This window comes from Dysgonomonas sp. (assembly GCF_035323175.1).
In the GTDB taxonomy this organism is placed as follows: Bacteria; Bacteroidota; Bacteroidia; order Bacteroidales; family Dysgonomonadaceae; genus Dysgonomonas.
Window position 1 is genome coordinate 1 of the sequence record NZ_DAOKYH010000005.1, and the last position, 57,671, is coordinate 57,671.

52 protein-coding genes, 1 tRNA gene and 3 pseudogenes (1 of these 56 running past the window's edge) are annotated in these 57,671 nt (G+C 39.9%); 15 read left to right on the forward strand and 41 right to left on the reverse strand.

Annotated features, from left to right (window positions below; genetic code table 11):
- A pseudogene (locus PKC55_RS08005) lies at nt 1-435 on the reverse strand (conjugative transposon protein TraM); the annotation flags it as partial.
- Here PKC55_RS08005 and PKC55_RS08010 point away from each other — a divergent pair.
- Nucleotides 425-661: a hypothetical protein gene (locus PKC55_RS08010; RefSeq protein WP_324372576.1), complete on the forward strand. Its 237-nt coding sequence runs from the start codon at nt 425-427 to the stop codon at nt 659-661. The pseudogene PKC55_RS08005 and the gene PKC55_RS08010 overlap by 11 nt on opposite strands.
- Here PKC55_RS08010 and PKC55_RS08015 read toward each other — a convergent pair.
- The 12 genes from PKC55_RS08015 to PKC55_RS08070 form a co-directional block, all read right to left on the reverse strand.
- On the reverse strand, nt 636-905 hold the full coding sequence (locus tag PKC55_RS08015) for a TraL conjugative transposon family protein (protein ID WP_324354799.1): 270 nt from the start codon (nt 903-905) through the stop codon (nt 636-638). The genes PKC55_RS08010 and PKC55_RS08015 overlap by 26 nt on opposite strands.
- A gap of 8 nt (nt 906-913) precedes the next feature.
- Nucleotides 914-1,537, reverse strand: a complete 624-nt coding sequence (traK, locus tag PKC55_RS08020) for a conjugative transposon protein TraK (RefSeq protein WP_050702860.1) — start codon at nt 1,535-1,537, stop codon at nt 914-916.
- A 45-nt stretch (nt 1,538-1,582) separates the two neighbouring features.
- Nucleotides 1,583-2,584, reverse strand: coding sequence for a conjugative transposon protein TraJ (gene traJ / locus PKC55_RS08025; RefSeq protein ID WP_324372577.1), 1,002 nt, complete (start codon nt 2,582-2,584; stop codon nt 1,583-1,585).
- Nucleotides 2,585-2,586: 2 nt separating this feature from the next.
- The gene (locus PKC55_RS08030) at nt 2,587-3,207 is read right to left on the reverse strand and encodes a DUF4141 domain-containing protein (RefSeq protein WP_324372579.1); all 621 of its coding nucleotides are present in this window, start codon (nt 3,205-3,207) and stop codon (nt 2,587-2,589) included.
- Nucleotides 3,208-3,271: 64 nt separating this feature from the next.
- Nucleotides 3,272-3,586, reverse strand: a complete 315-nt coding sequence (locus PKC55_RS08035; protein WP_291129591.1) for a DUF3876 domain-containing protein — start codon at nt 3,584-3,586, stop codon at nt 3,272-3,274.
- Between the two features lie 13 nt (nt 3,587-3,599).
- A complete protein-coding gene (locus PKC55_RS08040; protein WP_291129588.1) occupies nt 3,600-6,092 on the reverse strand; it encodes a TraG family conjugative transposon ATPase in 2,493 nt (830 codons plus the stop codon).
- Nucleotides 6,085-6,420, reverse strand: a complete 336-nt coding sequence (locus tag PKC55_RS08045) for a DUF4133 domain-containing protein (RefSeq protein ID WP_324372582.1) — start codon at nt 6,418-6,420, stop codon at nt 6,085-6,087. The genes PKC55_RS08040 and PKC55_RS08045 overlap by 8 nt, the downstream gene beginning before the upstream one ends.
- 44 nt (nt 6,421-6,464) lie before the next feature.
- Nucleotides 6,465-6,767, reverse strand: coding sequence for a DUF4134 domain-containing protein (locus PKC55_RS08050; protein WP_006844193.1), 303 nt, complete (start codon nt 6,765-6,767; stop codon nt 6,465-6,467).
- Between the two features lie 167 nt (nt 6,768-6,934).
- Nucleotides 6,935-7,678, reverse strand: a complete 744-nt coding sequence (locus PKC55_RS08055; RefSeq protein WP_291129583.1) for a hypothetical protein — start codon at nt 7,676-7,678, stop codon at nt 6,935-6,937.
- Between the two features lie 2 nt (nt 7,679-7,680).
- The gene (locus PKC55_RS08060) at nt 7,681-7,986 is read right to left on the reverse strand and encodes a DUF3408 domain-containing protein (protein ID WP_291129579.1); all 306 of its coding nucleotides are present in this window, start codon (nt 7,984-7,986) and stop codon (nt 7,681-7,683) included.
- 16 nt (nt 7,987-8,002) lie between these two features.
- Nucleotides 8,003-8,437, reverse strand: coding sequence for a DUF3408 domain-containing protein (locus tag PKC55_RS08065; protein WP_291129575.1), 435 nt, complete (start codon nt 8,435-8,437; stop codon nt 8,003-8,005).
- A gap of 6 nt (nt 8,438-8,443) precedes the next feature.
- The gene (locus PKC55_RS08070) at nt 8,444-9,214 is read right to left on the reverse strand and encodes a ParA family protein (protein WP_291129572.1); all 771 of its coding nucleotides are present in this window, start codon (nt 9,212-9,214) and stop codon (nt 8,444-8,446) included.
- A gap of 428 nt (nt 9,215-9,642) precedes the next feature.
- Here PKC55_RS08070 and PKC55_RS08075 point away from each other — a divergent pair, with 428 nt between their 5' ends.
- The 3 genes from PKC55_RS08075 to mobB all read left to right on the forward strand — a co-directional run bounded on the left by PKC55_RS08075 (nt 9,643) and on the right by mobB (nt 11,636).
- Complete coding sequence (locus tag PKC55_RS08075) at nt 9,643-9,819, forward strand: hypothetical protein (RefSeq protein ID WP_324372586.1); 177 nt, start codon at nt 9,643-9,645, stop codon at nt 9,817-9,819.
- A gap of 117 nt (nt 9,820-9,936) precedes the next feature.
- The gene (gene mobA / locus PKC55_RS08080) at nt 9,937-10,368 is read left to right on the forward strand and encodes a conjugal transfer protein MobA (protein WP_324354814.1); all 432 of its coding nucleotides are present in this window, start codon (nt 9,937-9,939) and stop codon (nt 10,366-10,368) included.
- Between the two features lie 2 nt (nt 10,369-10,370).
- Entirely contained in the window at nt 10,371-11,636 is a 1,266-nt protein-coding gene (gene mobB / locus PKC55_RS08085) for a conjugal transfer protein MobB (protein ID WP_291129566.1), read from the forward strand.
- Nucleotides 11,637-11,719: 83 nt separating this feature from the next.
- Here the strand turns inward: mobB and PKC55_RS08090 are convergent, their stop codons facing one another.
- Both PKC55_RS08090 and PKC55_RS08095 read right to left on the reverse strand, forming a co-directional pair.
- The gene (locus tag PKC55_RS08090; RefSeq protein ID WP_291129563.1) at nt 11,720-12,391 is read right to left on the reverse strand and encodes a DUF6904 family protein; all 672 of its coding nucleotides are present in this window, start codon (nt 12,389-12,391) and stop codon (nt 11,720-11,722) included.
- 15 nt (nt 12,392-12,406) lie between these two features.
- Nucleotides 12,407-14,425, reverse strand: a complete 2,019-nt coding sequence (locus PKC55_RS08095) for an ATP-binding protein (RefSeq protein WP_291129558.1) — start codon at nt 14,423-14,425, stop codon at nt 12,407-12,409.
- A 325-nt stretch (nt 14,426-14,750) separates the two neighbouring features.
- Between PKC55_RS08095 and mobC the strand changes: the two genes are divergently transcribed.
- Nucleotides 14,751-16,763 carry a conjugal transfer protein MobC gene (gene mobC, locus PKC55_RS08100; RefSeq protein WP_291129555.1) on the forward strand — a complete coding sequence of 671 codons (2,013 nt, stop codon included), beginning with the start codon at nt 14,751-14,753 and terminating at the stop codon, nt 16,761-16,763.
- 52 nt (nt 16,764-16,815) lie between these two features.
- On the opposite strand, the gene PKC55_RS08105 is transcribed toward mobC, so the two are convergent.
- Complete coding sequence (locus PKC55_RS08105) at nt 16,816-17,364, reverse strand: hypothetical protein (RefSeq protein ID WP_291129552.1); 549 nt, start codon at nt 17,362-17,364, stop codon at nt 16,816-16,818.
- A 4-nt stretch (nt 17,365-17,368) separates the two neighbouring features.
- The gene (locus tag PKC55_RS08110; protein ID WP_291129549.1) at nt 17,369-17,983 is read right to left on the reverse strand and encodes a hypothetical protein; all 615 of its coding nucleotides are present in this window, start codon (nt 17,981-17,983) and stop codon (nt 17,369-17,371) included.
- A 210-nt stretch (nt 17,984-18,193) separates the two neighbouring features.
- On the opposite strand from PKC55_RS08110, the gene PKC55_RS08115 reads away from it, so the two are divergent.
- The 4 genes from PKC55_RS08115 (at nt 18,194) to PKC55_RS08130 (ending at nt 28,185) form a co-directional block, all read left to right on the forward strand.
- Nucleotides 18,194-19,753, forward strand: a complete 1,560-nt coding sequence (locus PKC55_RS08115; RefSeq protein WP_324372591.1) for a DUF3945 domain-containing protein — start codon at nt 18,194-18,196, stop codon at nt 19,751-19,753.
- Between the two features lie 54 nt (nt 19,754-19,807).
- Nucleotides 19,808-21,919 carry a type IA DNA topoisomerase gene (locus tag PKC55_RS08120; RefSeq protein WP_324372593.1) on the forward strand — a complete coding sequence of 704 codons (2,112 nt, stop codon included), beginning with the start codon at nt 19,808-19,810 and terminating at the stop codon, nt 21,917-21,919.
- A gap of 145 nt (nt 21,920-22,064) precedes the next feature.
- Nucleotides 22,065-22,508 (forward strand): DUF1896 family protein, encoded by a 444-nt coding sequence (locus PKC55_RS08125; protein ID WP_291129538.1) that lies wholly within the window; start codon nt 22,065-22,067, stop codon nt 22,506-22,508.
- Nucleotides 22,498-28,185, forward strand: coding sequence for a helicase-like domain-containing protein (locus PKC55_RS08130; protein WP_291129535.1), 5,688 nt, complete (start codon nt 22,498-22,500; stop codon nt 28,183-28,185). Before PKC55_RS08125 ends, PKC55_RS08130 begins: the two co-directional genes overlap by 11 nt.
- A gap of 39 nt (nt 28,186-28,224) precedes the next feature.
- On the opposite strand, the gene PKC55_RS08135 is transcribed toward PKC55_RS08130, so the two are convergent.
- The 10 genes from PKC55_RS08135 to PKC55_RS08180 all read right to left on the reverse strand — a co-directional run bounded on the left by PKC55_RS08135 (nt 28,225) and on the right by PKC55_RS08180 (nt 39,615).
- Nucleotides 28,225-28,545: a helix-turn-helix domain-containing protein gene (locus PKC55_RS08135; RefSeq protein ID WP_291129530.1), complete on the reverse strand. Its 321-nt coding sequence runs from the start codon at nt 28,543-28,545 to the stop codon at nt 28,225-28,227.
- Complete coding sequence (locus PKC55_RS08140; protein WP_291129526.1) at nt 28,542-28,856, reverse strand: helix-turn-helix domain-containing protein; 315 nt, start codon at nt 28,854-28,856, stop codon at nt 28,542-28,544. Before PKC55_RS08140 ends, PKC55_RS08135 begins: the two co-directional genes overlap by 4 nt.
- 254 nt (nt 28,857-29,110) lie before the next feature.
- Nucleotides 29,111-29,938: an RteC domain-containing protein gene (locus tag PKC55_RS08145; RefSeq protein ID WP_291129524.1), complete on the reverse strand. Its 828-nt coding sequence runs from the start codon at nt 29,936-29,938 to the stop codon at nt 29,111-29,113.
- A gap of 502 nt (nt 29,939-30,440) precedes the next feature.
- Nucleotides 30,441-30,803 (reverse strand): heavy-metal-associated domain-containing protein, encoded by a 363-nt coding sequence (locus tag PKC55_RS08150; protein WP_324372598.1) that lies wholly within the window; start codon nt 30,801-30,803, stop codon nt 30,441-30,443.
- 75 nt (nt 30,804-30,878) lie between these two features.
- Nucleotides 30,879-31,538: a heavy-metal-associated domain-containing protein gene (locus tag PKC55_RS08155; RefSeq protein ID WP_324372600.1), complete on the reverse strand. Its 660-nt coding sequence runs from the start codon at nt 31,536-31,538 to the stop codon at nt 30,879-30,881.
- Nucleotides 31,539-31,574: 36 nt separating this feature from the next.
- Nucleotides 31,575-33,251, reverse strand: coding sequence for an efflux RND transporter periplasmic adaptor subunit (locus PKC55_RS08160; RefSeq protein WP_291129514.1), 1,677 nt, complete (start codon nt 33,249-33,251; stop codon nt 31,575-31,577).
- 10 nt (nt 33,252-33,261) lie between these two features.
- Nucleotides 33,262-34,731: a TolC family protein gene (locus PKC55_RS08165; RefSeq protein ID WP_291129510.1), complete on the reverse strand. Its 1,470-nt coding sequence runs from the start codon at nt 34,729-34,731 to the stop codon at nt 33,262-33,264.
- A gap of 20 nt (nt 34,732-34,751) precedes the next feature.
- Complete coding sequence (locus PKC55_RS08170) at nt 34,752-38,582, reverse strand: efflux RND transporter permease subunit (RefSeq protein WP_291129507.1); 3,831 nt, start codon at nt 38,580-38,582, stop codon at nt 34,752-34,754.
- A gap of 4 nt (nt 38,583-38,586) precedes the next feature.
- Nucleotides 38,587-39,006, reverse strand: a complete 420-nt coding sequence (locus tag PKC55_RS08175; protein ID WP_291129504.1) for a rhodanese-like domain-containing protein — start codon at nt 39,004-39,006, stop codon at nt 38,587-38,589.
- Between the two features lie 129 nt (nt 39,007-39,135).
- Nucleotides 39,136-39,615 carry an HYC_CC_PP family protein gene (locus PKC55_RS08180; protein WP_291129502.1) on the reverse strand — a complete coding sequence of 160 codons (480 nt, stop codon included), beginning with the start codon at nt 39,613-39,615 and terminating at the stop codon, nt 39,136-39,138.
- 350 nt (nt 39,616-39,965) lie between these two features.
- On the opposite strand from PKC55_RS08180, the gene PKC55_RS08185 reads away from it, so the two are divergent.
- Both PKC55_RS08185 and PKC55_RS08190 read left to right on the forward strand, forming a co-directional pair.
- Nucleotides 39,966-40,376: an HYC_CC_PP family protein gene (locus tag PKC55_RS08185; protein ID WP_291129501.1), complete on the forward strand. Its 411-nt coding sequence runs from the start codon at nt 39,966-39,968 to the stop codon at nt 40,374-40,376.
- 217 nt (nt 40,377-40,593) lie between these two features.
- A complete protein-coding gene (locus PKC55_RS08190) occupies nt 40,594-40,818 on the forward strand; it encodes a winged helix-turn-helix domain-containing protein (protein ID WP_291129500.1) in 225 nt (74 codons plus the stop codon).
- Between the two features lie 1,000 nt (nt 40,819-41,818).
- Here PKC55_RS08190 and PKC55_RS08195 read toward each other — a convergent pair.
- From PKC55_RS08195 to PKC55_RS08225, 8 genes and pseudogenes are all read right to left on the reverse strand, one after another.
- Entirely contained in the window at nt 41,819-42,358 is a 540-nt protein-coding gene (locus tag PKC55_RS08195) for a dihydrofolate reductase family protein (protein WP_291129498.1), read from the reverse strand.
- A 421-nt stretch (nt 42,359-42,779) separates the two neighbouring features.
- Nucleotides 42,780-43,829: a phage integrase SAM-like domain-containing protein gene (locus tag PKC55_RS08200; RefSeq protein ID WP_524536941.1), complete on the reverse strand. Its 1,050-nt coding sequence runs from the start codon at nt 43,827-43,829 to the stop codon at nt 42,780-42,782.
- 2 nt (nt 43,830-43,831) lie between these two features.
- Entirely contained in the window at nt 43,832-44,758 is a 927-nt protein-coding gene (locus PKC55_RS08205) for a helix-turn-helix domain-containing protein (protein WP_291129495.1), read from the reverse strand.
- A gap of 245 nt (nt 44,759-45,003) precedes the next feature.
- The gene (gene mnmE / locus PKC55_RS08210) at nt 45,004-46,395 is read right to left on the reverse strand and encodes a tRNA uridine-5-carboxymethylaminomethyl(34) synthesis GTPase MnmE (protein ID WP_291129492.1); all 1,392 of its coding nucleotides are present in this window, start codon (nt 46,393-46,395) and stop codon (nt 45,004-45,006) included.
- 258 nt (nt 46,396-46,653) lie between these two features.
- Nucleotides 46,654-47,430, reverse strand: a complete 777-nt coding sequence (locus PKC55_RS08215) for a carboxypeptidase-like regulatory domain-containing protein (protein ID WP_291129489.1) — start codon at nt 47,428-47,430, stop codon at nt 46,654-46,656.
- 121 nt (nt 47,431-47,551) lie between these two features.
- A pseudogene (locus PKC55_RS18185) lies at nt 47,552-48,766 on the reverse strand (amidophosphoribosyltransferase); the annotation flags it as partial.
- 98 nt (nt 48,767-48,864) lie between these two features.
- Nucleotides 48,865-49,447: pseudogene (locus tag PKC55_RS18190) on the reverse strand (amidophosphoribosyltransferase); the annotation flags it as partial.
- Between the two features lie 171 nt (nt 49,448-49,618).
- Nucleotides 49,619-51,382 carry a DNA polymerase III subunit gamma/tau gene (locus tag PKC55_RS08225; RefSeq protein WP_324372608.1) on the reverse strand — a complete coding sequence of 588 codons (1,764 nt, stop codon included), beginning with the start codon at nt 51,380-51,382 and terminating at the stop codon, nt 49,619-49,621.
- Nucleotides 51,383-51,486: 104 nt separating this feature from the next.
- Here PKC55_RS08225 and PKC55_RS08230 point away from each other — a divergent pair, with 104 nt between their 5' ends.
- Together PKC55_RS08230 and PKC55_RS08235 are read left to right on the forward strand one after the other, a co-directional pair.
- Nucleotides 51,487-51,714 carry a CDGSH iron-sulfur domain-containing protein gene (locus PKC55_RS08230; RefSeq protein ID WP_291030553.1) on the forward strand — a complete coding sequence of 76 codons (228 nt, stop codon included), beginning with the start codon at nt 51,487-51,489 and terminating at the stop codon, nt 51,712-51,714.
- 133 nt (nt 51,715-51,847) lie between these two features.
- Nucleotides 51,848-51,929 (forward strand) — tRNA-Leu (locus tag PKC55_RS08235).
- 364 nt (nt 51,930-52,293) lie between these two features.
- Here the strand turns inward: PKC55_RS08235 and PKC55_RS08240 are convergent.
- The 6 genes from PKC55_RS08240 to PKC55_RS08265 all read right to left on the reverse strand — a co-directional run bounded on the left by PKC55_RS08240 (nt 52,294) and on the right by PKC55_RS08265 (nt 56,603).
- Nucleotides 52,294-52,548 (reverse strand): hypothetical protein, encoded by a 255-nt coding sequence (locus tag PKC55_RS08240; RefSeq protein ID WP_291129480.1) that lies wholly within the window; start codon nt 52,546-52,548, stop codon nt 52,294-52,296.
- A complete protein-coding gene (locus PKC55_RS08245) occupies nt 52,545-53,258 on the reverse strand; it encodes an RNA ligase family protein (protein WP_291129477.1) in 714 nt (237 codons plus the stop codon). The genes PKC55_RS08240 and PKC55_RS08245 overlap by 4 nt, the downstream gene beginning before the upstream one ends.
- A gap of 135 nt (nt 53,259-53,393) precedes the next feature.
- A complete protein-coding gene (locus PKC55_RS08250) occupies nt 53,394-53,936 on the reverse strand; it encodes an RNA 2'-phosphotransferase (RefSeq protein WP_283685601.1) in 543 nt (180 codons plus the stop codon).
- Nucleotides 53,937-53,951: 15 nt separating this feature from the next.
- Entirely contained in the window at nt 53,952-54,545 is a 594-nt protein-coding gene (locus PKC55_RS08255; protein WP_283685600.1) for a hypothetical protein, read from the reverse strand.
- Between the two features lie 3 nt (nt 54,546-54,548).
- Nucleotides 54,549-55,175 (reverse strand): peptide chain release factor H, encoded by a 627-nt coding sequence (gene prfH / locus PKC55_RS08260; RefSeq protein WP_291026817.1) that lies wholly within the window; start codon nt 55,173-55,175, stop codon nt 54,549-54,551.
- A 30-nt stretch (nt 55,176-55,205) separates the two neighbouring features.
- Nucleotides 55,206-56,603, reverse strand: coding sequence for an RtcB family protein (locus PKC55_RS08265; protein ID WP_291127667.1), 1,398 nt, complete (start codon nt 56,601-56,603; stop codon nt 55,206-55,208).
- Nucleotides 56,604-56,995: 392 nt separating this feature from the next.
- Between PKC55_RS08265 and PKC55_RS08270 the strand changes: the two genes are divergently transcribed.
- Nucleotides 56,996-57,625, forward strand: coding sequence for a hypothetical protein (locus PKC55_RS08270; protein WP_291127670.1), 630 nt, complete (start codon nt 56,996-56,998; stop codon nt 57,623-57,625).
- A gap of 4 nt (nt 57,626-57,629) precedes the next feature.
- Nucleotides 57,630-57,671, forward strand: partial view of a helix-turn-helix transcriptional regulator gene (locus PKC55_RS08275; RefSeq protein WP_324372616.1) — the start only. It continues 966 nt past the right edge of the window; 42 of the gene's 1,008 nt are visible here — the first part of the coding sequence; its start codon is at nt 57,630-57,632; the stop codon falls past the right edge of the window.

The window sequence follows — 57,671 nt, forward strand, 5'->3', positions numbered from 1 at the left end:
TTTCGCTTCGGCTTCCTGTTGCTTTCGTTCCAATTCCTGTATTCGCTGTTCCATCGCAGACTGTGATTGTCTATCTGTTTCGATAGGCTTTTCGTACCAGTCACCCAATTGCTTGTTGATGTCCTGATAAGCAGTCGCCGAGGACTGTATGGTTCGGGGAGTTGAACTTCGGGGCTGTTCTGCTTGTAGCGAAGTATTGTAGGCATTGTCCTTTTGTTCATAATCGCTTTGCTGTGTATCGTTGAACATGGAGGAAAAGTCTTGTAAAGACTTCATTTTCTCTTGCTCCTTTTGCCGCATCGCTTCCCGCTCGTAGGCATCCCGTTTGCCTTCCACAATGCCCTCGTCCTTTGGTACGGGTAGTTCGGCATTGAAGCCTGTCAGTCCTACCGCCTGTTCTTTTCCATCATCGGACGGAGCGAAGATGAGCCACATTGCACCACCGAAGATTAAGAAGAACAGCGGCATAATCAACATCTTCTTTCGTTTCTGTCTCTCCGCCATCGAAAGTTCTTGCTTGGGTGGCTTCGGAGGTTCTTTTTTCGCTTCCGATTTACTATCCGGTACAGATGCTTGTACTTCAGCAATAGCCTCCGTTTGTGGTGGTATTCCTTTATTCAAATCTTCCTGTTCCATTATTCTACTGATTTTAGATTGTTAATACTATCTCGCTGTTGCTCCAATTGTAGTCTCAGCGATTCGATCTGCTCTATCTGCATCTTTTCTGCTTTATTCTTACCAAAATTGTAAATAGAAGAAAAGGTCATGTAGATGGAAAGACCACCGAAAACAAGGAACATGGTTATCACAAGGATAATCCGTCTGTCGGGGGTAAGTCTGCCGAGCAAGCCTCGCAGACCATCCTCCAACCATTCATTGATGCGATTCATTATTTTTTGTATCATAGCTTCACTTACCTTTCCGATATCCGAATATCCCGATTCTCGACAATCTCGAACTTCTCCATTGTGAAACCGTGAGGGTTATTGTCCGAGCGTACTGAGTTAATCAGGTTGCAACGTGTAACCAGACTACGTTCTGTGACATTACTCTCTCGAATAATCATCTGCTTGGCATAAGTTACCGCCTTGTAGGGGTAGCTATCAAAATCACAGGCAATACTATCGACCTGTACAATTTGATTGATATTTCCCGACACGATACGATTGTAATACCCTTTTTCTGCCATGTCCTGATAATATTTGAAAGCCGATTTATCGACAAGGAACAATGCCCTGTTTACGTTGCTTTCGATGGCTTTCTTATCGGGTGAGAGGGTAAAAAACAGTTCATGGAAACGCTTGACGTGTTCGCGTGCTTCCACAGGTCTGTTTTGTGTCATATCTTGGGACAAGGCAAGCATTAAGGACTTGCCACCGTCCAATACATAGATACGCTGGCGTTGTGCTTCGGCAAAATTATACGATGACCATACGGAATAGCCCGTAATGGCGGCACACATACAGACAAAGACAATACCGAACAAGCGTATCTGTTTGAAGGATGTTTCTATATTTTTTAAACTTTTGAACTCCATTTGTTCGTTTTATTTTGAATTAATAAATCAATACAGTATATCTGATTATTTCTTACCCATCAGGCGTCCGGCGACATTACCTGCCGCAGCTCCGGCAACGCCTCCTGCCATTGCAGCCCCTTTACTCGCCATTGTGTTTACTCCACGGGTAGCACTACCGCCACCTGCCTGAATAACCCAACCTGCCACGCTCGGTATAGAAAAATATCCTATAATGCCGATGATGAAGAAAATAATATATACACCGTTACTGGCATCCGGCACATAGGACGGATCTCTTAGCAGGTCTATATCCATTTGCAGCATGAGTGCCTGAATCTTGGAAAGCACTGCCGAAAACAGATCGGCAATGGGTAACCACAGATAGACCGAGATGTAGCGGGAAATCCAATTAGTCAGCGTGGATTGAAAACCATCATAAATCGAAAGGGCAAATGCCAACGGTCCTAAGATTGACAACACCACCAGGAAAAACGTTCGCAGGGTATCGATGGTAAGGGCAGCGGCATTAAACAGCAGTTCGAAGAAATCCCGGATCAGTTGACGAAACCATACTTTCATATCATACCAGGTTCGTTCTCCCCACATAGAGATCATTTCGGCAGCATCCGTAATTCCGAGATCTTTCATCTTTTGGTCGTACACCTCGTCATCGACCAGCCATGCCTTTCCTTCACGCAGCCGTGCATCGTATTCCAATCGCTCTTTCTCGGCTTGCAGAGAATGCACATCTGTCATTTGTGTTTCTAATATGGTATGTGTCCCTTTTACCACAGGCGACATAACAGCGTTGATCGTACCGAGTACAAAAGTTGGAAAGAACATAATGCAGAGTCCGATGACAAAAGGTCTGAGCAAGGGATATACGTCTATCGGTTCTGCCCGTGCCAAGGCTTGCCATACACGGGAAGCTACATAAAAGAGTGCACCGAGTCCGGCTATTCCTTTAGCAACACCAACCATATCGCCACAAAGAGGCATCATATCCTGATGCAGATTCCTCAGAAGCTGATGCAGGTTATCAAAATCTATTGCTAGCAGTGTCATGATTACCAATATCTATCGGATGGATTGCCATACAAACTTTTAACTCGCTCCATATCGCCTTTTTCCTGACTGCGAATGAAGGATACGGAAATGCTTTTCTTGGAAAAGTAGCGGACAAGGTTGCGATGCTCTAGCATCTTGGCGTGTATGTCATCTATGATGGACATACGCTCGGCATCGGTCATCGAGAGCCCGTTGGAGAGGGAAACGACATTCTTTATATCCGAAAGCAAGTTACCGCTTTCATTCAATAGCTTGGCATATCCGTTCGATATCGCTTCCAACTCATTAACGCTAAAATTCCTATCGGATAGCATCTTGTTGAAGTTGGTAGAATAGATCTGCGATATTTCGCTGACCAGCTCTACCGTTTCTTTCACTTTGCGGGCATCTTTTATCAAACTATGTACTGATTCTAATTTGTCGTAATACTGTTTTCCCTGATCGTAGATTTTTTGCATCTCCTTGAAAGAGTTAATCACATTACTGGCTGTTGTAGCTGTTTTGGAGACAGTCAATATATTTTGTGCCAGATTGGAGGGATCAATCACCGTCCATTGCGCTTTTACCTGATAGGTGCACAGCGTCATGAATGCCATAAGGCAGAAAAGTATTTTCTTCATATTCGTTCTTTTTTAATTGTTATTACTCGTTTACCGTCCGAAGCCGGAGGTAGCCCCAAATGAGCTAATCCTCCTCCCGGACATACTCTCCGAAAGCGGAAAGGTGCAAGACCTCTTGCTCCCGATTGTAAGTAATCCTGATGTGCCCGTACAGGTTGATGTAATATTTACCAAACCATCTTTTTAATGCACGATCACAAACTACCAGCGGGTTGTTGTAAGTAAGCCTAAGCCGAGTACCTCCCCATTTTTGAATAATATTTGGATAGATATATACTTTGGTATGACCATCTCTACTTACCCAACGCCCCGTAATCTCCCGCATGGAAAAGTCTGTAGAAGTGGAACAAGAATCGGTTATATTACATGGACTGAACATAGCTTTTCGTTTTTTACTTGCGTTTACTTTCAGCTATTTGTTTTATAGCCAACTCAATATTACCATCCAACTCTTCGGTTTTCCGAGCAACCTCCAGTTTCTCCGTTTCTTCTGTTGTGAACGTAAAATACTCTTCCAGACTCACTTCTGTGGCATATACAGCCGATTGAACACCGCCCAACCCGAACCAGACTTCTTTGTATTTTCGGTTCGGATTGTTGGACATATTAATGGATAGCACCTGACTTTTTTCTTTTTCGGTTAGCCCCAAAAGAGCTTGGATGCTATCAAATTTGTTCATGTATTTACGCTGGTCTAAGAGAATCTTACAGTCGGAGTTGTTGATGATGGACTCCTTTACAATGGGTGATGCGATAATATCGTCCACCTCCTGAGTGACAACGATTGCCTCGCCAAAGAACTTTCTAACGGTCTTAAATAAATACTTAATGTACTCTGCCATACCCTCTTTAGCAATCGCTTTCCACGCTTCTTCAATTAATATCATTTTTCTAATCCCTTGTAAACGACGCATTTTGTTGATAAAAACTTCCATAACAATGATCGTTACAATCGGGAACAAAATTTTATGATCCTTAATCGCGTCTATTTCAAAGACAATGAATCGTTTAGATAATAAATCGAGCTGTTTTTCAGAGTTCAGCAGGAAGTCGTATTCGCCACCCTTATAGTAGGGTTCGAGCACATTGAGGAAGTTGGCAAGGTCGAAATCTTTCTCCCGTACCCGCTTGGCATCGAGGATAGCCGCATAGTCCAGTTTGACAAATTCGTAGAACGAGTTGAACGAAGGCAAAACCGATTCATCTATTTTGATACGTTCTATATACAAGCTCACCGCATTCGAAAGAGCCACCTCTTCCGAACGTGTGGGAGGTTCGTTATCCCGCTTCCACAAAGTCATTATCAGGGTTTTGATACTTTCTCTTTTCTCGATATCAAAGACTCCATCGTCGGTATAAAATGGATTAAATGAGATGGGATTTTTTTCAGTATAGGTGAAGTACACCCCATCCTCACCATTGGTGCGACGGTTGATGAAATTACAAAGCCCCTGATACGAGTTCCCCGTATCCACAAGCACGATATGAGTACCTTGTTCCCAATATTGGCGACACATATGATTGGTGAAAAAGGACTTACCACTACCCGAAGGCCCCAAGATAAACTTGTTGCGGTTCGTGATAATTCCTTGCTTCATGGGCAGGTCGGAAATATCCACATGGATGGGTTTTCCCGAAACCCGATCACACATCTTGATACCAAAAGGTGAAGGTGAAGATTTGTAGTTGGTTTCCTCTGTGAAGAAACACAAGGCTGGCTCAATGAATGTATAGAAACTTTCTTCACTCGGAAAATCACCCGCATTACCCGGCATCCCTGCCCAATAGAGTGTAGCAGCATCCACTGTGTTGTGACGGGGCTTGCATTCCATAAGTGCCAATTGTGAGCCGACATCGTTACGGATATTTTTGAGTTCTTCTGCATCATCAGACCATGCCATCACATTGAAGTGTGCCCTCACAGAAGTCAATCCGAAACTATGGGCTTCGTTGAGGTACTTATCGATCCACTCTTTATTGATTTGGTTTCCACGACTGTACTTCGATAGCGATTGCATATTACGGGCTGACTTTTCAAACTTGCGAAGGTTTTCAGCTGAATCGTCCAAGAAAATATATTGATTATATACATGATTACAAGAGAGCAACAAGCCCACAGGTGCAGCAAATGAAAGACGGCAATCACTTCGGTCGGTCGATAGCTTTTCGTATCGCATATCTGTTCCGACTGTTCCCGGCAAGTCTTCCACATCGGAAATAGTGTGCAGGCAGACCTTTTTTGCTCCAATGCGTAAGCCGTCCGCTCCGAGTTCCATATCCTCCAGACAAGTTGTGTCATCTAAGGATAGAGCAAAATACTTCTCTACCAATCCCGGTTCACTTTTCGTTCCCGTGATTTCGTCTGAAGTAAGTCGCGTCAGAGTTATAAATCCCGAATCATTTACGATACGTTCAAATTGCCCGACCGCTTCCATAAACCGCAAGGCTGTTTCCTTATTGACTTCTTTAGGAATAATGTTTCCCCTACAAAGCGATGAGAAGTTGCTTTGCATCTGCATCCGCTCTTTAGTTGTTTTGGTCAGAAATAAGAAACAAATGTGATTCAGGAATGGGCGTTCGTTGAAGTGTCGTTCAAAAGAACGGGACAAGAAACTCATGTCTTCCTTATTGGTAGCAGGTTTGTAGTTCTCTTTGACAAACCAGTCCTGTTTGTGGATGACAGAGTAGTCGGGTAACACCTTAATAGCTTTCGTCCAAGCTGAGTGTATGGTTTCGTATTCGCTATCCGTAACAGTGAACAGTTCCGGCAGATCGACACGGTAGGCTACCGTTACATCCGCATCCTTGCTGATGATGCAGTCGTGCTCAACCGAAAGTAAGGGAAACTTACTTTCGATGGTAGCTGCTTTGAGTGTATTACGCATTGCTCACCTCCTTCTTTTTGGGGTATTGGAACAAGCGACAGGAATTTTTGCGGTTAATCAGAAAACGGGGATGTTGCCGTTTAGCGAGCAACTTCATGAGTCCGTGTTCTCCGTATTTCGCATTCAGGTTGAAAGTCAGCCATACCAGTGCAGAAGCAGCGATAACACCGAAACCGATACATATCCACTGATCTACTCCGGCCATATACATCACAACAAATACGATGAATACAGCCAGTAGACCACCTGCGAAGATGAAAAGGTATTGTGCTTTCAAACCCTTAAATTCCACGCTCTTGCCAATGCCCTTGTTAATATTATACTCCATTTTTCTTATTCGTATTTAATGAATAATAAAGGGGTCTGAGACCCTTACAGGAAGAAAGAGCGTAGAATGGTAGCAGCCACAATCAGGAAGATACACGCACCGAACCACGAAGCGGCTGTTTTAGAGGTGTCTGGATCACCTGAGCTAAATTTGTTGTAGACTTTGATACCTCCGATGAGTCCTACAACTGCACCGATGGCGTAGATGAGTTTTGTTCCCGGGTCGAAATACGAGGTCACCATATTGGTAGCTTCGGTAATACCTCCGATACCGTTGCCTTGTGCGAATACTGATGATACAGCAACCATGATAAAGGCTGCTGACAGAAGAAATTTTTTCTTTGTCATACGATTTTTTGATTAATAGTACAGGGGGTGGAATAGTCCCCTGTACCAAATGAATAATGTTGTTTAACTTTGATTTTTTAGTGGGGGTCGCAGACCCTTTTGTTTGGCTGACGCGCGCTAACCGTAATCTCTTTGCTTCATGCTCTTTGTTTTAATTGTTATCTACTTTACGCAAATTTGCGTACATCAAATTCTTTAGGTGCTCTGACTATTGGTTCTTCCAATACTCCGGCTTCTTGTTGTTTGCGATGGAAGGCTGCGAAATAATCATCCATCAATGAGGATACGACCACTTTCTTTTTAGGTTCTCCCGAAACGACCTGTTCAAACATATCGGTCTTACGTATCTCGACCAATACCCGTCCGGCTTCTTCTTTTTCTTCGGATGTTGCATTGTCCGGAGTCTCTACCGTTCGTACCATACTCGCCAAATTATTGAAGTCAAGTCCCAACGCCATTGAAACCCCGGCTCTCCCTTCGGTATCTTCTTCTTCACTTTCTGTTTCGTCTATTTCTTCAGAATCATAGTCAGGCTCCAATTCGGGGGGAGTGTTCTCAATCTCTAAATTGATTTCATCCGAATTATCTTCCGTTCTATTGTCTGTCGAAAAAACTTCATCGAGTTTATCCAAAGGGATTGCCACAGAGGTTTTTTTTTCTTCTTTCTCGACAAATATAGAAGCATTTTCGGTCTCTTTTTTATTATTAATCAGAGTGGTAGCTTCTGTCCGGGATTGTCTGATGTCAAATTTACTTTTGCCGATAATATCCTCTTTTTGTGCTGCACGAAACGGATTAAATACCGTTTTTTTAGCAGCATTCTTTTTGCGTTTTTGCATCCGATCCCGCAGTAGGTAAAGAACGACAAACAATGTATACAGCACGATGGCTGAAATAATATATTGTTTCATGGCTAAAATATATCTGTGTTCTTTTTGCGATACAGTTCGGTTATCTCGTTTTGATAGGTCTCGAAATGGTGCTCCAGCACATTGTTTAGATAGTCGAACAAGGTGTAATCGTTCTCACCGATAACTTGTACAATCTTCATAATACGTTCGTGGAACTCCTTTCGGATGTAAACAGTCTTCCCACTACGGCTTTTAATTTCCACTTTTTGGAAGAAACAAGCTTCATATTGTTCAACAGCTGTTGGAACTGCTACATTTGATGTCTCGCTAGGAGTTGTTCTTTTATTAATTTTCTTTCTCTTTTTCATGTTTTTTCTTTTTGATTTATATCAGATCGCCACGTTCTTGGCGATACAATTGGTTGATTTCTTCTTTATTCTGATTGAGATGCTCCTCCAGCACAGTGTCTATGTAGCCACCAAGTGTTACTTCATTTCCCGATTCAACTAATGTTCGCACCAATCTTACAATAAGTGAATGCACACGATGACTGATATAAACACACTGTCGAGTTTTGATTTCGTTGCGTTTCATAAATGTTTCTTTGAAGCCTGCCGATTGTTGCCCCCGCTTACGACGAGAGGGTGATTCTCTTACCTCTTGAGGTGGATGGTTAGCGATATCTTCTTGTTCGGGCAGAATCTTTTCTTCCAATATTGGCTCTGATTCCGATGGAAGCAGAATATCCCGGTTATCAGGCTTGATCTGACCGATAATAAAATCGGGATCAAACGTCGATGTATCTACTTTCTTAGCCATGGCACATTATTTTAGCAACTCCAGCATTTCATCACTAAGAGCGTCTATATTGCTGCCCTTGACCAGTGATTTATCCGCAGGAAATAAGGTTGAACGGAACAGTGCTTTATGACTGATAGATTGCTCTTTGCGGAAACGCTTACTATCAGGGATAAAGGTCTGTAGCACAGAGAATCCTAATTCTTTGATTACTCCCTCATAAACCTCATATAATTCGGACTTTTCTCTGCCATCGACCATATTCCAGAGCAAACGCATGGCTTTGATATTCGACTTGCCGGAGTTGAGAATATTATCTCTCACTGCTATCATATAGTTAAGGGTACTTTCCATCACCACACGGTCGGCAGCAATGGGACCGATAATATAATCCATACTGGCAAGAGCTAAGACTAAATCACGATTGTTCATCGTTCCGGGCAAATCGAAGAACACAAAATCATATTCAGCGTTCTCACAAAGTGCATCGGCATCATTTAATGCCTTTTCTGTACTGCTCTCAATTACGGGATATGCTTTCTTTTGATCCAAACGGATAAACTGTTCATACAGCATCCCTTTGTAATACTCATCGTTTTCGCACATTTTAAAATCCCGTTCCCGCATTTGAGAAATTGAGTGTTGCGGATAGTCGCAGTCTATCACTGCTACATTGTATCCCTTTACATAATGGAGATAAGAAGCTATCAAAACTGTAAGAGTCGTTTTTCCTGCTCCTCCTTTTTGTGTACTGAATGCTACATACTTCACTTCATTTTTACTTTCATCCTTTTTCATAACATCAATTGTTTTAGTTTTCAAATATTTATTTGTTCGTATCCCTACTGAGATACTTCTCTATCCCATTATTTTTTTATTGCTCCAGATAACTATTGTTTCGTTGTAATACTTTTTTCAATTATTGCTTTTGTTTCTATCTCAATATTTTCTTTTTTGACTTTCTTCTTTTTTAAAAAAGTGATACGCTACTTCTGTACGACATTACTGTTTTAAGACTGTACATAATCGACTTCTAGACTTCTCATTTTTCTTAGAATTTACATAAGAAAAGATTTACAAAAACAGATATTCAAAGATTTTCTGACAGCAAATAAAATCTATCTTTTTCATACTTACACTATGTTTTTAAGGGGTGGCAGCTTGTGTCTAGGGTTGTCTATACTTGTTGATTTTCAGTTGATTATTTTAGGTTATAACTTTGCTGCATGAAACGTCAAAGAGGATTCATATCGGTTTTTAAGTTTGTTCCGACATTCAAAAAATGCCTAACAGAGATCAGGCTTCTATCCCGAACTTTTCGTGATGGAGAGATTGCCCTTTATGGGCAAAAAGTATTTGCATTTGGGCAAATAGCAAGGTATGTTGAGTGCATCGCAAAATGAATTTTGCAGCACACAACCCTTGCTCTTCCAGAGGGGTATTTTCCTCTCCGAAGTCGGGAAAAATGAAGACGGATATGAACCGTCCGTAGCGTTCATAAACCACTAAAAAATCATGTTATGAACGAAGAAAAAAGAAATCCCCACAATTGGGGAAAAGGGGGCAGACCCCCGAAGAACGATCCGGCAAAGCATCGACTGACTGTGAACCTGACAGATCAGCAACACGTCGATTTTTTAGCCTTGTATGAACAGTCGGGCGTACAATCCTTATCCGGATTTATCGCTGCCCGCATCTTTGGTGATGAATTTCGTATAGTAAAAACCGATGCTTCAGCAGTCGAATTTATTGCAAAGCTCACTGCTCTACACGGACAAATACGAAGTATCGGAGTCAATTACAATCAAGTTGTAAAGGAATTACATTCCAATTTTGGAGAGAAGAAAGCATTGGCACTGCTCTATAAATTGGAAAATGCAACCATTGAACTGGCAGGAATCGGACGGGAAGTGATGCAGTTGTGCGAACAATTTAAGGCTAAACATCTCTAAAAATGGTTGCTAAATTTAGCCACGGAAGCAATCTGTACGGTGCACTTTCCTACAATCAGGAGAAAGTAAATGAAGGTTTAGGGAAAGTTTTGGCTACCAATCTAGTCATTGAACCTGATGATGGAGTGTTCAATGTTGCCCCCTGTATGGAAGACTTCGAGCGATTTATGCCTTCGCATATTCGCACATCGAAGCCCATTATCCATATTTCACTTAATCCACATCCGGACGATAAGCTAACCGATGAGCAACTTGCCGACATCGGGCGTGAATACATGGAACGGTTCGGATATGGTGGACAACCCTATATGATTTTCAAACATGAGGACATTGGCAGAGAGCATATACACATTGTTTCGACCCGTGTACGCACTGATGGTTCGATAATCAGCGACAGCAAAAACTACGAACGTAGCAGAAAGATTACCGACCTTTTAGAGCAAAAGTACGATCTGCACTCGAAAGAGAAAAATCAAAGCGAGGCATGGCAGCTTGCTCCAATAGACGTTAGACAAGGGAACTTAAAGAAACAGGTGGCAAACGTCATAAAACCGCTCTCTGAAATGTATTCTTTTCAGACTTTGGGAGAATATCGTGCTTTGCTCTCCTTGTACAATATAGGTGTAGAGGAAATTAAAGGAGAAAACAAAGGCAACGTGTATCGGGGATTAGTTTATTCAGCATTGAACGGCGATGGAAACCGCGCCGGAACACCTTTGAAATCCTCTCTGTTTGGTAAGGAACACAGTTTGGATAGATTGGAAAAGCGATTTGAGAAGTCAAAAGAAACAATCAAGGCAAACGGCATAGCCAAACAAACCCGTGCTACTGTTGCTGCGTCCTTTGCAAGCACCCACACAGAAAGCGAGTTCCGAGCGGCTTTGCGGGAGAAAGGTATCGACTTGGTGTTACGTCGCAACGATGAAGGACGCATCTATGGGGCTACATTTATCGACCATAATCAGCGGGTAGTTCTTAACGGTTCTCGTTTGGGTAAAGAATTTTCGGCGAATGTACTTGACGAACGCTTTACGGATAATTCACCTCGCGAGAATTTGCAAGCACCTAAGCCATCCATTGCTCCGAACCAAAGTGCCGACCCGACTATCAACAAGCACCCACAATCGCAATCCAATTATTCAGAAGCGGATAATCTCGTGGGGAGTTTATTTTCTGTCTTTACTCCCGAAGTAGAAGGAACAGACAACAAGCAATCGAGCTTGAAACGTAAGAAAAAGAAAAAACGGAGGTATGGGAGGCAGCAATAATTAGAAAATGCCCTAAAATCCAGATATGGAGTCTTGGGCACTTTAATTATTTCACTGAAATGAGATAGATATCTATTTGTTCATTACCATTCTATTTCATAATTGATATCGTCATCATTAATCTCCATTTCATTAATCTCACAATTCAATCTTTCAGCTTCTTTTTTCAGAAAGGCTTCGTATTCTTTATACTCATTTGTAAAATAAATACCTCGTTTCAACAAGTCTGATATTTTTCTAAAAGCGCGTTTTCCTCCACCAAGCATGAAAACATCTTGATTTATGCTTCTCATGAAGTGGTAGATATAACTATTAGCTCCATATAGACCGTCATCTATAAAGCCAATCAAGTTTTTAGCTCCTATTTCATCATAACTATTCATCGCTTTTTCTAACCAAAACTCTATTTGTAAGATCATTGAAATATCAAACTTGTTGGCTTCATAAAAACGCATATTGTATTTTATAGCTGTCAGAGAGAATAGAAAATGTACCCAAGAGATTTGTGTTCCAAAATATTTTTGTTTTTCAAGTGAAAAATGACTGGAGTTTCTTTTTAAGCGACTACCTTCTTTTGCTTTTCTTATTTCATAGGAAAAACCACTTATCAATTTATCACGATTCTCAGCTCCCTTAACAAGTCTGTTTTCGTCATTCCAAAATTTACCTAAAACTTCATAAAAGTTGCCGAGATCATCATAAGTTCCCCATATTTCAACTCCAAATCCTTTTTTTGTCGGAACGATATAAATCATTGTATTTATTCTTAGTTAGATAGCGACTTTTTTTAGTGTTGACGAAGTTCTGCCGAAGTCAATTTCTTCAAAATCTCTACTTGCTTTCTCTTGAACATCAACATCTTTAACCTCTAAAATAGCCGACATATATTTTAGTTTTCGTTTCATGTTTTCTATTATATCAGCCCATTTCATTACCCATATTTCAATATTCTTATTCTTACTTCTAAAGTAAAAATAAGGATTATCCTCTTCTCCTTTTATTTGAAAGGCAGCATCATCGTTAATAGCAGAACTCACAAGCAGAACCTTAAACCTAACATTCGTGGGTGTTTGTGAGCTTTTTTCAATTTCAGTCGCATACTTCATCACTTGAGCTAATTCCTTGGGACTTATTTTTACTTTAGGAGCTTTAAGTTCCACAATAAGTACTTCTCGATGTTTGAGGTCTATAATCTTTTCACTATACATGAATAAGTCCGTGATTGACTTAATTGATTTGTCCACATTGGAAATATTATCCTCTTTCTTAGAGGCTTTGTATTCTAAACAATCATCACGAAGTTGCTTTAAATTACCTTCTAATCCTTTATCTGAAAGCAATTTTGTAGATTCATTATATTCTTCACCGAATACCCAAAGCATCTTTTCTAGAAATTTGTGCAATTCTTTCCGCTCTTTCACGTTTTTTGAAATTTCAGAATAAACTATTTTTTCAAGAAACTCTAGCTCTTCCACTTTCTTTGAGACCTTATCTGAAAACTCAATGATATCATCTAATTCAGTTTTTTCCAGTAGATTGGAAAATTGAGAAACCATTTTGTTATTCAATTTTAGAATACTTCTTAAAATTTGGTCAAACTCTCCATTTGATATTGTCCTATCAATCAAAGGGTAAACGATCTCTCTAAGTCGATTCTTTTCGTTCAGTAGATTATACTTATCTTCAACAAGAAAAGCAAGTTTATCAAAGACCATAACTTTGGATTTTGAACTTGATGTTTCTTTATAGGGGTAATATTCGTCTTTCTTTAGTTTATCTATAAAATTATCAAACTCTTTATTTTTCTCTTTGAAAAATTCATTCAGCTGATTTTTTATAAATGCTTTGTAATGTTTGACTTCTTCATCCATACCGTCTAAGTCGATATTACGGTACATGTCTGAAGGTAGTGTATCTCCAGAGATATAAACAAACCATCCACCGATTTTAGGACTTAACCACTCTGCATCATACTCAAATCCGGTAGCGATGGTTTGAATCCCAGCATTCAACATGGTCAGGAAAACCTTTCTCTTATCAATAGTTTTGATATGCATGAAGTTGAATTTTATTTCATGCTCTTTCCCCTTTTTATCTTCATAAAAAAGGATCTTTCTGATGGGTTCTCCTATTACAAAATCAGAAGGAAGTATCTGCTTACTGTTGATATGAATGTTTACCTCGCCATTGAATATTTTTAGAGGGTATCTTTCAAAAATGGCATCTTCAATATATTCTTTCAGAAATTTATCAATGATTTTTTTCTTAGGCTCATTGTCTGTGACTGTTGAGTCGTATAGGCTTGATATGGTAACCTTATAATACGTATTTTGTTTTTTTAATAAAATTTGCTCCTTAGTTTCTATATTAACATCTGTAACATTGATATTTCTCCCAAAACTATCAAAACTCAAAGGAATAATTGCCCTTGAATATGTTTTGTCCTGATTTGAATAACCAATTGTTTCGATTTCTATTTGTTTTCCTATTTGAAACGCAGCAAAGCGACCAATTCCTTTTCCTCCTTCTTTGTTCGCTGTACCTATATCTAAAATTTTTTGCTCCAACTCATCAATATGAACTCCATGACCATCATCTTTTATGACCATCTTCTTTATAACCAATGGATGTAACTCACTTGGTTTAGTATAATCAATATCAATCCAAATATTTTTTGCTGTTGCCTGTAATGAGTTGTTTATTAACTCACAAAAAGCTGCAAATGTGCTGATATAATTTGCAAACAACTCATTAACCAATCTGGAGTTTGTCGTGAGTTTTCTTTTCATGTTATTAAATACGATGAATTTTTACTATTTGCTTCCATACGATTGCAAAAATACGAATATATTTTAGGCGGAGAAAGAAAGTATATGTTTTGTAATCTTGTATATCACATTTCTCTATCACTTATTTTCAAAATGTATATCTCTGTAAATATGTTCGCTTCATTGCCAAAGGTATAAAATTATTGTTTAAAACATTTGGTTTCGAATATAGAATAGACAACCCTAGACACAAGCTACCATCTGTATAAAATATTATTCAATACTCTAATCATCTGCATACATTCGCATTTTCAATAAATTATAAACAATCTAAAATTCAACGATTATGCAAAATGAGGATGATTTGAGAGGACTTGCCAAAGTCATGGAGTTTATGCGAGCCATAAGTATTTTATTCGTTCTGATGAATATTTATTGGTTCTGTTATCAGGCAATACACGAGTGGGGAATCAACATCGGGGTAGTAGATAAAATTCTGATGAATTTTAACCGTACCGCAGGATTATTCAACTCTATCCTGTGGACAAAAATCTTTTCTATTGTCTTTCTTGCTTTGTCTTGTTTGGGAACAAAGGGAGTCAAAGAGGAAAAGATTACGTGGAATCATATCTATGTATGCCTTGTATTGGGTTTTGTATTTTTCTTTTTGAACTGGTGGCTTCTCTATCTGCCTCTTCCCAAAATAGCCAATGCAGGCTTTTATATCTTTGCCATTGCAGTAGGATATATATTGCTCTTGATGGCGGGTACATGGATGAGCCGTTTACTCAAAACCAACCTGATGGACGATCCGTTTAATAACGAAAACGAATCGTTTATGCAGGAAACCAAGTTGATGGTAAACGATTATTCAATAAATCTGCCAACAAAGTTCTGGTACAAAAAGAAGCAGTGGAAAGGATGGATAAATGTCGTAAATCCTTTTCGTGCGGCTATTGTATTGGGTACTCCGGGGTCTGGTAAGTCCTATGCTGTTGTAAACCAATTTATCAAACAGCAAATAGAGAAAGGTTATGCAGGCTATATTTACGATTTCAAGTTTCCAGACCTCTCTACTATTGCCTATAACCATCTGTTAAACAATAGAGAAGGTTATGAGAAAGTGCCGACTTTTTATGTAATAAACTTTGACGATCCAAGTCGTAGTCATAGGTGCAATCCGATTAATCCTTCTTTCATGGACGATATTTCAGATGCTTATGAGAGTGCATACACGATTATGTTAAATCTGAATCGAACGTGGGTACAGAAGCAGGGAGACTTCTTTGTAGAATCTCCGATTATTCTGTTTGCCGCTATTATCTGGTATTTGCGTATTTACAAGGATGGTAAATATTGTACTTTTCCTCATGCCATAGAATTTTTGAACAAAAGCTATGAAGATATTTTTCCTATTCTGACCTCTTATCCCGACCTCGAAAATTACCTGTCTCCCTTTATGGACGCATGGAAATCTGGAGCGGCTGATCAGTTGCAGGGGCAGATAGCATCAGCTAAGATACCTCTGTCTCGTATGATTAGTCCGCAATTATATTGGGTAATGTCGGGTGATGAATTTACCCTCGACATTAATAATCCTGATGATCCTAAGATATTGGCAGTAGGTAACAATCCCGACCGTCAGAATATCTATGGGGCAGCATTGGGATTATATAATTCCCGTATTGTGAAGCTCATAAACAAAAAGGGGCAGCTCAAATCATCGGTTATCATTGACGAGTTGCCGACTATTTATTTCAAAGGATTGGATAACTTAATTGCTACCGCCCGAAGCAACAAGGTTGCCGTGTTGTTGGGCTTTCAAGATTTTTCGCAGCTAAAGCGTGACTATGGTGACAAAGAGGCTGCTGTTGTGATGAACACAGTAGGTAATATTTTTTCCGGTCAAGTGGTTGGCGATACAGCGAAAACCCTGTCCGACCGCTTCGGGAAAGTATTACAGAAACGCCAGTCCATGACCATTAACCGCAACGATAAATCAACCTCCATTTCTACCCAAATGGACAGTTTGATACCTCCATCCAAAATATCCAATCTGACACAGGGTATGTTTGTCGGGGCGATAGCGGATAATTTCGACGAACGTATTGAGCAGAAAATTTTTCACTGTGAGATAGTGGTAGACAACGAACGTGTAGCTTCTGAAACTAAAGCGTACAAGAAGATACCCGTTATCACTAACTTTGTAGACGAGAACGGTGTAGATCGTATGAAGGAAATGATTAAGGAGAACTACGACCGCATCAAAGCGGAAGCGAAACAGATTGTCGTTGAGGAATTGCAGCGGATAAAGGACGATCCTGACCTTTGCCATTTACTGCCGAAACAAGAGGAATAAACAGAAAATAGCCGCAATTCATTCGACCTAATTACGGCTATTTTGGTTTTTATTAGAAGTCATTTTTTATCCATTTAAGACTGTGCATATTCCCGAAATTAATTTTCATAATATACTCATCTTCACCAATAAATTCGTTCAAAAATCGTTCGGTAAACCCACATCCTCCTTTAGCTTTAGCTTTTCCCAAAACACTGGTAAGGGGGTAAAACGTATGCTTAAACTCACCCCGTTGATAATATTTCTCTTCTAACTGGAGTGCTTCTTCTGTATCACAAATTATTAGAGAACCTTTGCCTTTACTGAATCTTCTTGCACACTCTAATCGCCTGGTAAAACTTGCTATTTTCCCATTTTTACTAAGCCTTTCGCACGCCCGAAATAAGATTGGTCTAGTTGTAGGCAGATAATTCTTTAAGACAATATCCCACACATCAAAAAAGGCTTTTCTTTTTTCGGAAGCATCAGTACGACACCACTCAATAATAAACCCTCTAGTTTGATTAGTTATCTCCAAATCTTTTTGCAAAATATCAATTAGATTTTGGGCTATTTCGACCTTTTGATTTTTGGATAATCTATATTGGTATTTGTCATTCATATATCTACTGCTTTTTTTGTAATTTGTCTATAATGCTTGTCGCATTATCCTCAAAGAATTTTCGAAGTGTGGTATCCTTTTTCAATAAGATATTGTGTTCATCTTCAAAAAAAGACATCATTCGTTTTCTCATTTCAATCAATTCATTCTCAGTTGGGATCTTATTTACATACTCCAAATGCTCTGTTATTTCTGAACGAATATAATCTCTTAATACCGTCTTTTCAAAGGAATCAAGTTCAGAGAATTTCTTTTTCTCGGAAAATACAGGGAGACAATCTATATCCGGATCATCAAAAACATAGTCATTATAATTATCCTCTATCTCCGGCTGACTTCGACTCATTCCCAGAACCATTTGAGCAAATTCGGCAGCTTCCGGATATTTCTTGTTTTTCGACATCTTTTCAAGAAATTCCCAATCCTGTCCGGAGCGTGAGTATTTTCCGGCAATCCGATCTATTTGATTGATGTGTTGCAGTTCATTTTTACGTTCCTGCGGCAAAGATGAGCATTCCTTACAGATATGTTTACCATGCCCTTTACCACTAAATGCTTCGTTCGGTTTGGATGCACCACATATCCTACAATAGTGTCCTCGTTTTTTCTTTTTAGCCATAATGATATTCTGAAAATAACAATCACAAATATACAGTTCTTTCTCGATTCTGATTGTAAAATAATTCGAGAAAGAACTCCTTTCAACAAACCATCCCCAGACAACTCCAGCCACAAGCATCCACCTCTTTAAAACCTTGCAATCAGTCCATTAGTAAGATGTATTTTCGCTCTGCATTAATAGTAATGCAGAATAAAAATATCATTTATTATGGATCAAAACAAAGTAAAATCCGAAGAGCCTAAAGTCTTACTGACCCAAGGCGAAGATGGCAAACTAAAAGTCATCACAGGGGAGCAGGACGGTAAACTCAAAACCGTTGAACCCACCAAAGAGAATGCCGACCAGTTTTTGAAAGTTGATACCAACAGCAACTTTCTGGAAAATTTCTTCAAGAAGATGTCGGCACAGTTCAATCACCCGTCACATACCGGGGTTTATGCCGTCGGGATATCAGCTGTAGATAAAATAGCGGCTTTTCTCGACAAACTTATCCGTATCGACCACACAGACAAGGCTCTCGATCCGTATCGTCTTAAATTTGATGGTAAGATAAAGATACATATCGAGCTTACAGGCAAGTTTCAGCCTTTAGACCTCAATAAACTCAATTGGAAAGAGACTGAGAAGTTGGGACTTTCGGGAGATAAGTTGCAGGATGCCCTCAAAGCGATGGTTTACGGACACAAATCTCCCGGTTTGGTTGATATCAAACCGACTATCGACGGCAATGAGTTCCCGATGCAAGCCCGCTTATCATTGGAGCCACAAGAGGATGGCAGCATCAAGTTGGCAACACATCCCAAGCAGGAGCAGCCCGATTTTGAGAAACCATTTATGAATGTAGTTTTTTCCGAACAGGACAAAGAACAGCTCCTGAAAACAGGGCATGGGGCACGTGTGTATGACCTTCAAGTGAATGGAGAGAAAATCCCCTCACTTGTATCTCTCGACAAAATGACAAATCGACTCGAAGCTGTACCTCTCTCCGAAATCAATATCCCTCAAACCTTGAAGAACGCTCCTCTTTCTCCCGAACAGCAACAGGGTTTGAAAGAAGGTAAAGCCGTATGGGTTGAGGGTATGGATAAAAAAGTAAAGCCGGGAGAAGAACCACAGAAAATAGATCGCTTCGTACAATTCAATGCAGTCAATAAAAACTTCGATTTTAAGTTCAGCGACGAACAACGGCAACAGCATAAGGAACAGCGACAAACCAGACAGAGCGAAGGACAAGCACAAGAAAAGCCATTGCCCAAAGCCCGTAAAGTTGATGAGGTATGGATTTATTCTAAGCAAGGTGGCGTACAGCTTAGTAAAGAAGAGTTTACCAAGCTGTGTAATAAAGAACCAATCTTTGTTGAGGGTATGCAATCCCGTCCGAAGCAACAACAAACAGATGCTTCAGGTGCACAAAAAGTAGAAGCTACCGATCAGAAAGGACAGAAATATAATGCATGGGTATGGGTTGACGAAAACAGAGATAAAGTCCGCCATACCTCTAAGCATCCCGATCAAGTACGAGCAATCGAAGCGAAGCAAGCGGCTAAGGATTTTCAGAAAGTTACTCCTGCTGCCGAAAGCAGAACACAAGTGGCTGTCAATAATGAAGGTAAGACCAACGAAGCGACCAAACATTCCAAAGAGCCGCTAAAACAAGGACAGATACAACCCACCGCCAAACAAGTCGAAAAGAAGGAGCAAAAACAGCAACAGGAACAAAAACAATCTCCTGCCGCTCCGAAAAAGAACAGAGGACGTAAAATGTAGAAATGTAAAATAATAAAAGGGTCTGCGACCCACCACTAAAAAATCAATGTTAAAATGAAAATAATAATAGCAGAAAAACCCTCTGTGGCAAAAAGTATAGCAGCCATAGTCGGAGCAAACAATAAAAAAGAAGGCTATATAGAAGGTAACGGATATACCGTTACATGGGCATTCGGACATCTGGTAGGACTCGCCATGCCGGAATATTATGGTATTACAGGATTTCAGAAAGAGAACCTGCCGATACTTCCTAAAGAATTTAAACTCTTGCCCCGACAAGTCAAAGAGAGTAAAGAGTATAAGAATGATCCCGGTGTGATGAAACAACTAAAGGTTATCCGCGAGTTATTCCATCGTGGAGAATCTATAATTGTGGCAACCGATGCCGGACGAGAAGGGGAGCTCATATTCCGCTATATATATGAATATATAGGATGCACCCTTCCGTTTGAAAGACTTTGGATCAGTTCACTAACAGACCGAGCCATCAAAGACGGCTTTAAAACCCTTCGCCCCGGAGCAGATTACGACAATCTGTATGCTTCTGCCAAAGCCCGCAGTACCGCTGATTGGCTTGTCGGCATCAATAGCAGTCAGGCTCTTTCAATCTCCGCAGGATACGGTGTTTGGTCACTTGGTAGAGTACAAACTCCGACACTGGCGATTATTTGTAGTCGGTATCTGGAAAATAAAGATTTCAAGCCACAGACCTATTTTCGTTTGAAATTACAGATAGAAAAAGATACAACATCGTTTTGTGCCCATTCTGTAGATAAATTTGATGTTAAAAGTCAGGCTGAAGATATTACAGCAAAGGTAAAAGCCGCAGGAGCTATACAGGTTACAGCCGTAGAACGTAAGGAGGTCAAGCAGGAACCACCTTTGCTGTACGACCTTACCACACTTCAAAAGGAAGCCAACAGCGAGCATGGTTTTTCGGCAGATAAGACGCTGACGATAGCACAAAATCTGTATGAAGCGAAGAAAATTTCCTATCCCCGAACGGGCAGCCGTTATATTTCCGAGGATGTGCTGGAGGAAATACCGCACCTGATCGCTACGCTGCGGGCACACTCTCTTTTCGGAAAATACATAGACGGCAGATTCGACACTACGCTCAATACCCGTTCGGTGGACGATAAGAAAGTGACCGACCACCATGCGCTGATTATTACAGAAGAATCAGCAAGTAATTTATCCAAAGACGAACAGCTTATCTACGATATGGTTGCCGGACGTATGCTCGAAGCCTTTGGCGAACGTTGCATCAAAGAGAACACCACCGTATCACTTGATGCCGATGGCGTACACTTTTCCTGCAAAGGAAGCGTTACACTCGTCCCCGGCTGGAGGGCGGTATTTGATGCTAAAGACGAGCCAAACAATGGAGAAGATGAAAATTCAACTTTACCTGCTTTAGTTGAGGGAGATCGTTTGTTGATTCGAGATTGTGAAATTCAGGAAAAGCAAACCAAGCCCCGCCCATTGCATACGGAGGCTAGTTTGCTTAGTTCGATGGAGTCAGCAGGCAAAGAGGTAGAGGATGAGCAACAACGTGAAGCGATGAAGGAGTGTGGTATCGGGACACCCGCTACCCGTGCATCCATTATCGAAACATTATTTTCCCGTGAGTATATCGTGAGAGAGAAGAAATCCCTTGTTCCGACAAACAAAGGATTGGTAGTGTATCTGGCGGTAAAAGACAAGAAGATAGCCGACGTAGCTATGACAGGGCAATGGGAAGAAGCCCTCAATAAAATTGCTTCGGGCAAAATGGATGCCGCTACTTTCCATAAAGGGATAGAAGTCTATGCTTCACAGATCACTACGGAGCTGCTTTCTACCGCCATTGAACGGACAGATAATCGCAATACTTGTCCTTGTCCAAAATGTAAAAACGGGCAGATGGTATTTTACCCGAAGGTGGTAAAATGCAAGGATGAAAATTGCGGACTGACTATATTTAGAACCGTTGCGAAAAAAGAACTGACGGATGGGCAACTTAACGACCTTTTGATGAACGGCAAAACTGCACTTATAAAAGGTTTTGTGAGTTCTAAGACCGGAAGCACCTTTGATGCTATAGTTAAATTCGATGCGGACTACAAAACAGTCTTTGAGTTCCCGCCACGCAAAGGTGACAGCAAAAAACGACGTTCTAAGTAAAATCACTATCTTTACCACTGAAAGGTCTTTGTTCTACGATTCGGAATAGTCGTTTAACATTGATTTTTTAGTGGTGGCATCCGGAGCTAAGCTCTGGATGCCTTTTTTCTTTTCCCATCTTTTTCCCCACTAAAAAATCAATGATATGGCAACAAAACCAAATACGTCCGCCGTAAAATTCTCTTATTTTAGGCTATCCCTATTATCCTACCTGCGAGACACGCACCCTGCTAAAGCTACCGACCTCGATTTTATTGCTGCACGCGGCGATGCGGCAGCAGAGGCATACAGCCAAGCCATAAAAGCAGGTCATACCCACGATGAAGCAGAAGTAATCTCTTCGCAAGTCCTGTATGAAGGCTTGCATTTCTCCACCTACCGAACACTTGTTACTATCCTCTGGGAAGAATTTTCTGAGGAAATAGACCCGTCACAAGCTGAAGGCGTAGCAATGGAGTTATTGCCCCGACTTACGAGTACGGTTCAAAAATATACTTTGTCTGATGATTTTGCCGATACACCACAGTACAATCAGTTTTACACGGAACTGACCGGCGAAATACAAATCCTACTCGAAAATGGCTTATAATAAGAAAGCCCATCTTCGGGACAATATCGAGGCGATCCGCATTGCATTCGCACTCGATAAAGAGAAAAGACAGGCTACCAATGACGAAAAAGTAAAACTGGCAGCCTATTCCGGTTTCGGAGGGATAAAAGCCGTGTTGAACCCCGCCGCCAAACCGGAAGATATAGCCCAATGGAAAGATTCGGAACGTGATTTGTTCCCACTTGTAAGTGAACTGCACCAAGTGTTACGGGATGGAGCGAAAGACGATACCGAATACAAACGCTATGTAAGCTCGCTTAAAAATTCGGTGTTGACCGCTTTCTATACGCCCAAGCCAGTTATTGATGCTTTGGCACTCGTTCTGAATAACAGTGGTATCAAACCTCAACGTTTTCTTGAACCCAGTGCAGGAGCCGGAGCGTTTATAACTTCATTCAAAAAAACTGTACCAAATGCAGAAGTAACTGCATTTGAAAAAGACCTGCTGACGGGCAAGATTCTCTCACACCTTCACCCACAGGATAAAATACGGATTGAAGGTTATGAGAAAATGGAAGGACGATACTCACAACATTATGATGTGATAGCCTCCAATATCCCTTTCGGGAATGTAGCCGTATTTGACCCCTTGCTATCTAAACATGAGATACCCGCAGTGAGCCAATCCACAAAAGCAATCCACAATTACTTTTTCACCAAAAGTGTAATGGCTGCCCGCGAGGGTGGGTTGATTGCTTTTATCACTTCGCAGGGCGTTCTTAATTCGGAGCAGAACAAACCGATTCGTGAACACCTGATGAATAGTTGCAATGTCGTTTCCGCCATCCGATTACCCAACAACCTCTTTACAGAAGAAGCAGGGACAGAAGTGGGCAGCGATTTAATTATCCTGCAACGCAAGAATTCAACTATTCTGCCTACCCAAAGACAGCAGGATTTTATCGAAACTCGCAAGCTATCCAACGGCATATCCATAAACAACCTGTTTAAAGACTTCGACAGGGTGATACAGACTGATGTAAAAGTCGGTACAGACCCCTACGGAATGCCTGCGATGGAATTTACCCATTCCGGTGGAACAGAAGGCATTGCCGTCGCACTTTACCGGATGCTGAATGAAGATTTTTCCAAACACCTCGATCTGGAGCACTACTTGGCTCACGCTCCGGAGAAACAGCAGCAACAAACAACTGTAACTCCGACAATAAATCTCAATCCAAAAAGCAAACAGGAAATCTCTGTTTCGGATATGGTGGAACTAAGCCCCAAATCGGCTTATGAACCTATCGCCGAAGATTTAGTTCATTTCTATCCTTTTGGAGAAGCCAGAAACCGCAAAGCATGGGCAGAACTCTCTGAGCAGGGAAAAAAAATAGTCGTGGAGCCACGCATTAACCAAGCGAAAGAAGAGACGAAAGCTATACCAACAGTAAAAGAAAAAGATACAATTATCCGGGATGAAGCCAGCGGATTGTTTGTAAATACGAACACAGGAGAAGTAATAGAGCAAAAGGAAGTACCGCCACCCGATATGGAACAACAACTTATTGTAACCTTATACGACCTGTTTGGTTTTTCTGCCGAAGAACGTTCACAAATTAAACAGCCCAAACGTTCGCGCCGCCGTATGCCCATACCACAGCCTAAAGCCAGTCAGCAGCAGGGGGCACAGCCTAAAAGTCCGGCAGCAGGCAAACCAACGGAGACACCCGAACAACGTACCGAGCGGTTGGAAAAGGAAAGAGCGGAACGATTGAAGCCCATACCGATGCCGATACCCGAAAATGGATTGCCTAAACATTATAAAAATGGTTCTTTGGTAACTGATGGGGATAACCGTATAGGCTACCTAAAGGATATGGACGGACATCAACCCATGTTCCATCCTTTGGAATTATCATCCAATGAACAAAAACGGGCATCCCTCTATATTGAGATACGCGATACTTACAATCATCTGTATAACAACGAAGCCGATACACTTAAAGAGAATCCTGCATTACGGCAGATGCTCAATCGCCTGTATGATGATTTTACACAAAAATTCGGGAACTTGAATGATGCGAAAAATATAGATCTCATCAAGATGGATGTCGCAGGACGGGAAATACTCTCGTTGGAACGCTACCGAGAGGGCAAAGCTATCAAAGCAGATATTTTCGAACGTCCCGTAGCATTTAACCCCAATGAGATTTCGAAAGTAGATAACGCATACGAAGCTCTTGTCTCCAGTCTCAATAAATACGGAGCGGTCAATTTAGATCACATGGTTTCTCTTACAAGTAATACGCAAGAGGGAATACTTGACGAGTTGAAAGGCAAAATCTATTTCAATCCTCTTGTGGGAGGCTATGAAGTAGCGGACAAGTTTGTATCGGGTAACGTTATTTCAAAAGCAGACGAAGTACAGAACTTTATTGACCGCAATCCGAATCATGAAGCTGCCAAAGAATCTTTGGCTGTTCTACAGGATGCCATACCGAAACCAATAGCTTTCGACGATCTGGATTTTAATTTCGGGGAACGCTGGATACCTTCGGGCATCTATGCTGCTTTTGCTTCATACCTTTTTGAAACGGACATAAATATACATTATGCACAGAGCAGGGACGAGTTCAGCATAAATTCCAATACTAAAAATGCCAAGATCAGCGATCAGTATGCCGTCAAAGGTGAAAGCCGCACCTTTGATGGTATTGCCCTGATGCGTCATGCTCTGCACGACACCACTCCCGATATAACCAAAACGGTCAGAGTAGATGGCAAAGATACAAAGGTACGCGACGGAGAAGCCATTCAGCTTGCCAATACCAAGATAGATGAGATGCGTAACGGCTTTTCGGATTGGCTCAGAGAGCAGGCTCCCGAATTTAAAGATAGGCTTGCCGATATGTATAACCGCACATTCAATTGTTTTGTACGTCCCGAATATGACGGTTCGCACCAGACTTTTACCGGTCTTGATCTGAAAGGTTTAGGTATTCCCGACTTATACAAGAGCCAGAAAGATGCCATCTGGATGCTTAAATTGAACGGTGGTGGTATAATCGACCATGAAGTGGGAGGTGGCAAAACGCTGATTATGTGTTGTGGAGCAATGGAGATGAAACGGCTCGGATTAGTGAATAAACCGCTTATCACAGGACTGAAAGCCAATGTCCATGAAATCGCCCAGACCTTTTGTACGGCATACCCTGATGCAAAGGTACTCTATCCGGGTAAGGAGGATTTTACACCACAAAACCGCAATCGTATTTTCAATGAAATGAAAAACAACAATTGGGATGCGGTGATTTTAACACACGAGCAGTTCGGTATGATACCGCAGTCTCCGGAGATACAGCGAGGCATCTTACAGGCTGAACTCGACAGCGTGGAGGAAAACCTCGAAGTGTTGCGTTCACAGGGTAAAGAGGTATCAAGAGGGATGTTGAAAGGTTGTGAGAAACGCAAAAGCAATCTTGAAGCTAAATTGGAAGGGGTAGCCCACCAGATCGAAAACCGCAAGGATAATATGTCGGATTTTCGGATGATTGGTATAGACCATTTGTTCGTAGATGAATCTCACAAATTTAAAAATCTGACTTTTACCACCCGTCACGACCGTGTGGCTGGCTTGGGAAATACCGAAGGCTCGCAACGGGCACTCAATATGCTTTTTGCCCTGCGTACCATTCAGGAACGCACAGGCAAGGATTTAGGGGCTACTTATTCATCGGGAACAACGATTTCCAATTCATTGACAGAATTATATCTATTATTCAAATACCTGCGTCCTAAAGAACTGGAAAGGCAGGGCATTAACACCTTCGATGCATGGGCAGCCATTTTTGCCAAGAAAACCAAAGATTACGAGTTCTCAGTAACGAACCAGATTGTACAGAAAGAACGCTTTCGTTATTTTATCAAAGTGCCGGAACTGGCTTCCTTCTATTCCGAGATTACCGATTACCGTACTGCACAGGATATTGGTATCGATCGTCCCGAAAAGAATGAGATTCTGCACAATATACCACCGACACCCGACCAGCAGGAGTTTATCGGTAAGCTGATGGAGTTTGCCAAAACAGGAGATGCTACACTATTGGGGCGTGAGCCACTCTCTGAAAGGGAAGAAAAAGCAAAGATGCTGATAGCGACTGACTATGCCCGAAAGATGTCGCTCGATATGCGGATGATCGACCCGGATAAATACGGAGACCACATAGACAACAAAGCCAGCCATTGTGCCGCCTCAATAGCGGACTATTACCAAAAGTATAATGCCCAGAAAGGAACACAGTTTGTATTTTCGGATTTAGGAACTTACAAGCCGGGGCAATGGAGTCCCTACACCGAAATCAAACGCAAATTAGTGGAAGATTACGGCATCCCTGCATCTGAGGTGAGATTTATTCAGGAAGCCACCAGCGAGAGGGCACGAAAAGCCATGATAAAAGATATGAACGAGGGTAAAATCCGTGTTATGTTCGGTTCTACTGAAATGTTGGGAACGGGCGTTAACGCTCAAAAACGGGCGGTAGCCATTCATCATTTGGACGCACCATGGCGTCCGTCTGATCTGGAGCAACGCGATGGACGGGCGATACGCAAAGGCAACGAAATTGCAAAATTGTATGCTGACAATAAGGTAGATGTGAAGATTTACGCTGTGGAAAAATCATTGGATGCATATAAATTTGGCTTACTACACAACAAGCAACTATTTATCAAACAGCTTAAAAACAACAATCTGGGTACTCGAACCATTGATGAGGGTAGTATGGATGAGAAAAGTGGAATGAATTTTTCTGAATATGTAGCTATCCTGTCGGGGAACACCGAATTGTTGGAGAAAGCAAGGATAGAAAAGAAGATAGCTGCTTTGGATAGTGAAAAGCAGGCGTTCGTTCGGGGCAAATCTTCGAGCCGTTACAAATTAGAGAATATCATGCAGACAGTAGAATCCAATAAAGGATATATTGATAGAATCTCTAAGGATGTGGAAGCCTTCAATAGCCGGGTGCAGCTTGCTCCCGATGGCACACAGCTCAATCCTGTAAAATTGGATGGGTTTCAAGCTACCGACCCGATTGCTATTGGTAAGAAGTTGAACGAAATAGCAGACAAAACACGTACACATGGGGCACACGAGAAAATCGGTTCGTTATATGGCTTTGATTTATTGGTAAAATCCGAAACGACAAATAAAGACGGTTTTGACCTGGTACAAAACCGATTTTTTATACGTGGCGAAGGGCAGATACTTTACAACTATAATTATGGAAGTTTGGCGGCAGACCCTAAAACGGCATCGCTGAACTTTTTAAATGCACTCGACAGTATGCCTAAGCTGTTGGAGAAGTATCAAACGGACACCGATAAACGGATGCAGGATGTACCCGTTCTCAGGCAGGTAGTGGAAAGTGTGTGGTCAAAAGAGAATGATCTAAAAGACTTGAAAACGGAGCTTACAGCGTTGGAGCGTAAGATAGAGTTGTCCTTGAAGCCCATCGAGCAAAGCGAAGGGCAAGAAAATGTTTCCGAAAAGAATCAGCTTCAATCTCAGAGTAACTCAAAATCAGCAGTAATTCAGGATGCTCCTATGCCGAATACTTTGCAAGGAGTGAAAGAGGTTATGGGAGACAGGTTCGTTATTGGATCGGTGGGTAGTAGTCCGCCACCAAAAGAAGAAAAAAGAGGCATGAAGCTCTAAATGAAAATGACCGTAGAAAAATTCTGCGGTCTTTTTTATTTATTCTTTTTCTACCATATCCTCATCGATATTGTCTCTAAAGTGATCACGAATAAATTTTTCTACGTTTTTCTCTGTGTAAAATATCTTATGATGGATGGTTATATAGGTCAGTTCACCAGCCGAGCGATAACGCTGTAATGTCCGCTTGCTTACATTCAGCATTTGGCACAAGTCTTGATTGTCCAAAAGTCGTTCGCCGTTTAGTACATTATGTCGTCCGCTCATTATATCCATGAATTTATCCAATCGGTCAAAACGTCCCATGAACTGCTCGAACCACTCTTGCATGAAATCTTTTAATCCTTCGTCCTCGCTCATGGTTTGCCTCCTTTCTTATCGTTTTTCACCACAACTCCCGGCAATAGGCGTTTGACCTCTGCCAACATATACCACACTTTCCCTCCCCTGATTGAATAGGTTATTTCTCCCTTACTGCGTAACCGTTGCATGGTGCGTTTACTTACCCGCAATATGGCAGCAGCATCTTGATCACTCAGCCAAACCTCTGATGGATCGGACTGTTGTAGAATGCTATTTTCTTTCGCCTGTTTTTGTACAAAAGAATGAATCCGGTCGATTTTTTGCAGCAACTTTTTATAGGCTTCCGATTCTATACTTATTACTTTCATACTCGCAACTTATTGATTTGATGCAAAGTTCGAGCGTTTTGAGACACTTTATAACGAGGTCGGTATTACTTTTTTTTGAATGTTATTACAAATCGTTTATATACAACAGGTTAGCATATATGTTTTTTAGAAATAACAAGAAGGAAAATACGGAAAAGGTCGGTATAAAGCGTATGATAAACCAAACCAGCCGATTTTGAACTAAATTAGCATCAAAATCGGCTGGTTGAGCATACATACCGACCTCGGTATTATTATTTTCTGCCCATACGTCGCAATAGGGCATCTTTTAATTTGTCAAGAAATGGCGTAGGATTATTCCGTATTTTCAAATCTCCAAGAGTTCGTGAAAGATTACTGTCCAATTGGATATTAAATACATTTTGAATATAATCGTAAAGCTGTGTTAGTGGTAGGTCTCCAAACATTCCGGCACTATCCCAAGAGAAAATTTGTTCCTGCAATTCCGCTTTACTGCCCATCCACGTCTTTTTTGTAGCAGGGAAACCAAAAGAGCAAGTTTTCAAACCATTATCATTCAATAGCTCTACTTCGTGCATCAAATAGACGGAAAGCATATCATTTGCCAAAATCTTTGCCACCTTAAAATCACAATTAGTAGAAAAATTAGGATCAAATTCATAATAAAATGTTTCGAGGTATTGCTCTAAATCTGTTTTATCCCGTAGAAAATAAAAAGCATCCAAATGGGAGGAGTCCGAGCGGTAATAACGGATAAAATCAAGCCGCTTGCTGTTATATTTATTAATATCATTCAATAACTCGCAGAGGTATTCCCGTTGTTTCTCTACACCTATGGGGCGATTCATCTCAATGTTATAGACTTTACGATAGTAGATCAAGCGGGAGCACAATCTGGGTTTAGCCTCTTTAAAAAAATAGATTTCTTCTTCTTCATCTTTAAAATTGTATGACAAAATAAATACCTTTAATTGGTTAAAAGCTTTGACAAGTATACGGGAAGCCTCCAAAGACTTCGTAATCATACTGATTTCTGAGCATTCTATTTGCTCAATCTTTATATCTATTTCTTTTTTTAAACAGGAGGCAAATTGAATCATAACTATGCATCTTATTTATACCAAACAATACAACATGGTTCTATTACTAATTAAACGATTTTGGAGATTGAGCAAATAATTATACTTTATACTCTCCTCAGCATAATACAACCTGTTAATATATATGGCTCTATAGATTTTCATGATAAAATAAGTTGTTATACAGATTTAAGGTTTTGTTCGGTCATATATTCTGTATTTACAGAAATGAAATTTATGATAAATAATTCATTTTTTTACGATTATAGATTCGTTTGGCTGGGTTAAAAAATTATCCAACCAAACGAAATTGTCAAAAATCACTTTCTAAAAATAATTAGCTATAATCCATGCCTTAAACCTAACTCTTCTCATATATGGAATAGAATTAAAATGATAATACAATTCACTCTTTTGGATCTGAAGAATATAAACCATACTATTTGGTAGGAGTAAGAGTTATTGGACAAGGCTTTTACATAAACCTAAATGACTTAAGGAACGAACATACTCGCTTTTTCATTTATTTACGGTATTTGCAGCAATCAGGCAATGCCGCATAGACAGTCTGATCGGCTTTGTCTTTATCCGTGTCATGCCCTGCCTTTGCAATAGCTTTGCTAATAGCATCAAGATCTGTCTGATGCGGATCAAAGTTCAGGTGCAGTTCTTTTTTATTGATGTCCCATGTTGCCGAAGTAACACCTTTGACATCCTTGCCCGCTTTTTCAATGCGTTCTTTGCACATTTCACAGTTGCCTTGTACACCTAGCATAGCATGCTGGCCCTTACCGTGTTCATGTCCGTTTGTCATACCAGCGGTCTCCTCATTTTTTTGTGAATTACCTGCTGTACTGTTAGTGCTACCTGAGTTGCAGGATACCATAATTAAAGAGATTACTACAATTGATAGAATTAATTTTTTCATTTTGATTCAATTTAGAATTTGTAATTAAGTTGCTTACTTTCTGTACTTACAGCAATTAGGTAGGGCTGCATAAGTTGCTTTATCTGCTTTATATTTATCTGCATCATGACCTGCTTTGGCTATTGCCTTGCCAATTATTTCCACCGATGTGGCGGAGCCATCAAAATTCAGGTGCAGCTGTTTTGTCTTTTGATCCCATGATGCAGAAGACACACCACTGACACCTTTAACCGCTTTTTCGATACGCTCTTTGCACATTTCACAGAGCCCCTGAACGTTGAGTATGGCATGTTCATCTTTGGAAGTAACCGGTTTTATATCACTGGACACACCGCTCATATTATGCCCTTGGTGTCCGGTGGAAACGGGAACTGTGGCTGAGGAACCTTGTTTGCTATCTGTTGACATGGCAGACATATCATGCCCCTGATGCTCATTTGTCGAACCTGCTTCTTTTTTTGTGTTATCCGAGCATCCCGACGTGGCATGGCCTTGATGTCCAGCCTTTGATGCGGACGATTTTTTATTCACTTTACTACGGCTTCCGCAACCGCCTTGCATATCTGTTGTATATTCTTGTCCGGGCGACGTATTTCCTATTGCAGACAATTCATTTTCGACCTGGTTATTACCTTTAGAATAAGATGGAAGGGTAAATAAGACGATGGCTAGCACATAAAAATATTTTTTCATAATCTGACTTTTTTTAATTATTGGATACTTACTATTTTATTTTCTGTATTTGCAGCAGCTTGGCAAAGCATCATAGGCCGCTTTATCCGCTTTATATTTGTCGGTGTCATGACCTGCTTTGGCAACAGCCTTACCGATAACATCTACCGAGGTCTTGGAGGAATCAAAATTCAAGTGCAGTTGTTTCGTTTTTTGATCCCATGATGCAGAAGACACACCACTGACCCCTTTAGCCGCTTTTTCGATACGCTCTTTGCACATTTCACAGAGCCCCTGAACGTTAATCATGGCATGTTCATCCTTAGAAGAAGCAGGTTTCATATCTTTTGTCATGTTATGCCCTTCGTGTCCGGTGGCAGATGCAGTACCCGGCGATGCGGTTTGTTTCATATCTTTGGATTCGCCCGACATATTATGCCCTTCATGCCCTGTAACAGGACGTGAAGCTTCGGCATTCATCATACTGCGTTTACCTTCCAATTGGGCACTGGCATCAATGGAAAATGCTCCGTTGGTAACAATTTCATCCCCGTCTTCGATTCCCGAAAGAACCACATAGGAATCGCCCAATGACGGGCCTAATTCAATTTCACGCAGTATAAACGCAGGGGAATCCGTATCGGGTTGCTTAACATATATAATTGAACGCTTACCTGTCCACAATACCGATGATTTAGGAATTACAATCTCATTATCGTACTGTTTTAAAGGGGCTTTTACAATTGCACTGGCATACATTTCCGGTTTTAACTGAAATCCGGGATTGGCAGTTTCTACTCTGACTTTCGCCGTACGGGTAATCCTGTCCAGTATCGGGTCTATGAATGTTACTTTTCCTGAAAAGGTCTTTCCGGGTGCACTTTGTAATGTGAAATCAATCTTATCCCCGATTTTAAGGAAAGGCAGATCGACCTCGTAAGCATCAAACATCGCCCATACCTGTGAAAGATTGGCTATATCGAACAAAACAGACCCTTGGTTGACATAATCACCTTGGCTGACTTTCTTGCTGACAACAATACCGCTTGTGTTGGCTTTAATTTCAACAAGGGGAGATACCGTTCCTGATTTTTCTATTCTTGATATCTGGTCATCGGATAATTTCCATAAACGCAGTTTTTCTCTGGCTGCTTGAAGCAGGGTGGGCTGCACGGATACCATTTTTGCGGCTTCCAATAATTCCTGTTGTGCACTTAATAACTCCGGGGAGTAAATGGTGGCGATAATTTGCCCCTGTTTGACACTTTCTCCTGTAAAATTGAGAAATAGCTTTTCGATACGACCGCTTACATGCGAGGTTTGCGACTGCGATAAACGTTCGTCCGCCTGTATAGTTCCGTACAGGCGCAAATCCTTAACCGGATTCTGGCGGCTTACTCTGGTCGTTTGTATATTTGCCAACGCAACGGCTTCCGCCGACATCTGAATGGCATCGGGGTCTACAGCTTCGCCGGAACCGCCTGTGGTTTTTAGAGGGATCAGATCCATTCCGCAAATAGGGCATTTACCCGGTTTGTCCATTTTTATCTGCGGGTGCATCGCACAGGTCCAGATTTGCCCGGTTGCATCTTCATGGACGTGCTCCGCCGTTTCATTGTGGCTGCCCGATGAACCGCCGAATATCGCCCAGCCTAGAAATAATCCGGCGATAAGAATCAAACTATACTTCAGATAGTTGTTCTTGAGAATATTTTTTATTTTATTAGTTTCCATAATCTCTCGCTTATTTTTGTTGTTCGGTTTCTTTAAATGAAATCAGCTTTTGAATAGAGGCAACCATTGTATTATAGCTCGCTACAGCTTCCGCTCCCTTTAGTTGATAATCCAAAAGCTGTCGTTGTACCTGGATTACGTTAGTCAGATCACTTTTGCCGGAAACAAATTCCTGCACGACTAAATTGTAAGTTGTCTGTGCCAGATTAGACTGCTTTTTATACAATTCAATCTTTCGGGAAGCATTGTCCAATTGATGTTTGGTTTTGTATAAATCCGCCTCAAGGGTATTGATGGTGTTTGCATATTTCTCCTGGCTTGCCTGCCACCAGAACTTACTTTCCCTCTGCTGAGCTTTGTATTTACTTCTATAGATAGGGATGGACAAAGTAACCATCGGCATAATCATATCCTTTCCGTTCATTTCTGTTACCGGAATACCCATGCCCATATCCATACGTTTATTGATGAGCATATATTGCAACCCTATGCCAAACATCGGATAACTCATTTTTTTATCCATTTCTGCTTTGGCTTTATAGGCAAGCCCTTCTTCATTTATCATTCCCAGCATCGGGTTCTGATCGGTTATCTTATCCATAGCGGATGCCCCGTCAAAGAGAAATGGAATCTGTTCAAAAGAATCGGGTATTTCGATATAGGTATCGGCAGAACGGTTTAAGAGGGCATTGAACTTTGCTTTCTCGGCTTTTATCTCGGAGAGGATACTTTCGATATTATTATCCAATTCCGTTATTTCAAGCTGAATACGCAGCACATCCGACATACCCGAAGATGCACCGGACGACATACTACTGCCGGGGGAACCACCCATAGAAGACATACCGCTGCTTTGGGAGGCTGCCTGTGTATTCGCACCACCCATTCCTGCCATTGCACCTGCGCTGCCTGAGGGCGGAGTACTTGTCGGGGTAACGGGGGCAGACAGGGTATAACCCGATCCCGAGCCTGCACCAGGAGATGAAAATTTACGCAGTGCCAGGTCTTCCAACTGTGTCAGCAGCTTCTTATTCTCCTGATTATTGATCAGTTTTTGTTGTAAACTGCACAAGATAAACCATTGCGTGTATACATCCAGATAGAGGTTATCCCTTGATTCACGAAACTTTTCAAATGACATTCTCGCCATATGGGTAGCTTCGGTCTGAGCCGCTTTTTTCGTACCGAACCAGGGAAACATTTGCATAAGTGTAAACTGGCCTACCTGACTGCCGTCTATGATTTCCATCGGTTGCAGGAAGAATCCCATTTCCAGTTGCGGGTCCTGATAAGCACCCGCCTGTGGTATTTTTTCCAAAGATGCTTTATAAGCCATAAAATCAGCTTTTACACCCGGATTATTCCGAGCGGCTATCTCCAGGTAATGGCTTAACGAATCAGCCTGTTGCCCATAGAAACTGATACTTATAAGCGTCAGGGATAGCAGCATCACAATATATTTATATTTCTTGTCTGACATATTGCTCGTGTTATTTATTTTCATTCTTCTATTTTACCGTGTTTACTGATCGCACGCTCCCTCCACCAGCATTGGAATACCGGAACTACAAACATGGTCATCGACTGTATAAGCATACCACCGAAAGTCGGTATAGCCATCGGAATCATTATATCGGCTCCCTTACCTGTCGATGTAAGTACCGGAAGCAAAGCTATCAACGCCGTTGCAGTAGTCATGGCGGCAGGGCGAACCCTTCTCAGTCCGGCATGGATTACAGCTTCCCTGATTTCATCCTTAGTTTGCGGATTTCTTTCCACAAACGTATCATGTATATAGGTTCCCATCAATACCCCGTCATTGGTGGCAATACCGAACAGGGCGATAAATCCGACCCAGACGGCGATACTCAGGTTAATGGGATGCATCTGGAACAGGTCACGCATATTCATCCCTCCCACAGAGAAGTTCATAAACCAGGGTTCGCCATAGAGCCATAACAGGATAAATCCGCCGGCAAAAGCAACGATTACCCCCGAGAAGTGAATAAGCGAAGCTGTCACGGTTTTGAACTGGAAGTACAATACCAGCAGGATAGCCAATAAACTCAACGGAACAACTAACAATAAGCGGGTAGCTGCCCGTTTTTGCTGTTCGTAATTTCCGGCAAACTTATACGATACTCCTTTAGGCAATTGCAACTCGCCCGAACTGATTTTCTCTTTGAGTATCTTATCGGCTTCTTTTACAACATCTACTTCAGCTTTGCCGGCTACCTTATCGAAAATCACATATCCAAGCAGGAAGGTGTTTTCACTTTGAATCATCTGTGCTCCCTTGGTATACTGTATATCGGCCACTTCTTTCAACGGAACCTGTGCTCCTGTAGCTGTGGGAACAATCAGCCGTGCCAATTCTTCGGGATTTCCTCTTAACTCACGGGGATATCTCAAGCGCACAGGAAAACGTTCCCGCCCTTCGACCGTCGTAGTTAAAGACATACCTCCCACGGCGGCACTGATTACATCCTGTAAATCGGCTACCGTAATTCCGTAACGTGCCATATTCTGCCTGTTGAGTTTGATCTCGATATAAGGTGCACCTACGGCACGGTCATAGAATACGGTTGAAGACAGGATAGAGGGAACATCTTTGAGTGCCTGCTCCATAGCCCGTCCCCCTTGCTCGATAGACTCCAGATCGGGACCGGAAACTTTTAGTCCCATCGGGGCACGCATACCTGTGGATAACATCACAAGACGGGCTTCGATCGGCTGGAGCTTAGGAGAAGAGGTCAGACCGGGCATATGGGAAACATTCACTATTTCCTGCCAGATATCGTCCGTCTTTTTGATATGCGGACGCCATTGGCGGAAATAATCTCCTTTACTGTCTGCCACCAGACTATCGGCGGGTATCAGTCTGAATCCGTTTTTCGGATTATAGGTTGAGCCTCCTTTTAAGGAAAAATCGCCGTTACGATTGGTTTTGAAACGTTTGCGGTGACCGTTTTCATCCAGTATAAACTCGGAGCGGTAGTTGATCGTGTTTTCAAACATCTGGGTAGGAGCCGGGTCGAGAGCCGAATTGACACGTCCCCATTTGCCGACGGTTATTTCCACTTCGGGAATATTTGATATCCGCTTATCGAGTGTTTCAATAAATTGAAGGTTCTGTTCAATCCCGGTATGAGGCATACTTGTGGGCATCAACAGGAACGACCCTTCATTCAGGCTCGGCATAAATTCTTCTCCGATACCAGGAAAGCGTTCACTGGAGGCTTGCCAGAAACCTGTTTGACGGAAACTTTTCCATCCCACGGTTTCAAATCCTTTGGCTACGAATCCGAAAGTGCTGTCAAATCCAAGCCAGATAACTATTCCGAAAAAGACAGTGGTAATAGGCAGCAGCATAAATTTCCAGCGATGAGCCAGACACCAGCGTAGAATGCCTTCGTAATAAATAACCAGTATCCATAACAGGCCCAGTATAACAGCGATGCAGGAAATCACGAATATAAAGTTCAAAAAGAATCCTTCTTGCGTCCCGATCGGCAGCCATTCTATGGTCAGGTAATATACTGCTATCAGAAGTGCTATTCCTATATTTATATATGTCGGAATTTTATCTTTTGCCCAGTACCATGCAAAGAAATTATTTAATCCCAGCAGGGTAAGTCCTAATGCCGCTACAACGCCTGAGAATATAAAAAGAATTATACCTCCGGCAATAAGAACAATATTTGCGATTTTACGGATTTGTTTCGAAGATAATTTCAGTGAAAAGATATAGTATGCTATTGTCGGCAACATGGCTATCCCTAACAAGAATGCAGAGGTCAGTGCGAATGTTTTCGTATAAGCCAGTGGTTTAAATAATTTACCCTCCTGTGCTTCCATAGCAAAAACAGGTAAAAAGCTGATAATGGTAGTGAGCATCGCTGTCGACAATGCACCGGAAACTTCACTCACACTTTTGTAAATCAGGTTTACAAATGCCTTGCCTCTGGTTATACCTTTATTGGCTTCTTCTTCCATTTCGATGTGCCGGATAATATTTTCGACAAAGACAACCCCCACATCTATCATCACCCCGATGGCTATGGCTATACCCGAAAGAGCCACGATATTGGCTTCGACACCTGTATACTTCATAATAATAAATGTACACAGCACGGCAATAGGAAGTATACTCGATATGATAACCGATGCCCGCAGATTAAAGACAAGTACGATAACAACGATAATACAGATCAGTATTTCATGCGAAAGAGCTGTCTCAAGGGTTCCGATGGTTTCCTGTATCAATCCCGACCTGTCGTAGAAAGGAACAACCGTTACTTTTGAAACAGTACCGTCAGCCAGCGTTTTTTGAGGAAGCCCGGCTTCCATTTCTTTTATCTTGGTTTTGACGTTTTCGATGACTTCCATCGGATTCGACCCGTAGCGGGCGACAACTACGCCACCTACGGCTTCAACACCTTCTTTGTCCAGACCGCCTCTTCGGGTGGCAGGCCCCAGATTAACAAATGCCACATCCTTTATTTTGACGGGGACACCGTTGCGTACCGTTATTACGGCTTCTTCCAGGTCGGATACATTTTTGATATATCCCAGCCCCCTGACCAGATATTCGGCTTTATTTATCTCAACGGTTTCGGCTCCTATGTCCAGGTTGCTTTTCTGCACGGCACTCATCACATCCATAATCGAGACATTAAATGCCCGCATGGCATCGGGATTTATATCGACCTGGTATTCTTTTATAAAACCGCCTATGGAGGCCACTTCAGAAACACCCTCGGCAGAGGAAATGGAATATTTTGCATAGAAATCCTGTATGGTTCTCAGTTCATCGGGATCCCAGCCTCCGGTCGGTTTTCCTGTTTCGGGATTCCGCCCTTCGAGCGTATACCAGTATATCTGGCCAAGGGCTGTTGCATCGGGCCCCAGAGAGGGCTGTACGCCTGTGGGGAGAGTTCCTGCCGGAAGTGAATTGAGCTTCTCCAAAATGCGGGAACGGCTCCAGTAGAATTCGACATTATCATCGAAAATAATATAAATGAACGACATACCGAACATGGAGGTACTGCGGATGGTCTTGACTCCGGGAATACCCAAGAGGGAAGTTGTCAGCGGATAAGTAACCTGCTCCTGCATATCTTTGGGGGAACGCCCCATCCATTCGGTAGCTACAATCTGTTGATTTTCCCCGATATCGGGAATAGCGTCAACGGGTACGGGATCACGGGGTAATAAGCCTCCGTGCCAGTTGAAAGGGGCGGTAGATAATCCCCAGACAACGATCAGGACAAGTAATAACATCGTTATTAACCTGTTCTCAAGAAAATACTTGATAATTCTGTTCAGCATAGTCTTATTTATTATATTTCAATGATTTATCAACGTTTTGCCAGTCTCCCCCATCGTATACATTAGTAAACCCCTGAAGTGTTAATATTGTTTTGGCTTCTTCACTTCTTTTTCCGCTCCGGCAAACTACAATGATGTATTTATAGTCCTTCAGTAAGCGGGAAGATTCTTCCAGTGCATCTAAAGGAATATTGACGGATTTATCGATGTGGCCTTCTTTAAACTCTTCGGGTGTACGTACATCAACTACGACCGCCGATGCTTCACCGGCTATATGGCTGATAAATTCGTAACGTACTTCTTCCGCTTTTGATAAAACGGAATCTGTTACAGTGGCGTGTTCTCTGCCATGATTGGGGTAAGACTGCCCCATAGTATAGCTTGAGGAAAAAGCTATACCGAATAAAAAATATATAGGTCTCATTGTCTTTTGATTTTATAAGCATATATAAATAAGTATAGATATGTAAAACAACTCTAAACAAAACTTAGTTTTAAGTTTGTTCAGATCATCTTGTTTTAATCAATAACGGTGATTATCGACCTTATAAAATCAAATACGGTAGATGCAGATATAGGTAAGCAGGTCTGTATTTTGGGTATAAAGACCGCCCGGTGGAAAAGTACGTTGAACAGTAACCGTAGTATCGGGTTCAACAAAATTGAACATGTAATTTAATGTAAACCAAATGGCATTGAATGATGGCAAAATCTGGCTGAGACTAAACTGCCTGTCTTGGTGCTGATAATCATCAGTCGATAATTCTACTTTTTGAATATCACAGCAATCATCGTGTGAGCCAGGCATTTGATGAGTATCCTGATCCGATATACTCTCCTTTTGGTCAGAACAGCAAGAGTTGTTCTTATGTTGTGGCATATTTTGCATAACCGCACAACACGATTTATTCATCGTATCATCCAAAATACCTACGGAATATAAATTTCCTTCGCAAAAATGCATGGCCAACACCGGATGGGCTCCGACGACCAACATGATGAGAAGTAAAAATATAGATATAATCCGTTTCATTTCAATTGATATTTCAAAAATATAACGATTGACACAAATATATGTATATTATATTTATTGAAAAAATAAGAATTCCTTTTTTGATAAAAATTAACAGTTCGTTGTGATACCATCGGGGTGTATTACACTGGTAATAAATTTATTTTACATGGATTAATTGATAAAGCATAGGCCTATCTCATAATATAATAGCAGGAAAATACCTGAGGAAACAAATATCTGTCATTTTTTTGTAAAAAAATGAAATCGGATTTCCATGTATAGTAGGTTATTTATATATTCTCATAAAAAAATATAAAATTCAAATCAGGTGGATACCCGAATTAAAATATTGATAACTTTGCTTTTACATGGAAAAAAGATTTTTTGCAATAATAGCGATACTCTATCTGGTGTTTTCCATTGGATTTCTCAATTATAGGGTAATATGTCGGAACGATTTGGTAAAATCGGGTCTGGTTGTCAATGAACGTAAAAATGTGTCCTGTAACAGATGTAATGAAAGAGGATGTAAAAACACAGGCAAAGAACAATGCTGCGAGCATAGTATTCAATTACTCAAAATCAATATAGATCAGGTCGATTTTAAACCGATTTTAGAGAATGAGTCATTGCACTTGGTATTTTCATATATATTTCTACACTTTGATAATTCTTTTTTCTTCGTAAAATCCTTAGTATTTTCATTTTATTCAGAAAATGCTCCTCCTGATAGCAGGCAGACTCCTTTGAATATTCTTCATTGCACATACCTCATTTAATTACTTATAATGCAAACAGGCAGGTTGCATTTCATCCTTGTTGGGGCATAATATAAACCTATCCAAAAAGAAGCAGTCTCTGTTTGCTCCTTTGTATCTGATTCGATTTTCATCTGTTTTTTATAAATACGTAACACAGGGTAATTGTAAAATTGTTCGTGTGATCCCTGTATTTATATATCATTAAATTATATGTAATGAATTAAACTATAAAATTATGCTAAAAAATGATATTGGTATTGACGCAGGTTTAATCTGGCGTTTATTGTCTGAGAATAAAGTATTGTCAATAAGGGAAATAGGTGAATTCTCAGGTTACAGGGATTCCATGATTTTTTTAGCTCTAGGCTGGCTGGCCAGAGAAAATAAAGTTTCTTTTAAAGATAATAACGGAACTTTATATATAGAATTAAATAACACTCTCACTGAACTTTATTATTGAACGAAATTAATTTATACTCAAGCGTTTTTTGGGGATAAATAGTTGCTTTTCATATTGTATGAAGTCCATAAATTCTAATATTTCAGGCCATGAGTAACAAGAAAAAATTTAAGTCTCCTGTCACTGTAGTGGAACATGACAGGATCAGAGTGATTTTCTTAAAATATATATCTATCATAAGCCTTTTTATCGGTGCATGCATAGGGTTGATTATCTGGTATTTTTTTATCAGATGTAATCACTCATATTGTGTAAAACATAATTATCCGGTACCCATTATGGGTACATCTGCTTTTATCGTATGGATAATATCCGTCGCAGTATTTAAAAAGTAATGAATATTGATTGCAGGAATATTCCTGCAATCAATATCTCAAATAAACAGGTTTATGACAGATATACTCTACATGCCACAAATGATATTACGGATAAGACTATTACGAACGAATAAAATAGTTTTTTCATTTATCTTTTAATTTTTACAGATTTATAATTTATTTTCTTTTTCATTGAAACGCTTTCGTATAACCAACCGCACAAGGAAGGAATTACCCTACCACAAATCAGAAAATAATTTCAAAAAACACAGTTGGGGTAAATGGAGTAGCCTTAGTGAAAATGTTGGTCGCACTATTCTGACCGGAAATCTGATAATTATATTTTATATTTTTTGTGTTGAAAACATTTAACAACGAGGGTGGTGCAACATCTTATAAACGGATATGGGAAACAGTTTCAAGTTCAAAAATTACAGCCACCTTTTCTCGTCTTACTTCCTTATTGGATAATCTGTCAATTGTTGGAAATAAAAAACCTACATGTGCGGAGAGTTGGAAAAACCAACGGTTTATCTCACAGATAATATATTCTTAGGTAAATTTTCTGTAAATGCAGGTGTGAGAGTGGATATACCACTTAAAAAGGGTGTGTATGCACAGCCTCGCCTGTCGGGAAGATATCAACTATCGGAAGATTACACCCGCATAAAGATAAGAATACCCTATATGAAACTATATTTTTTTTGATAGTCGACTTTCAGTATTCCAGAATAGTAAACCTTAGTTCCTTTTATTATCCATTTCGATTCTTTTGGCTGTTCAGGGAATAAGGAGATTCCTTGACCGAGAATAACAGGGATATAGGCTATTTGCATTTCGTCAACCAAATCAGCAGCTAATAATATTGAAATTAGTTCGCCACCCCCAAACAGCCAAATATCTTTTCCTGGCTCATTACGTAGAGCAGCAATACGTTCAGTAATATTCTCTGTAATGAACTTGATGTTTCCCTTTTCGCCCCAATTATGATGAGAAACCACATAGATCATTTTGTTGGCATAAGTGCCCATTGCATCCATATTTGACATCTCACGCCAAGAACGACCACCCATAACAATAGTGTCAATCGATGCAAAAAAATCCTTATAGCCGTAATTCATTTCTTCGGTAATGGGAAATTCAGAAAGCCATTCAATACCGCCGTCTAGTTCAGCAATTCGCCCGTCGATGGATGCAGCGATGTAAAGGATAATCTTTTTCATGTTTTTTTCATTTAAACGTTACTAATCTTAAAAACGTTCACAATCCCACAAAAAAGAAGCGCGGAACTCACACCATTCCAACACGAGGTACTGGTATACCCTTTGAAAGAAACAGGCAAGCCCACGCCATACTTTCGTATAGCATGAACATTGCGCTATTAGTCCCTTTCAAAATGAAAATTACCAGTTTTCGTGTTGAGACGTTCAGCGAACGTTATGTTATATACAAACGGACGAATCCGCTATTATTCTATTTTACCAATGCAAAGGTAATTATTTCATGTGATTTTATATTGGGGATGTTACTGAATTATTTGTTGCAGCAAATTAAGAAGAAAGAAATTTATTAAAAATCGGAGCAAGCCAAAGATTATTTTCTATCTTTACAAAACGTAAGTCGCTCTTTAATATAGTGAGGAAATTAAGCAAATCTAAGAACCAAGCTGGTTTCTAAATCGTTACCTGCCCGAGTGTAAATGGCTTGTAATCCATTGATTAGGAGATGATAATATGTTTTTTTGTGTCTTGCAAGGTGGAATGTGATATGTTTTGTTATCCCTGCACTGGCTACCCAATCCTTTAGAGGTTGTTGAGTCATAGCCTTTGTTAAACCTTTGAATACTTTTCCTTTACCCCTCTCTCCACATAATTCTAACGCTTCACCGCTAATGGGTAAGGTAGTTTCTGTTTCTGTCTTTTCGGTTCTTAACCGCATACAGTAACCACCATCGGAGGCAGGAAGTATTTCTTTCCAATCCAATTTTAAAACATCACTTATCCGTAAGCCTGTCATACATGAGAAAATAGATGCAGACTTTAAAATGGGGAAGTCGCAAGGAGTATTGGCTAAAGTCTTTAATTCATCTAGAGTCAAATATTCTTTCTTTACATCTGTAGTGTCAATCGAGTCCAGATATTCATTGAGATTCTCTCTGAAGAATTTTTCTTTATATGCAATCTTCAATAAAGCTCTGAATGTAGAGAAATAACCTGATGCTGAATTTTTAGATATACGAAGATCTTTATGTTTCAATTGCTTTGCATCCATCAGATAATTCCTAAAGCGGTTGCATAAGTTTACGTTCACATCTCCAAAGGTGCATTTACCTTTGACAAAATTGGAAAAATGCTGATAAACCTTCATCCACTTCTGGTCTTTCTTTTCGGCTTTCAGTTTGTAATAAACCAGAAAGTCAGCTTTCTTTTTATTCTTATCTAAGAAACCGTATTCCTCATTGATAATAGCTTGTACTCTCATGCTGCGGATAACTTCAGCTTTCATCAGCATTTCATTATTGTACTCCTTTTCAATTTCGTTTCTAGGTTTGGCATAGATATAAATACCTAAATACTCACGCCGTATCATTTTCATTGAATACGGATCACGAATAGCAGGATAAAAATCCAGATAAAGACTCTCTCTCGCTCCTGTTATAGGTCGTCGTCGAAGTGCTACTTTGCTTATTCCCATAGTTATAAGATTATTTGAGGGTTGAATAACTTATCTAAGTCGGGCTTTGATATTTTCACATATCTACCTTCTTTTATCTTTGGTATATTATGATACTTCACATAATGATAGAGAGCATCACGTGTGAGATTATACTTTTGCATGGCTTCTTCTGTGGTATAATATTCGGCTTCTTGGGGTTGCTCGTAACCTTTGGCTATGTCGAAATCTTTCTTTGAATATAGGACTTTGCGTCCGTCTTTCTTTCGGGGAATATTCTGCTCGGATACAAAACTATATATGGCTGCTGTTGAGAGATTATACTTCTCTTGGATATCTTCTACTGAATACCATTCTTTTATGTCCTGGCTTTTGTTAAAGCCTTTCTTTTCAAAGTATTTATCGATATGCTCTTTACTGAAATATGATTTACCTCGGATCAATGTTTTAGGGATATTATTTTCTCTGGTAATCTTATAAAGCCACGATTCTTTGATGTTGAATTTTCCTTTAATCTCGGCTACTGTATATAATTCGGTTAATGGTTTAGGCTCTTTACTTGGCTTGGCCTTAGATTCGTATTCCTCTGCATTATCAAACATCTCATCTATATCTGATCTACGAATAAAAGACTTACCATTAGTTTGCACAGCCTTAAGAGTCCCTTTGTGTAAATAGCGATAAACTGTTGTACGTTCAATACCAAGAAGAAATGCAGTTTCTGAAACAGAGAGAAATTCTTTATCTTTTATTTTTTCATACTTATCACTGATTCGCTCTATCTCCTGCATGGTAGAGTAATTAATGGCTACCATCTTAAACTCCCTCTTGCTTTGTTTGTATGCTTTAGAATTGCATTTATGCGAACAATAGCGTGTAGTTGTTTTCTGTGCTATGAAAGTTTTTCCACAACATTCGCAGATCTTTGATATTTCCATTTTACTACTCATAATTTCTCCTTATTTTTGTTGCACCATGTTGCGTGGCGTTGCAATGTGTTGCAATAATACACAATCTATGAACAAAAATTGAGCCATTTTTATATTTTGACGAAAACGGTACAATTATGACAGAAAAACTATCACGTCATTCATCAATATTGATTTTCAAAGATAAAAATAGAAAAGAAAAAGTCGCTATTTAATAGCGACTTAGTTGTACATTATAAGAAATATCTATTAATATTAATTAGTTATCATTTGCCGATACAGAACTTACTAAAAATATTACCCAATATCTCATCTGTAGAAATTTGACCCGTAATTTCCCCCAGATAATACATACATTCACGAATATCTTGTGAGAGAAAATCCCCCGATATTTTTAGTTCTAACCCTTCGGAAACACGTTTTATAGCAACTAATGCATTTTGGAGAGCCTCATAGTGACGAACATTCGTAACAATAATATCTTGCTCACTAATTTCAGGGATATTTGCCGTTTTTACTAATAAGTCTTCCAACTGATTAGTTCCTTGCTCATATTTAGCCGAGATGAAAACCCGTTCAGGAATTTTATCCAATAGAAGCTTTTCTTTTTCTGCTTTTCTTTCTGCTGAAATAATATCAACCTTATTAAATATAAGAATCAACTTCCTATCACCAACTACAGGCAGTATTTTTTGAGACAACTCCTCAATATGCTCATTTATAGTTTCACAATCGGCTACCCACAAAACAATATTCGCTTGTTCTATCTTCTTAAATGTACGTTCAATCCCAAGACTTTCTATCTCATCATGAGTCTCACGTATTCCTGCGGTATCAATGAGTCTGAAAGTCAGTCCTTGTATATTAATCGTGTCCTCAATAACATCTCTCGTTGTACCATGAATATCGGATACAATTGCTTTTTCCTCATGCAAAAGAAGGTTGAGTAAGGTAGACTTCCCGGCATTTGTTTCGCCTATAATTGCAACCGGAATACCGGATTTAACGGCATTACCTATACTAAAAGAATCTGCCAGTTTCTTTATATGTGATTCTATCTGATGCGCTGCTTCTTTGAGATGATCTCTATTTGCGAATTCAACATCTTCTTCCGAAAAGTCAAGTTCGAGCTCTATCAAAGAGGTAAAATTCAACAATTCAGTACGAAGCTCAATCAACTTATTACTAAAACCTCCACGCATCTGATTCATTGCCAAGCGATGTGTTGCGGCTGAAGATGATGCTATTAAGTCCGCCACCGATTCAGCCTGAGACAAATCCATCTTTCCATTTAAGAAAGCTCGTTGAGTAAACTCCCCCGGTTGAGCCAAAGACGCTCCTTTTGATATAAGAAGCTGTAATATATTTTGTTGAATATAAATAGAACCATGACAGGATATCTCTATTATATCTTCACCGGTAAACGAATGGGGATTCCGGAATACACTCACCAGTACGTCATCTAAAACAACGTTCTCTTTGATGATAGATCCGAAATGAACTGTATACGCTTTTGCTTCTGCAAGTTTTTTCGCCTTAAAGGATTTAAAAACAGCGTCAACTAATTCTATACATCCATTTCCCGACAGACGTATAATGGCTATTCCTCCTATACCTGCAGGTGTAGATATAGCTGCTATTATATTGTTTTCTTTCATAATCAATATTAATACGAATCAGCAATATGTTAAGTCCTAAAAAGTGACAAAGGTGACAAAAGTAACATGTTTTACATTCTTTTTACTGTAACCTTTCTGCTTGCAAAGCTCGGTTTTCAGTATCACCTTAAATAGATAAAATTATACAGATCAAATAACTATTGCAAATTAATAAAACAAAGATATTAAATTGTTGGTTGGTTCTGAAATTATCCGACTTTCAAGAACATAATAAATTGATTATGAAATATAGCTTCCTCAGTTTTTCGGGGTTTCCTCGTAATTCTTTACTTCATAGAAATATATATTCTCACCCATCTCATTATGCTCCAGATTTTCTCCCACTACTCTTATTATACGATATGGTTTATCTGATTTTTCTTTGGGTAACTCTGTCTGGATAATATAAGTACCCATGCTGGGATTATCTTTCCCTACATATTCCTGCACACGCTGTACAGAGTTCACCGCAACCTCTTTATCATCAATAAATACCTTCACTCTGAAAAATTCAGGTTTAACTGATACATCCATTTCTTTTTCTGCCTTAGCTTTATTTAGCTGCAATTCTTTGGAATATGTAAGTACTTTTCCCACACTCATAGGTCGTGTGTATATAAAGAGGCCATTATATCCACCCTCGACTTTGAATGCGTTTGTGCCATAAAGCTCCAGACGGTGATAACGAGGATTTATCGTCAGATCTCGATCTGCTATTACATTCCATGCCCAAAACTCAAGACGTTTGTCGTCGTCCGCCACCGCATCTCTTCGAGGATACTCTTTGGGGCGAAGTGCATAAAAAGACTTGTATTTCCCTTTCTTTACATTCTCCAGAGAGTAATAACCGTCTTTATCTGAATACGTTTGATAAGCAGGCGAAAAATCCGAATAATTAAGCCCTATCCAGCAACTGTCGATAGGATTTCCGTCGAAATCTGTAACCCGTCCTGATATTGTTACAAATTCTTGAGAATAAATGTTGCTGATACCTACTACGAATAAAATTAACAGAAATAGCCGAGTCCTTTTCATATTATATATTTAATGGTTTACATCTTTTATAATAAGACTATTCTAAGAGGGACATGGTTACATGAAAAGTAAATAAAAAAAGAGCTGATATAAAATCAGCTCTCTTATATATTTATTACCCTTAATAAGAGCGGTTGTTTTTTCCTTCTATATAATTCAAGAAAGCGGTGTTTACCATTCTGTTTCCACCCGGAGTCGGATAATTTCCGGAGAAATACCAGTCTCCCTTGTGATTAGGTGTCGCTTTATGAAGGTTTTCAATGCTTTGGAAAACAATTTCTATTTCGGCCTTTGTTCCTTTTGGTGTTAGCATTTCAGCCATCTTTTTCGAAATATCTTCGTCTGTAAAAGGAGCATAAATTTCTTTCACATAGTTTACTATTTCCTCTTTTGGCTTATCCTTCTGAGCCAAAGATTTACGATACACTTCATCTATCACCGATTGCATTCCTCTTTCTTTCAGCAATTCGATGGCAGCCCTGAATGCAGCAAATTCATTCATTCTCGACATATCGATACCATAACAGTCAGGATAACGTATCTGAGGAGAAGAAGATACGATAACGATTTTCTTCGGATGAATCCGATCGAGTATCTTTATTATACTTTGTTTCAGCGTAGTACCTCTCACTATACTATCATCGATAACAACCAGATTATCTTCATATGGCTTTACCGAATCATAAGTAACATCATACACGTGTGCAGCCAAGTCGTCACGGCTCTTATCTTGTGCAATAAAGGTTCTTAGCTTTATATCTTTTATCACAACTTTTTCGGTACGAACCCGCATAGATAGAATTTTTTGCAATTCCTCTTCAGTGATAGATGCCCCTTTTTCTTTTATCTTTCTAAGTTTAACATCATTCATATGTTTATTGAATGCGTCGGTCATCCCGAAGAAAGCAACTTCTGCCGTATTGGGAATAAAAGAAAATACGGTGTGCTGGATATCCGAATCGATAGCTTTCAGAATTTGAGGCAAAAGAAGTTTCCCCAATTTCTTGCGTTCGTTATATATGTCAGAATCTGATCCTCGCGAAAAGTAAATGCGTTCGAATGAGCACGGAGAAATATTTCTAGGCTCTTGTATCTGAGAAAACATAACTGTACCATCTTTCTTTACGATGATGGCCTGTCCCGGGTTTAACTCTTTTATATCGGCAACATCAAGTCCTAGAGCTGTCTGTATAACAGGTCTTTCTGATGCAACAATAACAATTTCGTCGTCATTGTAATAGAAAGCCGGACGAATACCCGAAGGATCTCTGTAAACAAATCCATCGCCACACCCGATAAGCCCTCCTATAGTATAACCTCCATCCCATTTCTCACTTGCCTTGTTGAGCATAAAATGAATATCAAGATTTTTCTCTATCAGTGTGTTCAGCTCCTCTCCTTTTGCACCGGTACTCTTGTTGTGTTTATCAAACTGATATTGAACTTCTCTGTCTAGATAATGACCAACCGATTCGAGAAGAACAAATGTATCTGTATAGTCGCGAGGATGTTGACCTTGTGCCAACAACTCAGCAAACAATTCATCTACATTTGTCATATTGAAATTGCCGGCTAAAGCCAAGTTTCTTGACCGCCAGTTGTTACGACGCATAAATGGATGCACGTATGAGATTCCGCTTTTTCCGGTAGTGCTATAACGCAAATGCCCTAAAAACAATTCTCCGGCAAAGGGGAGATATTTACTGGCATACTCAGCATCATTAAGTTTATCTTCAGATATTTTTTCATAGTTCTGATAAACGTTTGTGAAAATCTCTGAGATGGCACTTGATCCCACAGCTCTTTCTCTGAATATAAATTCATTACCGGGAGGTGACTCTAACTTTACAACAGCCAAGCCAGCGCCCTCTTGACCTCGATTGTGTTGTTTTTCCATTAGCAGATAGAGTTTATTCAACCCATATTGCCATGTACCATATTTTTGTTGGTAATATTCGAGCGGTTTTAATAAGCGTATCATGACGATACCGCATTCATGCTTTAATGGCTCTGTCATAAAAAGATCTCCTTTGTTGGAATTGTGAGAATAATTTTTTTTGAGGCTACAAAGATAGCACGATTTTTCCTCTCGTCCTAGAAATATATTTATTTTAAACCTTCGAGGTTTTTATCTAAAAATTTTATTTTGTTCTACCTTCTCAGTCTAACTCTTTTTGTGATTTTCTCATTATGATAACTCCAGGCCAAACTCATCTTTCAACCTTCGCAAACTTTCGTTTTCTTCCATCATCAGATTAAACTTCTCGGCAGGCGTGAAAGCCAATTTTTTCTCATTATTTTCACTTATCCTAACCTCCATCCTCAGATGAGTATTACGAAGTTGTGCTCGCAGCCTTGACAATATATCCATCTGATATTCAAGAAGACGTTGTTCCTGAACAGGATTATTTACAATCACCTCAAACACCGTATTGGCGATAAGATTAGGGAGGCAATTGAGCATTGTATTTCTCAGATGGAGCTCTTCGGTCAAATTCTCAGCATACGCTTTCCATTCGTTGATAAGTTGGAGTGGAGTAAATCTGTCGTTAAGGACTTCTATCGTTATATCAGCTTTTGTCGTTTCCTCATCTTTTTTCTTTCCGAACGCTGAGATAGAAACACCAAAACCTCCGGCATTCGGTGTTGTTTTTGCAGGCTCTACACTGACAGTCGGCTCTTTGGCTGCGACAGAAGGTGTTACCCTTTGCTGAACGGGAGATTGTTGAGCAGGCTGCGGACTCTGCGCCGCGGGCCTCTGATTTGTAGTCGGTGCAGCCGCTTGCACAGGTTGTTCCTGCTTGGAGAAGATCGGATCAATTACCTGCTTTTTTTTTTGATCTTCAATTCCTGCTTGAGGTGAAGATAATTGGCAAAGCCTAATTATTGTCAAGTCGGAGAGTAATCGCTTATTTCGGCTATATTTATAATTGAGGTCACTTTCGTTGACCAACTCGATGGCCTTATACAAAAATTCGTTGGTGCACTTCTTAGCTGTTTCTATATAGCGATCTCTGATGGAAGCCCCTACTTCAAACAGTTCTGCAGTCTTTGCATCTTTGCAGAGCAATAAATCCCTAAAGTGCGAAGCAATACCTGTTATCACATTATTACCATCAAAACCTTTGCTAAGGATCTCATTCAGGATCAACAAACCCTCTACTACGTTGTTGGTTAAAATAGAATCTGTCAATCGGAAATAATATTCATAATCCAGAACATTCAGATTCTCGATAACAGCTTTGTACGTTACATTACCCCCTGTAAAACTTACTACCTGATCGAAGATAGACAAGGCATCACGCATTCCTCCGTCTGCCTTTTGAGCCAAAACGTTCAAGGCTTCGGGCTCTGCCTTTACATGCTCCTGATCGGCCACATACTGAAGGTGCTCTACTGTATCTTTGATTGTAATACGGCTGAAATCGTATATCTGGCAACGAGAAAGTATTGTTGGAAGTATTTTATGCTTTTCGGTTGTAGCCAAGATAAAAATAGCATGGTGAGGCGGTTCTTCCAATGTTTTCAGAAAGGCATTGAATGCAGCCTGCGAAAGCATGTGCACCTCATCTATTATATATACCTTGTATTTTCCTATCTGCGGAGGGATACGCACTTGCTCGATCAAAGATCGGATATCGTCTACCGAGTTGTTAGACGCAGCATCCAATTCGTGTATATTGAAAGACCGCTGCTCATTAAAGGCAACACACGATTCGCATCGGTTACAAGTTTCGCCATCGGGAGTTGGAGACAGGCAATTTATGGTTTTAGCAAAAATACGGGCACATGTTGTTTTACCAACACCTCTAGGTCCACAAAAAAGATATGCATGAGCCAGCTTGCCCGACATTATTGCATTCTTGAGTGTAGTGGTTAATGCCCTTTGCCCCACAACTGAGTTGAAAGTCATGGGACGGTATTTCCTTGCCGAAACTATATAATTATCCATTCTTGATTTTTCTTCTTTGGTATCACAAAGCTATGAAAAAAAATGGAAAGATAAAATGTAAAAGAAAGCAAGAGAGTGACCTTTTTAGTATCTAAAATGTTATATTGATATCAACGTTTTTAAAACTATCATCTATTATGGAAAAGAATGAAACACTATTGAAAATCAAAGTGATTCCTAATGCGCCGCTATTGGTGGAAGGAACCGTAGAACTAATTTTAGCAGACGGAACTTCAGTGATCAAAGACAAACCGCATCTTTGCCGTTGTGGCGGATCGCAAAACAAACCGTATTGTGACGGTACACATGCTAAAATTGGCTTTAAAGGCTAATTTATAGGAATTTATTCACTAGATAAGAGCATCTAAATTAAAATATTAGTTTAAATGCCCTTATTTTTTTATGATTAAGTGTTGGATAAAACACATTTTATTATATCTTTGTACCCGCTAACGCAAATTAGCCGCGGATGTGGCGTAATTGGTAGCCGCGCCAGACTTAGGATCTGGTGCCGAGAGGCGTGGGGGTTCGAGTCCCTTCATCCGCACTAGGCCGAAAGGTAAAACAAAGCAAATCCTTGAAAATCAATTGGTTTTCAAGGATTTTTTTATTCCCTGAATTTTACGAAAACAGCAAAATAGTGCATTTTTGAGCATTATTCCATAGCCAATTCGTAGCCAGAACTAAAAAATCAATGAAAGATGCAGACAATTATTAAATATCGAATATTCGCAATCAACCATTTATAAGTTTGAGACTTCCCTGAAATATCTGAAAGAATTTATCATGATTATGAAAAAGATAACAGAATCAGATGCCAGAGTCTCATACTTCTTTAACACCATAGATCGTATAACCCTGCTGCTCGAAGATTTACTAGCCAGCCAAAAGCCTTTATTGAAGGGCGAGCGTTATATTACAGATGAAGATCGTTTTTCTATATCGTGCATCAATGCTGCAGCCCAAAGGATTTCTTTATCCTGTTCGTCTAAATTCTGAAAGGATGATAATTTTAGTAGCTCATTTAATACTATCTGAGTATGAATGACCACATTTCCTTCGGCATGATGGAGCTTGTGTTGTTCCACATGCTTCATTTCAGCAACCCACGAAAATTGCCTTTCAATGGATGCCCAGCTTTTATCTTTAGTCAATTGCCAAATCATAGTTCGTCCTCCTTTCTATATTCTGTTTCCCAATACAGTTTTGCACGTTTCCAGTTACGAGTCCAATGTTCATCCGTTTTTACATGACCTTTACGGACATACTTGAAAACATTATGCATAAATTCTTCAACCGGATATTCTTCTTTATTCCGTGTTACGACACCCTCACGCGTACAATTTTCACCTGTAAAAGGATTGAGAGAGCCAAAAACGCTTTCTTCTTTTGCCCTACTTTCTATTTTAATTTGTAGTGCTTCTTTTGTTAAATCTTTTGTTGGTTCGATAGCTAATTCGGGAACGGTTGGTAAATCAAATATCGCGGCATAAAACTTTACCTCTTCCCACGACAGCCATTTATCCAGCTGCCGTACAGCGAAAACAAAATAATATTCCTCGATGTGCTTATATTCAATCGAATGAACTGCATAAAGATTTTCGCCAAAGAGTTCTATATCTCCCAAATCATTTTTCATCAGCTCCCAACGTTTTCTCAATTGGCTTGTCCAAGGTGATGTAGTGGGAGCAACGTGTGATCGGGCAAATATACCAAATTGATTGAGGCAATTATTCTCTCCATCCAGTTTTTCTGTATGTACAAGGGTTTCTATCTTTTGGATATCTTCCCAGTAAGTATAATTGAATCGGTCGTCACTTGTTGTTCCCGGTGAAAAGGGAAAGTGGTAGGTACGACCATATTTTTGTGATAACATAATTGTAATTGTTTCGTTTATAAATATATGAATTTCTTATCTGATAAATTTTCAGGTTTATCAGACACGTGTAATAGAGAGTATATCCCTTATGAAACTAACAATTACATGATTTCTAATTTTTTATACTGTTATTTACTTCGATATATATTTCACATCTACATAATCTGTCAGCCAAACTCCATTGTCCGATTGATAAAAAAGAATGCCATCCTTATGCATTTTACCTGTCATAATGGTTAAGACAATAACTTTTCCATGCCGTGAACCGACCTTTGTTGCTGTTTCCTTATCCTTGCTCAGATGCACATGCTGGCGACTACCTTTTATTATGCCTTGTTCCATAATGGACGAAAGAAATCGGGTAGCTGTACCATGATAGAGAAATTCAGGTGGCTCTACCGGAGATAAGGCAAGGTCAATATTAATGGAGTGCCCTTGATTAGCTCTGATTTTATTTCGCTTTTCATTGAACGAGTAGCGTTGCTTATCATTCGTTTCCACAATTTCAATCAGGTCTTCCATTGAAAAGTGATAACGATACTTCTTGCATTTATCAATCATATCTTTCACATTCGCCCAACCTTGCTCGTCAAGCTCCAACCCTATTTTGTCGGGATCGTGTCTAAGTACGAGACTCAGAAATTTACCGATCCGTTTTTTATCTTGTTCTGTCATTGTTCTACTCTTTTATTAAAACGGAAAGTACTCAAAATACTTATTCCATATTTTCTTTTCATATACTTTTTCAAACTTAAAAGCGAAAACCTCTCCTTGTGGACACGTTCTTCTTTTTCGGGTTCTTATTCGGTCAATATGATGTCCTATTTCATGGGTCATTACTCTGAGTAGTTGAAACGCTTTTATTTGATTCTCATTAAAATCGCAGACAACAGAGTCTTTCTTGAGAATATATTTTACCTCCAATCGCTCGAATAAGTCTTTATGATCTTCAAAATATTTATAATTCATTTCCCTGCTCATTTCTTTTTCCCAAGCACATATGCAGATAACTCCATTTTGATACCACCCATCGCACATATTATTGCCTTCCGCTAATATTATAGCATCTAACTCAATTCCTATCTTTTCCTTATCAGGAAGAATATTCCAGAATTGAATTAAATCCCTTTTCTTAAGGAAATGCTTATATCCTTTTCCTGGCTTTTGGATATCTATTTGAATCTCACTCTGGCGAGTGTTCCAATAATTAGGAGTTTTTTCATTTCGGTTTTTATTGCTTACTCTGCCATTCCTTATTTTAGTTGCTGTTCGTCTTGCAAACATAATTTACTTTGTTAATGGTTCTTGTATCACTTTCACCGGATTCCCTCTTTCGAGGTTATTATGGTTATCCCAATTATCCTGTGCTTTTTGCATAGTCTGTTCTATATTCCATGCCGAAAGTTTAATTAATAGCCGCTCAGTTGCCAACTTCTTGTTTTGTAATTGCGACCGCTGATCAGATGCTGTTACACTCATTCCCGACGGAGCATGAGTAGCTCGTACAGCCGATTCTGTTTTATTGACATGCTGACCGCCGGGACCGGAAGATCGTAATGTTTGATAGGTGATATATTTTGTATCTATTTCACTCAGTTCTGTCGAAGTAAAGGAATTTACTCCAACAAACCAGTTTTTCCGTTTATGATAGATACGGTAAGGGCTTTGTGCTATCCATTGAATAGTTCCTTCCCATTCATCCACTATTTCATCTACCTTACTGCCTTCAAGAAATACAATTGCTGAAAACAGCGTGCGATTCATATCTACTTCCTCCCGTTCAATAACCTCAGCTATCAATCCCACCTTTCGGGCTTGTATCAGGATCTTCTCCAATACCAATGCTACTACACGGCAACATTCGGCAGGACCACGTCCGGAAGTTATTTGTAAGTATATTTTATTATTATTCATCTAGTTTGTTTAATAAAAGGGTCTGCGACCCTATTCTTTATTCATTCTTACTATCCGTGGCATAAATTTACCATGAATTTCTACTAATGACTCCTGTGCCGGCATTATACGGTCGATGTCTTTATAAGCTAGAGGCATCTCCTCTACACTACCACCGATAAGGGTCACTTCATTCTGAGAAAGCAGTTTTTTTAATGCCGATTGTGTAAACTGGCTTTTTGCTTTCTGGCGTGACATGGCTCGTCCTGCTCCATGTGATGCCGAGTTGAGCGATTGAATTTCGCCTTTTCCACAAACCAGATAGCCTGCTGTTGCCATACTTCCCGGAATAAATCCTGCAACACCTTCTCCTGCAGGAGTAGCCCCTTTGCGATGTACGATTGTGTACCTGTTTGGAGCAATCTCTTCTCGCCATGCAAAATTGTGATGATTGTTCACATTGGCTATGGCTTTCAAGCCTAAAGCCTTTGACAGATTGATATGTATCCGTTCGTGGCATGCTCGTGCAAAATCACCTGCCAAATTCATACTCATCCAATACTCCTGTCCCGCTTCCGTATCCAGTCCAAGCCATGCAAAATGCTGCGCCTCTCTCGGCAACTTACACACTTCGCGGGCAATATCGCTGTAGTGCCTTGCAATAGCTGCACCCATTCCCCTTGACCCTGAATGTGAGAGTAATGCCAGATAGTTTCCTTGCGGAAGATTCAAAACATTGTTTTCAACTAATTCAATCTCTCCGAATTCTACGAAATGATTTCCGCCTCCGGATGAACCTAATTGGCGAACTACTTTGCCATGTAATTGCTTCAGCAAAGGGGTTAATTGAAACTCACTCCTGTCCAGTATCTCATGTTCCTGTGGAAAATCCAAACATCCATCCATTCCGAAGTGGGTGTATTCTTTCAAAGCCTCTTTGATCTGGTGCGAATAACGTTTCAGATAATCGGCTTTTGCATCAAATACCGTCAGACTCATCCTACAACCGATATCTACGCCTACAGCATAAGGTATAACCGCATTTTCTACAGCCAACACACCGCCGATAGGTAATCCGTATCCTGCATGTGCATCCGGCATTAACGCTCCTGCGACTGTAATGGGGAGACGCATAGCGAGTTCCATTTGCTGCTTGGCTAAGCCTTCGATAAACTTGCTTCCATAGGTTTTGAATGATAAAGGTTCATCAAGTAGGTTGTAAACTGAAAACTGTTTCTCTTCCATAACCGGTGAAAAGTGTTCAGCTAATTTGCCCCATACTTCATTGTTCTTATATTTTTCGGGATTATTCAATAAATCGACTAAAGTTATTTTAATCTCTTCTTTTGTATTGTGTTTGCAGTACTTGCTGATTATATTTATTGCCAGACTGCGAGCTATATTGTTGGTATATCCCAGTTTACTTAATTCTTTTGGTTGTATGCCCATGTTTGTTTGATTGGTACACAAGAATATACAGGTATCAGACTAATCTTTATCCAAGACCAGATATCCTTTCATTTCTGATACAGTGCAGCCGAACGGATATAATAATCCCTCAAGCTGATATATCAGCAATTAATAATAAAATTTAATGATGAGTTTGAAACTAACCAATGTCTATCAACTTTGCAGCCGTGAATTGTGATAGATATGTTCAAATATTGTAAGGTTCATCATCCCGATAAACCAAATTAGTTTCCTAGTATCTGTGTGTTATTTTTTGACCAACATAATTGTACCCTTTCTCTAAAATTTTAAGGGTTAATATTCTATTTACGGATGCAAATATATAAAGGATTTTCATATTAACAAATTTTTAGAATAAGAAGATATAAATAATGAAAAAATTACTCTTCGCATTGTTTTATATTTCTTCAATACAATGTTATTCACAAATAGAATTATCTGAAATTACAGTTTACAAAGACACAATTATATCATCAAAAGTTAAGATAGTTGATTTCGGAAAATACAAAGGTTTTGTGTTCCCGAAAGAGTACGGACTTGTTAGATTTTCTCATCCTAAAGAGAAAAGAGAATGTTTTGATATTGATACAATATTGGTTCGTAAAATTGAGGAGGAACTAACTCGCCAATATTATTCTGCTCAAAAATATTTTATGGAGCAGAGATATAATGAAATCTATGAATATGAAAGAAAGTATCCAGGCTCATATATTTTGAAAGACTTAAAGAAAGAGGAAAAACAATATTGGAAAAGTTTCGAAAAGAATAAAGATAACATGGAGAAATATTTAGAAGATTCTGATCGGCAGTATATTGGCTATATATCAAACAAAGGGGAAAAAATCATTCAAATACAAATAACTCCTCGTCATTATAATTATGATGACAATTTTATGAAGAAAGGATTTAGCCCAATATGGTTAACTCAGGAAGGTTCTGATATCGAAATAATACACTATCATTTGTTTACCAATAAAATAACTATCAACGAAGATTATTAATCATATGCCAGTTAACCGTAACGCTCTCATCCGTTATAAAACGATA

Excerpts from the sequence above, each read along its gene's own strand:
- PKC55_RS08010 (WP_324372576.1), top strand. The coding sequence starts at position 425 with ATGAGCCACATTGCACCACCGAAGATTAAGAAGAACAGCGGCATAATC.
- PKC55_RS08015 (WP_324354799.1), bottom strand. The coding sequence starts at position 905 with ATGATACAAAAAATAATGAATCGCATCAATGAATGGTTGGAGGATGGT.
- traK (WP_050702860.1), bottom strand. The coding sequence starts at position 1,537 with ATGGAGTTCAAAAGTTTAAAAAATATAGAAACATCCTTCAAACAGATA.
- traJ (WP_324372577.1), bottom strand. The coding sequence starts at position 2,584 with ATGACACTGCTAGCAATAGATTTTGATAACCTGCATCAGCTTCTGAGG.
- PKC55_RS08030 (WP_324372579.1), bottom strand. The coding sequence starts at position 3,207 with ATGAAGAAAATACTTTTCTGCCTTATGGCATTCATGACGCTGTGCACC.
- PKC55_RS08035 (WP_291129591.1), bottom strand. The coding sequence starts at position 3,586 with ATGTTCAGTCCATGTAATATAACCGATTCTTGTTCCACTTCTACAGAC.
- PKC55_RS08040 (WP_291129588.1), bottom strand. The coding sequence starts at position 6,092 with ATGCGTAATACACTCAAAGCAGCTACCATCGAAAGTAAGTTTCCCTTA.
- PKC55_RS08045 (WP_324372582.1), bottom strand. The coding sequence starts at position 6,420 with ATGGAGTATAATATTAACAAGGGCATTGGCAAGAGCGTGGAATTTAAG.
- PKC55_RS08050 (WP_006844193.1), bottom strand. The coding sequence starts at position 6,767 with ATGACAAAGAAAAAATTTCTTCTGTCAGCAGCCTTTATCATGGTTGCT.
- PKC55_RS08055 (WP_291129583.1), bottom strand. The coding sequence starts at position 7,678 with ATGAAACAATATATTATTTCAGCCATCGTGCTGTATACATTGTTTGTC.
- PKC55_RS08060 (WP_291129579.1), bottom strand. The coding sequence starts at position 7,986 with ATGAAAAAGAGAAAGAAAATTAATAAAAGAACAACTCCTAGCGAGACA.
- PKC55_RS08065 (WP_291129575.1), bottom strand. The coding sequence starts at position 8,437 with ATGGCTAAGAAAGTAGATACATCGACGTTTGATCCCGATTTTATTATC.
- PKC55_RS08070 (WP_291129572.1), bottom strand. The coding sequence starts at position 9,214 with ATGAAAAAGGATGAAAGTAAAAATGAAGTGAAGTATGTAGCATTCAGT.
- PKC55_RS08075 (WP_324372586.1), top strand. The coding sequence starts at position 9,643 with ATGAAACGTCAAAGAGGATTCATATCGGTTTTTAAGTTTGTTCCGACA.
- mobA (WP_324354814.1), top strand. The coding sequence starts at position 9,937 with ATGAACGAAGAAAAAAGAAATCCCCACAATTGGGGAAAAGGGGGCAGA.
- mobB (WP_291129566.1), top strand. The coding sequence starts at position 10,371 with ATGGTTGCTAAATTTAGCCACGGAAGCAATCTGTACGGTGCACTTTCC.
- PKC55_RS08090 (WP_291129563.1), bottom strand. The coding sequence starts at position 12,391 with ATGATTTATATCGTTCCGACAAAAAAAGGATTTGGAGTTGAAATATGG.
- PKC55_RS08095 (WP_291129558.1), bottom strand. The coding sequence starts at position 14,425 with ATGAAAAGAAAACTCACGACAAACTCCAGATTGGTTAATGAGTTGTTT.
- mobC (WP_291129555.1), top strand. The coding sequence starts at position 14,751 with ATGCAAAATGAGGATGATTTGAGAGGACTTGCCAAAGTCATGGAGTTT.
- PKC55_RS08105 (WP_291129552.1), bottom strand. The coding sequence starts at position 17,364 with ATGAATGACAAATACCAATATAGATTATCCAAAAATCAAAAGGTCGAA.
- PKC55_RS08110 (WP_291129549.1), bottom strand. The coding sequence starts at position 17,983 with ATGGCTAAAAAGAAAAAACGAGGACACTATTGTAGGATATGTGGTGCA.
- PKC55_RS08115 (WP_324372591.1), top strand. The coding sequence starts at position 18,194 with ATGGATCAAAACAAAGTAAAATCCGAAGAGCCTAAAGTCTTACTGACC.
- PKC55_RS08120 (WP_324372593.1), top strand. The coding sequence starts at position 19,808 with ATGAAAATAATAATAGCAGAAAAACCCTCTGTGGCAAAAAGTATAGCA.
- PKC55_RS08125 (WP_291129538.1), top strand. The coding sequence starts at position 22,065 with ATGGCAACAAAACCAAATACGTCCGCCGTAAAATTCTCTTATTTTAGG.
- PKC55_RS08130 (WP_291129535.1), top strand. The coding sequence starts at position 22,498 with ATGGCTTATAATAAGAAAGCCCATCTTCGGGACAATATCGAGGCGATC.
- PKC55_RS08135 (WP_291129530.1), bottom strand. The coding sequence starts at position 28,545 with ATGAGCGAGGACGAAGGATTAAAAGATTTCATGCAAGAGTGGTTCGAG.
- PKC55_RS08140 (WP_291129526.1), bottom strand. The coding sequence starts at position 28,856 with ATGAAAGTAATAAGTATAGAATCGGAAGCCTATAAAAAGTTGCTGCAA.
- PKC55_RS08145 (WP_291129524.1), bottom strand. The coding sequence starts at position 29,938 with ATGATTCAATTTGCCTCCTGTTTAAAAAAAGAAATAGATATAAAGATT.
- PKC55_RS08150 (WP_324372598.1), bottom strand. The coding sequence starts at position 30,803 with ATGGTATCCTGCAACTCAGGTAGCACTAACAGTACAGCAGGTAATTCA.
- PKC55_RS08155 (WP_324372600.1), bottom strand. The coding sequence starts at position 31,538 with ATGAAAAAATATTTTTATGTGCTAGCCATCGTCTTATTTACCCTTCCA.
- PKC55_RS08160 (WP_291129514.1), bottom strand. The coding sequence starts at position 33,251 with ATGGAAACTAATAAAATAAAAAATATTCTCAAGAACAACTATCTGAAG.
- PKC55_RS08165 (WP_291129510.1), bottom strand. The coding sequence starts at position 34,731 with ATGTCAGACAAGAAATATAAATATATTGTGATGCTGCTATCCCTGACG.
- PKC55_RS08170 (WP_291129507.1), bottom strand. The coding sequence starts at position 38,582 with ATGCTGAACAGAATTATCAAGTATTTTCTTGAGAACAGGTTAATAACG.
- PKC55_RS08175 (WP_291129504.1), bottom strand. The coding sequence starts at position 39,006 with ATGAGACCTATATATTTTTTATTCGGTATAGCTTTTTCCTCAAGCTAT.
- PKC55_RS08180 (WP_291129502.1), bottom strand. The coding sequence starts at position 39,615 with ATGAAACGGATTATATCTATATTTTTACTTCTCATCATGTTGGTCGTC.
- PKC55_RS08185 (WP_291129501.1), top strand. The coding sequence starts at position 39,966 with ATGGAAAAAAGATTTTTTGCAATAATAGCGATACTCTATCTGGTGTTT.
- PKC55_RS08190 (WP_291129500.1), top strand. The coding sequence starts at position 40,594 with ATGCTAAAAAATGATATTGGTATTGACGCAGGTTTAATCTGGCGTTTA.
- PKC55_RS08195 (WP_291129498.1), bottom strand. The coding sequence starts at position 42,358 with ATGAAAAAGATTATCCTTTACATCGCTGCATCCATCGACGGGCGAATT.
- PKC55_RS08200 (WP_524536941.1), bottom strand. The coding sequence starts at position 43,829 with ATGGGAATAAGCAAAGTAGCACTTCGACGACGACCTATAACAGGAGCG.
- PKC55_RS08205 (WP_291129495.1), bottom strand. The coding sequence starts at position 44,758 with ATGAGTAGTAAAATGGAAATATCAAAGATCTGCGAATGTTGTGGAAAA.
- mnmE (WP_291129492.1), bottom strand. The coding sequence starts at position 46,395 with ATGAAAGAAAACAATATAATAGCAGCTATATCTACACCTGCAGGTATA.
- PKC55_RS08215 (WP_291129489.1), bottom strand. The coding sequence starts at position 47,430 with ATGAAAAGGACTCGGCTATTTCTGTTAATTTTATTCGTAGTAGGTATC.
- PKC55_RS08225 (WP_324372608.1), bottom strand. The coding sequence starts at position 51,382 with ATGGATAATTATATAGTTTCGGCAAGGAAATACCGTCCCATGACTTTC.
- PKC55_RS08240 (WP_291129480.1), bottom strand. The coding sequence starts at position 52,548 with ATGATTTGGCAATTGACTAAAGATAAAAGCTGGGCATCCATTGAAAGG.
- PKC55_RS08245 (WP_291129477.1), bottom strand. The coding sequence starts at position 53,258 with ATGTTATCACAAAAATATGGTCGTACCTACCACTTTCCCTTTTCACCG.
- PKC55_RS08250 (WP_283685601.1), bottom strand. The coding sequence starts at position 53,936 with ATGACAGAACAAGATAAAAAACGGATCGGTAAATTTCTGAGTCTCGTA.
- PKC55_RS08255 (WP_283685600.1), bottom strand. The coding sequence starts at position 54,545 with ATGTTTGCAAGACGAACAGCAACTAAAATAAGGAATGGCAGAGTAAGC.
- prfH (WP_291026817.1), bottom strand. The coding sequence starts at position 55,175 with ATGAATAATAATAAAATATACTTACAAATAACTTCCGGACGTGGTCCT.
- PKC55_RS08265 (WP_291127667.1), bottom strand. The coding sequence starts at position 56,603 with ATGGGCATACAACCAAAAGAATTAAGTAAACTGGGATATACCAACAAT.
- PKC55_RS08270 (WP_291127670.1), top strand. The coding sequence starts at position 56,996 with ATGAAAAAATTACTCTTCGCATTGTTTTATATTTCTTCAATACAATGT.